40 protein-coding genes and 1 tRNA gene (2 of these 41 running past the window's edge) are annotated in these 57,671 nt (G+C 34.0%); 20 read left to right on the top strand and 21 right to left on the bottom strand.

Features of this window, described 5'->3' with window-relative positions; translation table 11 throughout:
• Together ACE94K_RS19720 and ACE94K_RS19715 are read right to left on the bottom strand one after the other, a co-directional pair.
• Positions 1-257, bottom strand: partial view of a PQQ-dependent sugar dehydrogenase gene (locus ACE94K_RS19720; RefSeq protein WP_378176536.1) — the beginning only. The gene continues 865 nt to the left of window position 1, outside the view; 257 of the gene's 1,122 nt are visible here — the first part of the coding sequence; its start codon is at positions 255-257; its stop codon lies off the left edge, out of view.
• 44 nt (positions 258-301) lie between these two features.
• Positions 302-2,584: a TonB-dependent receptor domain-containing protein gene (locus ACE94K_RS19715; RefSeq protein ID WP_378176533.1), complete on the bottom strand. Its 2,283-nt coding sequence runs from the start codon at positions 2,582-2,584 to the stop codon at positions 302-304.
• A gap of 105 nt (positions 2,585-2,689) precedes the next feature.
• On the opposite strand from ACE94K_RS19715, the gene ACE94K_RS19710 reads away from it, so the two are divergent.
• The 3 genes from ACE94K_RS19710 (at position 2,690) to ACE94K_RS19700 (ending at position 4,097) form a co-directional block, all read left to right on the top strand.
• Positions 2,690-3,304 carry a hypothetical protein gene (locus ACE94K_RS19710; RefSeq protein ID WP_378176530.1) on the top strand — a complete coding sequence of 205 codons (615 nt, stop codon included), beginning with the start codon at positions 2,690-2,692 and terminating at the stop codon, positions 3,302-3,304.
• Positions 3,305-3,311: 7 nt separating this feature from the next.
• Positions 3,312-3,944: a hypothetical protein gene (locus ACE94K_RS19705; protein ID WP_378176527.1), complete on the top strand. Its 633-nt coding sequence runs from the start codon at positions 3,312-3,314 to the stop codon at positions 3,942-3,944.
• Between the two features lie 75 nt (positions 3,945-4,019).
• A tRNA-Pro gene (locus ACE94K_RS19700) sits at positions 4,020-4,097 on the top strand.
• Positions 4,098-4,377: 280 nt separating this feature from the next.
• On the opposite strand, the gene ACE94K_RS19695 is transcribed toward ACE94K_RS19700, so the two are convergent.
• The 3 genes from ACE94K_RS19695 to ACE94K_RS19685 all read right to left on the bottom strand — a co-directional run bounded on the left by ACE94K_RS19695 (position 4,378) and on the right by ACE94K_RS19685 (position 9,398).
• Complete coding sequence (locus ACE94K_RS19695) at positions 4,378-5,622, bottom strand: T9SS type A sorting domain-containing protein (RefSeq protein WP_378176524.1); 1,245 nt, start codon at positions 5,620-5,622, stop codon at positions 4,378-4,380.
• 59 nt (positions 5,623-5,681) lie between these two features.
• Positions 5,682-7,355, bottom strand: a complete 1,674-nt coding sequence (locus tag ACE94K_RS19690; RefSeq protein WP_378176521.1) for a hypothetical protein — start codon at positions 7,353-7,355, stop codon at positions 5,682-5,684.
• 231 nt (positions 7,356-7,586) lie between these two features.
• Positions 7,587-9,398, bottom strand: coding sequence for a hypothetical protein (locus ACE94K_RS19685; protein WP_378176518.1), 1,812 nt, complete (start codon positions 9,396-9,398; stop codon positions 7,587-7,589).
• 466 nt (positions 9,399-9,864) lie between these two features.
• On the opposite strand from ACE94K_RS19685, the gene ACE94K_RS19680 reads away from it, so the two are divergent.
• Together ACE94K_RS19680 and pabB are read left to right on the top strand one after the other, a co-directional pair.
• Entirely contained in the window at positions 9,865-10,404 is a 540-nt protein-coding gene (locus ACE94K_RS19680) for an NADPH-dependent FMN reductase (RefSeq protein WP_378176515.1), read from the top strand.
• Positions 10,405-10,406: 2 nt separating this feature from the next.
• Entirely contained in the window at positions 10,407-11,714 is a 1,308-nt protein-coding gene (gene pabB / locus ACE94K_RS19675) for an aminodeoxychorismate synthase component I (protein WP_378176512.1), read from the top strand.
• Positions 11,715-11,731: 17 nt separating this feature from the next.
• Here pabB and ACE94K_RS19670 read toward each other — a convergent pair whose 3' ends face one another.
• The gene (locus tag ACE94K_RS19670; RefSeq protein ID WP_378176509.1) at positions 11,732-12,436 is read right to left on the bottom strand and encodes a hypothetical protein; all 705 of its coding nucleotides are present in this window, start codon (positions 12,434-12,436) and stop codon (positions 11,732-11,734) included.
• Between the two features lie 159 nt (positions 12,437-12,595).
• Here ACE94K_RS19670 and tilS point away from each other — a divergent pair, with 159 nt between their 5' ends.
• The 6 genes from tilS to ACE94K_RS19640 all read left to right on the top strand — a co-directional run bounded on the left by tilS (position 12,596) and on the right by ACE94K_RS19640 (position 24,152).
• Positions 12,596-13,909, top strand: a complete 1,314-nt coding sequence (gene tilS / locus ACE94K_RS19665; protein WP_378176506.1) for a tRNA lysidine(34) synthetase TilS — start codon at positions 12,596-12,598, stop codon at positions 13,907-13,909.
• Complete coding sequence (locus ACE94K_RS19660; protein WP_378176503.1) at positions 13,909-15,888, top strand: cytochrome c biogenesis protein CcdA; 1,980 nt, start codon at positions 13,909-13,911, stop codon at positions 15,886-15,888. Before tilS ends, ACE94K_RS19660 begins: the two co-directional genes overlap by 1 nt.
• A gap of 197 nt (positions 15,889-16,085) precedes the next feature.
• On the top strand, positions 16,086-17,987 hold the full coding sequence (locus tag ACE94K_RS19655) for a CocE/NonD family hydrolase (protein ID WP_378176500.1): 1,902 nt from the start codon (positions 16,086-16,088) through the stop codon (positions 17,985-17,987).
• Between the two features lie 27 nt (positions 17,988-18,014).
• Positions 18,015-19,883, top strand: a complete 1,869-nt coding sequence (locus tag ACE94K_RS19650; RefSeq protein ID WP_378176497.1) for a DUF885 family protein — start codon at positions 18,015-18,017, stop codon at positions 19,881-19,883.
• 200 nt (positions 19,884-20,083) lie between these two features.
• Positions 20,084-22,057, top strand: a complete 1,974-nt coding sequence (locus tag ACE94K_RS19645) for a tetratricopeptide repeat protein (RefSeq protein WP_378176494.1) — start codon at positions 20,084-20,086, stop codon at positions 22,055-22,057.
• A 118-nt stretch (positions 22,058-22,175) separates the two neighbouring features.
• On the top strand, positions 22,176-24,152 hold the full coding sequence (locus ACE94K_RS19640; protein ID WP_378176492.1) for an ATP-binding protein: 1,977 nt from the start codon (positions 22,176-22,178) through the stop codon (positions 24,150-24,152).
• 3 nt (positions 24,153-24,155) lie between these two features.
• Here ACE94K_RS19640 and ACE94K_RS19635 read toward each other — a convergent pair whose 3' ends face one another.
• The 10 genes from ACE94K_RS19635 to ACE94K_RS19590 all read right to left on the bottom strand — a co-directional run bounded on the left by ACE94K_RS19635 (position 24,156) and on the right by ACE94K_RS19590 (position 40,505).
• On the bottom strand, positions 24,156-25,454 hold the full coding sequence (locus ACE94K_RS19635) for an HlyD family secretion protein (protein ID WP_378176489.1): 1,299 nt from the start codon (positions 25,452-25,454) through the stop codon (positions 24,156-24,158).
• Between the two features lie 30 nt (positions 25,455-25,484).
• Positions 25,485-25,850: a four helix bundle protein gene (locus tag ACE94K_RS19630; RefSeq protein ID WP_378176486.1), complete on the bottom strand. Its 366-nt coding sequence runs from the start codon at positions 25,848-25,850 to the stop codon at positions 25,485-25,487.
• A gap of 39 nt (positions 25,851-25,889) precedes the next feature.
• Positions 25,890-28,094, bottom strand: a complete 2,205-nt coding sequence (locus ACE94K_RS19625) for a peptidase domain-containing ABC transporter (RefSeq protein ID WP_378176483.1) — start codon at positions 28,092-28,094, stop codon at positions 25,890-25,892.
• Between the two features lie 174 nt (positions 28,095-28,268).
• A complete protein-coding gene (locus tag ACE94K_RS19620; RefSeq protein WP_378176480.1) occupies positions 28,269-29,567 on the bottom strand; it encodes a DUF6734 family protein in 1,299 nt (432 codons plus the stop codon).
• 68 nt (positions 29,568-29,635) lie between these two features.
• Complete coding sequence (locus ACE94K_RS19615) at positions 29,636-29,839, bottom strand: hypothetical protein (protein ID WP_378176477.1); 204 nt, start codon at positions 29,837-29,839, stop codon at positions 29,636-29,638.
• Positions 29,840-30,324: 485 nt separating this feature from the next.
• Positions 30,325-31,584, bottom strand: a complete 1,260-nt coding sequence (locus ACE94K_RS19610) for a TlpA family protein disulfide reductase (RefSeq protein ID WP_378176474.1) — start codon at positions 31,582-31,584, stop codon at positions 30,325-30,327.
• A gap of 148 nt (positions 31,585-31,732) precedes the next feature.
• Entirely contained in the window at positions 31,733-34,516 is a 2,784-nt protein-coding gene (locus tag ACE94K_RS19605; protein ID WP_378176471.1) for an alpha-amylase family glycosyl hydrolase, read from the bottom strand.
• 68 nt (positions 34,517-34,584) lie between these two features.
• A complete protein-coding gene (locus tag ACE94K_RS19600; protein WP_378176468.1) occupies positions 34,585-35,676 on the bottom strand; it encodes a SusE domain-containing protein in 1,092 nt (363 codons plus the stop codon).
• 13 nt (positions 35,677-35,689) lie between these two features.
• Positions 35,690-37,537, bottom strand: coding sequence for a RagB/SusD family nutrient uptake outer membrane protein (locus tag ACE94K_RS19595; protein ID WP_378176465.1), 1,848 nt, complete (start codon positions 37,535-37,537; stop codon positions 35,690-35,692).
• A gap of 13 nt (positions 37,538-37,550) precedes the next feature.
• Complete coding sequence (locus ACE94K_RS19590) at positions 37,551-40,505, bottom strand: SusC/RagA family TonB-linked outer membrane protein (RefSeq protein WP_378176462.1); 2,955 nt, start codon at positions 40,503-40,505, stop codon at positions 37,551-37,553.
• Positions 40,506-40,730: 225 nt separating this feature from the next.
• Here ACE94K_RS19590 and ACE94K_RS19585 point away from each other — a divergent pair, with 225 nt between their 5' ends.
• The 9 genes from ACE94K_RS19585 to ACE94K_RS19545 all read left to right on the top strand — a co-directional run bounded on the left by ACE94K_RS19585 (position 40,731) and on the right by ACE94K_RS19545 (position 53,081).
• Positions 40,731-41,753: a LacI family DNA-binding transcriptional regulator gene (locus ACE94K_RS19585; RefSeq protein ID WP_378176459.1), complete on the top strand. Its 1,023-nt coding sequence runs from the start codon at positions 40,731-40,733 to the stop codon at positions 41,751-41,753.
• 132 nt (positions 41,754-41,885) lie between these two features.
• Positions 41,886-43,400: an MFS transporter gene (locus ACE94K_RS19580; RefSeq protein WP_378176456.1), complete on the top strand. Its 1,515-nt coding sequence runs from the start codon at positions 41,886-41,888 to the stop codon at positions 43,398-43,400.
• Complete coding sequence (gene pgmB / locus ACE94K_RS19575; protein WP_378176453.1) at positions 43,400-44,065, top strand: beta-phosphoglucomutase; 666 nt, start codon at positions 43,400-43,402, stop codon at positions 44,063-44,065. Before ACE94K_RS19580 ends, pgmB begins: the two co-directional genes overlap by 1 nt.
• A gap of 81 nt (positions 44,066-44,146) precedes the next feature.
• Complete coding sequence (locus ACE94K_RS19570) at positions 44,147-46,453, top strand: glycoside hydrolase family 65 protein (protein WP_378176450.1); 2,307 nt, start codon at positions 44,147-44,149, stop codon at positions 46,451-46,453.
• 113 nt (positions 46,454-46,566) lie between these two features.
• Complete coding sequence (locus ACE94K_RS19565; protein WP_378176447.1) at positions 46,567-48,429, top strand: glycoside hydrolase family 13 protein; 1,863 nt, start codon at positions 46,567-46,569, stop codon at positions 48,427-48,429.
• Between the two features lie 23 nt (positions 48,430-48,452).
• Positions 48,453-49,838: an alpha-amylase family glycosyl hydrolase gene (locus tag ACE94K_RS19560; protein WP_378176444.1), complete on the top strand. Its 1,386-nt coding sequence runs from the start codon at positions 48,453-48,455 to the stop codon at positions 49,836-49,838.
• Between the two features lie 251 nt (positions 49,839-50,089).
• A complete protein-coding gene (pfkA, locus tag ACE94K_RS19555; protein WP_378176441.1) occupies positions 50,090-51,076 on the top strand; it encodes a 6-phosphofructokinase in 987 nt (328 codons plus the stop codon).
• A gap of 44 nt (positions 51,077-51,120) precedes the next feature.
• A complete protein-coding gene (gene gap / locus ACE94K_RS19550; protein ID WP_378176438.1) occupies positions 51,121-52,122 on the top strand; it encodes a type I glyceraldehyde-3-phosphate dehydrogenase in 1,002 nt (333 codons plus the stop codon).
• Positions 52,123-52,205: 83 nt separating this feature from the next.
• Entirely contained in the window at positions 52,206-53,081 is an 876-nt protein-coding gene (locus tag ACE94K_RS19545) for a BadF/BadG/BcrA/BcrD ATPase family protein (RefSeq protein ID WP_378176435.1), read from the top strand.
• Positions 53,082-53,101: 20 nt separating this feature from the next.
• Here ACE94K_RS19545 and ACE94K_RS19540 read toward each other — a convergent pair whose 3' ends face one another.
• The 5 genes in view from ACE94K_RS19540 to nirB are tightly spaced (at most 54 nt apart) and all read right to left on the bottom strand, a layout consistent with a single transcriptional unit that may run on beyond the window.
• A complete protein-coding gene (locus ACE94K_RS19540) occupies positions 53,102-53,476 on the bottom strand; it encodes a hypothetical protein (RefSeq protein ID WP_378176432.1) in 375 nt (124 codons plus the stop codon).
• Between the two features lie 44 nt (positions 53,477-53,520).
• Positions 53,521-55,338, bottom strand: a complete 1,818-nt coding sequence (locus ACE94K_RS19535; RefSeq protein WP_378176429.1) for an ATP-binding protein — start codon at positions 55,336-55,338, stop codon at positions 53,521-53,523.
• A gap of 10 nt (positions 55,339-55,348) precedes the next feature.
• Positions 55,349-55,933 carry a DUF4202 domain-containing protein gene (locus tag ACE94K_RS19530; RefSeq protein WP_378176426.1) on the bottom strand — a complete coding sequence of 195 codons (585 nt, stop codon included), beginning with the start codon at positions 55,931-55,933 and terminating at the stop codon, positions 55,349-55,351.
• A 54-nt stretch (positions 55,934-55,987) separates the two neighbouring features.
• A complete protein-coding gene (gene nirD, locus ACE94K_RS19525; RefSeq protein ID WP_378176423.1) occupies positions 55,988-56,365 on the bottom strand; it encodes a nitrite reductase small subunit NirD in 378 nt (125 codons plus the stop codon).
• A gap of 37 nt (positions 56,366-56,402) precedes the next feature.
• Positions 56,403-57,671, bottom strand: the 3' portion of a protein-coding gene (nirB, locus tag ACE94K_RS19520) for a nitrite reductase large subunit NirB (protein WP_378176420.1). 1,248 nt of this gene lie beyond the right edge of the window; 1,269 of the gene's 2,517 nt are visible here — the last part of the coding sequence; its start codon lies off the right edge, out of view; it ends in the stop codon at positions 56,403-56,405.

Below are 57,671 nucleotides of genomic sequence, written 5' to 3'. Positions count from 1 at the left end.
TTGTATACTTCTGGTATATTGCTAACCTGGGTTTTAGTTCCGTCTTTAAAATGTATCAATTCGCCACTTTTTTCGGTAATCAACATACTACCATCAGGAAGCCACACCATACCCCAGGGAATTTGTAAATCGGGGACTACGATTTCTGTGGTATAATTTTTAGGAGTAGACTGAATAGGTACATCATTTTTCTTTTCTTGTGCGCAAGAAAAAAGTGTTGTTAAAAATATTACTTTAAGAAATAGAAAATTCTTCATGGCCTTAATTGAGTTTACATCTGAAAATTACAAATAAAAATCTTTTATAATCTATATTTTATGTTAATGCCTCCGTACAAGTTAAATGGTAAGCCAGGATAAAAATACCTTGGTGCGTTATCACCAAAACCCCTTGCGTTAATTTGTAGTTGAGAAGCGTATTTTGTATCTAAGATATTATTTGCACCAAGAAATACATCAAGAAAAATATGCTTAATAAGTTCATTTTTAAATCCTATCTTACCGTTTAAAAGCTCATATCGATCTCCGAACACTGTATTAAGATCATTTGCCGGAATTTTACTAACCGACTGAAAATTAAGATTGCCATATAATCCCTTGTCAGCAAACCAGTCAATGCCAATATTTATAACATAAGAAGGCACTCCGGTGAGATCATTACCCGTGTAATCTGTTTCCAAATCTACAAAATCATCAAATTTATAGTCATTAATCGTCGTATTGATAAATAAGTTGATCTGTCCTTGATTTATTTTAGCTATCCTGTAATTAAGCGATCCTTCTATCCCATTATGTGTTGTTTTGCCAGCATTAATGGCAAAAAAATTATCTTCTTCAGTTCTTCGTGTTACTAATAAATCTTTAATTCTTAAAGAATAAATAGAAATAGAACCATACAATCTATTATTAAAAAGATGGTATCGAGTACCTATTTCATAATTCCAACCAATTTCTGGTTGTAAATCTGGATTAAAATCTCCATCAGGCAGCAAGGTTTCTGAAGTAGTCGGTGTAGAAAAACCGTGTGAGATGTTTCCGAATATATTAAAATTGGAATTTAGCTTATAATTTACACCAATTTTTGGAGATAGAATCGGGTCGTAATTATACCTTCCTGAGCTATCATTATTGTCAGCTTGAAATCCATCTTCTATAGTAAAGAATGTTTGGTTAAGGTGTATTCCGAAATTAAATTGTAGTTTGTCGTTTACTTTTAAATTAGACTCAGCAAAAAGATTATAATAATTTCTTTTTTCATCAAGATCAGAAAGTTGATTGCCCAAAACACTACCGGTTCCGATCGGAAAATCTTGATAAAGATTTTCAAAAGTTCTACTATTGTAATCATCCAGAAAAAATTCACCACCCAAAGTCCAATTCCATTTTTTTTCAAAAAGAAAAGTGCTTCCTAGTATTCTACTTCGTATACCGGCTGTAGTAGATTTTTCTCTAAGGATATTAAAAGGCCTTGGTTCATAATTGTTTCTAAAAGAGGTAAATAAACTGGTGTAATGAGAAATGCGAGCGTTATAAGTGTGTTTCCAGGTAAATCCAAGAATTCCATAATTTACATCTTCAAAAGCCTGAGATCTTCCCCAGGTAAAAGCTGCTTGTCGGGGGGTGTTTTCAAAATCTTCGAAATCCAAAGAACTTGGGATTTCTGCTTTTAGATCAATATAGCTGGAGATGAAAGAAAACTCGTTTTTTTCTCCAAAATTTACAGTAGAAGTCGCAGTAATCGTATTTCGGTTGTAGGAGTTGTTATCACGATACCCATCAGAATGATTATGGCTGTAAATGATATTTAGATTTGTGTTTTTATTTCCTAAAAGAACTTTGCCTACATTTCTTTGTAAACCGTAACTCCCTAGAGAACTAGTTAAAGAGACTTCGGTAGTTTTTTGATTTACAAAATCAGGTTTTAGTAAGATGGTTCCTCCTAGTCCAACACCATAAGAGCTAGAGGAAGGTCCTTTATGGATTTCTATGCTCGAAATCGAAGCTATTTCAAGATCTTCAATAGAAGATTCTCCGTTTCCATCTGTTAGAGGAATATCACCAAAATAGGTTCTTATGTTAGCGGTGCCAAAAAGATTTCTGGCCCCGATGCCTCTGATTGTGATCCGGTTGGTGTTCAACGTACCGCTTTGCATAAAAACTCCTGGAACTTTATTTAAAATAGGATGTAATTCTAAGGTATTTCCTCTATTGATTTCCTGAGCATTCAGAATTGTTACAGCATCGGTCGCATTTTTTATGGTTATAGGAATAGATAGGCTATTAATAAAAACCTCCTGTAGTTTATTGATTTCAGGAATAAGTGCTATAGTTATTTCTTGACTTTTTGTAATCCTAATTTCTTTAGATATATAACCGGGAAAAGAAATTTGAAGCATACCATTACTCGTGATTTTAAAATTACCAATAGGATCGGATAATACTTTGCTTCCTGTTTCTAAATCCATTATCGTAACATTTTCCAGAGGTTGCGATGTGATGTTGTCTATGATATACCCCGAAACTCTAAACTGTGCGTTCACCAGATAATTGAGAAGGAAAAAAAGAAATAATAGTGTTTTGTTCAAAAGGGATTTTTATTCAAATATCGGAAACTAAATAAGGAACGATTCTTAAAAATAACTTATAATTGCATTTCGATCAAAAACAAAATCAAATAATAGTATCATAAGATGGTTAAAAGAATATTTTTCCTCTTTTTAGTGTTCATTAGCACTATTTCTTTTGCGCAAAGAATCAAATTAGATAAAAAAAAGTTATCCTTTTTAAAAAACGAAACAGTAATAGCAGTGCAACTTACTTTTCCAGAAGATCTTATCATTTACAGTCTTCATCCAGAGCACGAATTCATCGAAAATATGAAGAAGAAGTACAATGAAATTGAAAGTAATAAAGGTGAAAAATGGTTGGAGACCTATGAGCGTGCTAAAAAAGAGACCTGGAGAGACGCATTTATTCAAGGAGTAAGCAAAAGGCTAAAAAAATATAGTGACCTTAAGTTTGTTACTTCTAATGAAGATACGAACTATACGTTAATTGTTGAAGCAGATTGGATTTATACGGGTTACGGTGGTAGTGCAAGCGTAGGGCGAGAAGAAGGTAAACTGGAAACAACATTAAAATTCGTAAAAACTTCGCAGCCAGGCTCTGTAATATATAGTACTCAAGCACCAAAAGTAATCGGAAATTATGCCTATGGAGAGTTCGGAGATATTGAAAGGATTAGAGAATGCTACGATAAGTTAGGATATTTGTTAGAGCTTCAATTAAAGAGAATTTTAAAGTAAAGTGTAAATGATTAAAAAAGTATTTCTTTTCTTTTTTCTTTTTGGGTTTAGTCTACTTTCTGTAGCACAAAGGATAAAAATTGATAAAAAAGAATTGCAATTTTTAAGAGGTGAAACTAAAGTAGGACTACAGTTTACGTTTCCTGAAAGCTTTAGAATGGATGGAAGTAAAATTACGGAAACGGAATTTTTAAAAATAAAGAAAGGAGCTTGGGATAAAAGAATTTCTCCGGACGGAGGAGACCGTTGGTTAGAAGCTTATGAACTTTGTAAAAAGCAAGATTGGCCAATTACCTTTGTTAAAGCTTTTAATGAAACTGTATCCAACTATTCTGATTTAAAGCTAACTAGCGATTTAACTCAAACTAATTATACCATGATCGTAGAAACTAATTGGATGTATATGGGATATCACGGTGGAATAATATATCAAAGAGCCAAGCTTAAAACTACGATTAGATTTGTAAAAACAGATGATTTTTCGGAAGAATTATATAGTACCAAAACCCCAATAATTAGGGGATTTCTTGGAGAGGGAGAATTTAATGATTTGAGCAGGGTAAGTCAGGCGTATGACCAAACAAGCTATCTGCTGGCTTTAGGATTGAAAAAGGTTTTAAAAGGAAGTCGTAAAAAATAAAATAGTTTTTGAAATTCTTTGGGATTTAGTTAAAGAGTTTGTTTATATTTGCACCCGCAAAACAGATAACTATTTCGGGGTGTAGCGTAGCCCGGTTATCGCGCCGCGTTTGGGACGCGGAGGTCGCAGGTTCGAATCCTGCCACCCCGACCAAGAAAATCCAATCACATCTGTGGTTGGATTTTTTAGTTGGAGCAATTTCAAAACGAAGCTTTGTAAAATAAAGGATCAAGAGCTGATAGATCTTATCAAAAATTTTAAGATAAATTATTACCTAATCAATCTTAAGAAGAACGCCAACGATTATCTACAGTGCAGAGAAAAACACTTTGAAATCATAAAGGAATGTCTTATCCATTAAAATTATAATTTTAGTTTATTGACCATTAAAAAGATAGACCCGATTCTGTTTTTTTACTAATTTATTTAAAGATTAGTTTTTTATAAACTTAAACACGTTTTGGCTACTTTTAAGTTTCAGGAAGTATATCCCATTTTTTAAATGAGTTATAGAAATTTTTGAACCTCCAGATGTGTTTACTGTATCTACTTCTTTACCAAAAGCATCATAAATTATAAAGTTGTCTATAAAATTTAAGTTTGAAATATTAATGTAATCTGAAGATGGATTAGGAAACAAAACTATTTCTTCTGATAGATTATGATCTTGTATGCTAAGTGTGCTATCATCTATAGAGATGTCAAATTCAAAATCTCTATCATCTACAGGAGATCCATTTACAAATGCATTACCTTCTTTAAAAGGGTTATTTGAATTCAGTTGTCTAAAAACAGCTCCTATATTTACTGTAAATGTGTATTGTGATTCCGCTTTCAGAAACGGTCCATTATCAACTTGAAATTTCAATTTACTAGCCCTAAAAGGATGTGTTATTTCTGGAACAATTTGCGTAAATATAGGAGTTCCAGATACTGTATTGCCATCATAAATTGAAAGCACAAATTCTGGAGTGGTCTCATAAAAAGTACCAATAGCGCCTAACTGAATATAACTTAGATATCCATTACAAGAATTCATAAAACTTTGTCCAATCTCTACATCCCTGTTTGAGAAAAGGCCTCCGGTTGCTGCGTGACCTACTAAACAATTGGACTCAACATTTATGGATGTAAACATAAGATTATCTAAAGCTATATAATCTAAACCATTAACGATTTCTAGTTGTAAAGCTTTTAGCTCAATACCTCCCCAGATGTAGCGATTAAATTGAAAAGCCGTCATATCGGTTTCATTGGAGGATGTTATAGTTATATCTTCAGAAATAGTTGTGTTATAAATTGTTTCTCCAGTAAATCGGATAGTTCCAGTTGATGGAGTATTGCCATCATCTAACCCTGACCAGCTACACTGCTGTTCTTCTGTTGCTAGTTGAAAAGTAAATCCTGCAGGGGCTACAATGCTTCCAATAATACCACTGGATGGGCCATCTAAATAATTAGAATCTACAAATTTATTATTCTCCTGATTTCCATTACAAGAGAAATTCTGAAATTCACTAATTTGCAAATCGCCTGTAAGGGTAAACTCTAATCCTTCAACGGTAAACTTTGAACTACCTGGAGTCTCGTCTTCAAAACTTTCAGTGAAACTATCTGATTGTGCCTGTATTGAAGTTGTTATCAATAGGCAAAATATATATGTTGCAATTGTTTTCATTTTTTCATTTTAATAGAAAAGAGAGTACCGAATTAATCCACGTACTCCCTTTATACATTTTAATTGCAATTGGCAGCTACGTTTTGTACGTTACTTTCTGTTTCAATAATTTTGTCTAAAATAGTAGTGCCCCGTAAGGTAATTACAATTGAATTCTGGTCGACAGCAGTAATAACACCATTAAAACCGCTAAAATGGAATTGAGAACGTATTTCTTCTCCAGAAAGCGATTGCCCTGTTTGAGAGTCAACACCACGTATTCTTAATCGCTGTACAAAGTTGATCCTAGTACTATCATAGAACTGAAAAGCATCATAGACCAAAGATGCACTTCCTGAAGGTACTGTAACAGTACGTTCGGCAAAGGTAGTCTTAGAAATTTCTTTTGATTTTTCTTCAAATGTGCTATTTGTTTCAGTGACTGATCTACTATAGTTATAATTTAATGTTAAAGAAGCATTATATGTTGCGCCAGTTCCGAAAAATTTTGCGTCAAAACTAACACCCACTGTTGCAGAAACACCTACAGAATTGGTTGTATTAATTGACAAAGACTCTTCCCAACCAACGGTGCCATTTTCTTTTTCTTCATCTTTAACACCAACGGTTTGGCTTAGACTGCCTTGTCCGCAATTGATTAAGGTACTGTTAAACTTAAAATCTGTAATGGCTTGGCCCAGTATAGGGTCCAGAAATGTTGTACCTTCATTTTCAACCGTCCAATCAATTGTTGTGGATATAAGTCGCCAAGTTATTGGATCGGAATTTATAGGTGGAGAAAATGATGATGAAGTAACAACAGAATTTGTGGTCAATCCAATACCAGAAGCTAATCGTATAGGAATTCCGGTATAAGTTTGTAATTCATAAACACTATCTGAGAGCTTAACTATTTTAAATTTGGTATTGTTATTATTTTGAACTTGAGATAATTCTGTTGCAGCACTTATACTTGGTCCTAAATGTTGGTAAAAGACACCTCCTGCACTACTGTTTTGTGTCAATGAAGCCATACTTAAAAAACGCCCGCCATCCCTTAATTTTATAAAGAAAGTATTTGGCTCGCCAGAAACAGGTATGAAACTAAAATTTCGACTGATTTCATTTCCATTAAATGTTCCGTCTGAATTTGTCCACATTACATTGTCAAACCCACTATTACTGTTATGCATCATGGATGAATTTGTTGGATTACCATCTGCATCTAAAACCTGGAAATAATAAAAAGTATCTTCGCTTAAATTCAGTTTAGCATTTTCTGTAGTCTCTTGTAGGTTATTCGCGTTAACAGTTTTTGCAGTCGGATTTGGCTGAAAACTAATGGTCCCTTCATCTGTAAGTAGTATATTTCCATTTTCATCTTTAATAATAGAAGAGACATTAACACCCGAGGTAAGTTCTGCAATGACAGCTTCGCTCAAACCTTCTTTTGAGATTTTGATTTGTGCCATGAATGAGATCGGGTCAATAGTAATAGTTCGTGAAAAATCACCTTCACTCGCCGCTACAATAATTTCAGCTTTTGTAGGTTTATACCCTTTTTTTGCTATTTCTCTGGTATCTAGAACTAGCCCAAGATCTCCAGGGTAGGTTTCAAAAGCATCCGCAGATATCCCTGTACTTTGGACGATTTCACCTGGTTCTTCTATTTCAGTGACTTGATCGTCTTTAGAACAAGAAATGTTGATTGAAAATATAGTTGTGATTAAAAAAATGAATTTTAATGATTTCATAATAATTAGAATTTTGTGGTTTTGTGATGACTATTTCTGTGCGGCTTGTCCGAAAAAGCGAGTAGCTTTATCGAACAAGACACCACAAAAACTATTTGTCAAACTAATGACATAACAAACATAATGGCTAGTGTCTTTGTTCCAAAAAAAGCACTGGGTACAAAAGGGGGACATAAAAAAAACACCTGTATTTGCAGGTGTTTCGGGCGATTAATAAGTTTGTAACGAAGTCTAAATAGCGATGACTATAGCCTCTAAAGATACATTAGAATCGATTCCCATTTTTTTACGAAGGCGTTGTCTGGCTTTTTTAATACCATCGCTTGAGATATTCAATATATTGGCAATCTCTTTTGAAGATAAATTCATTTTTAAAAGTGCCATTAACCGAAGATCGTTAGCGGTAATATTCGGAAACAATTCTTGCGCCTTGTTATTAAAACCTTTATGCACTTGCTCAAAGTACTTACTAAAATTCTCCCAGTTATTATCGTCTTGCAAGTCGAAGTTAATAGTTTGTATTAGCATTTGGTAACCAGGGTCTGCATTAGCATCAGCTTTTAAAATCTTGGCCTTTTGTTTTAAGTCGTTAAGGACTTCATTCTTTTTAGCAAGATGTAAAGCGTGAGTAGTTAGTTCTTTGGTCTTAAATTCTAAATCGGCTTTTGCCTTTTCTTTTTCCAATCTATTTTTTCTATTGCGTTGAAAAAAGGCATATGTGCTTATCAATGCAATAAATAGACCTAAGGCTAGTAATAATTTTTGTAAATTATTGACTTCATCTTTAACTGTTAGAAGTTCAATTTCATTTTTTTGATTAATAATTTCCTGTTCTTTTTTTTCGGTATCGAATATGGCCCGCATTTCTTCAATTTGTTTTGATTTAGCCTCATTATAAACCGAATCTTTTAATGTTGCATACATTTTATAGTCTTCGTACGCCATTTTGTAATCATTTAATTTTAAAAAGGCTTCTGCGCGATTTTGGTAGGCTAGAATCATTCGTGACTTAACATTTTCGATCTTAGCCTTGATCACAGCTTTATCCAAATAAATTTTGGCTTCTTTGGCTTTGTCCAATTTTACCAATACCGATCCCATACCCAAAAAACCAAGCGATGACATTCTCTTTTCAGGAAGTTCTTTTTCAATATCGAGATAAGCTTTTACTTTGTCTAGCGCCGAATTGTAGTCTTCACGATCTTCAAAACTTCTACTATGGTTAATTAATGCCAGTTTTTGTAGATGTTTGTTATCGACTTCAATAGCTAGATCCAAGGCTTTGTCAAAAATACTATCGGCCTTTTTAAAATCTTTTTGGTTGGTGTAGATGATACCCATGGTATTGTACACGCCGCCGATGAAGTGCTTGGAGTTAGCTTTTTTGAAAAGAAGACATTTCTCTGCATATTCTAATGCTTTTTTATGATGCATTAGTTCACATTCGATGGCCGACATTAAACGATAGGATTGTGAGAGTTGTGTAGAATCCTTCAATTTTTCTAAATAGTCTATTGCTTTAATGTTTTGATCAAGTGCTAAATAATAATTACCTTTTACTAGGTGATTCCAAGCTATGCTACTATAAGATTTTGCCAAAAAATTAGTGTCCTGTATTTTTTTATAAAACTCAATGTTGGCTCTATGTATTTTATTACTTTCATCATAGCCTTGTTCATTGTTAAGTGCTACGCCGGCTAAAGTATACCTGATTTCTGATTGTTCTTTAGGTGCATTTAAAGTTTCAAATTTTCTTAATGCTTTTTCATAGTAAATCTTAGCAGAGTCCCAGGTCTTTTTAGAGTAGTAAAAATTGGCATAATTATTCCAACTTTTAGCGATCCCCTTTTGATATCCAATTTTTTTGGATAATGTCAATTGTTCTTGTACATAGCCCTTTAATTTTGAGGTGTCATTTTCTCTATAGTATTTGAATATATCATCAATTATATTGACTTTAGTGGTGTTGCTAGGGAGAAATTTATACACTTGTAACAAGCTGTCAATATTCGTAGATTCTTGGGCAGTAACAAATAATGACAAGATTAGTAGTGTAATGAATGAGAGACGTTTTAAAAGCATAAATCTTGAAGTGTTTAGTAACAAGATAAATATACTATTTAAAAAAAGAGTTGAAAATATACAGGTAAGACAAAAGGGGTACAATAGAAAAGAAAGGGTCAGGGCTTACTTTTTTTGTAATCTTTTAAAAGCATAATTGGGTTATAATTAGCAGTTTTTGCAGGAGCTAGATCAATAATTTCTTCACACTTTATATTGATATCAAGAACTCTACAGATATGATAGTCACAGAGATTTTTGAGTTTAAGGGATGTTAAATAAATATAGAATTCCATAATTTTAGTTAATCTTCTCGCCATGACCAAGAAAATCCATTCGCGTACTTATTTAGTTTTTTAGTTTCGATGTAAAATATTCAAATTTGATAATCCGTTGCTTTTGTCTTCGTATCGATTTTGCCTACTTTTGGAGATAAACCAGATCGATAATGAAAAACATTCTTGCCTTTGCAGGTTCTAATAGTAGCACCTCTATTAACCATAAACTTGTAGCATATGTATCTTCAGAAATCAAGAATCATCAAATCAAGATCTTGAAATTGGTAAATTACCGAATGCCGATGTATAGTGAGGACGAAGAAAGAGATAATGGCTTCCCCGGTATGATTTTGGGACTAAAACAAGAAATATCAGAAGCAGATGCTTTAATTATTTCAGTTAGCGAACATAATGGTGGTTGGAGTGCTTTTTTCAAAAATATAATTGATTGGTTGTCTCGATTAGATCGTAATTTTCTTGAAGGGAAAAAAATATTACTAATGAGTACTTCTCCAGGACAGAGAGGAGGTGTAAGTGCTTTAGATTTTGCAAAAAATGTACTACCACGATTTGGAGGAGAAATTATAGAAAGTTTTAGTTTTCCCTCATTTCACGCAAATTTTTCTGTAGAAAATAACGAGGTAACAGATGAAACCCTTTTGTTGGGATTGAAAGAAGTTCTGAGTACTTTTGCCCAACAAATCAAATAGCTTTGCGAAGTAAGAAAATATATACAATAGATAATTCTTCAGAATTCAAAACAAAAATATTGCAATGGGCACAGCAGTTTGAAGATGTAATGTGGCTGGATTCTAATGAGTACGCTCAGCAATATACAAGTTATGATGCTGTTTTGGCTGTTGATGCTTTTACTTCTATAAAAACAGATTTTTCTTCTTCTTTTGATAAACTGAAAGAATACCAAGAACAAACGGCAGACTGGATCTTTGGGTACATATCATATGATCTTAAAAACGATACAGAAAAATTGGTTTCTCAAAATCTCGATAATTTGGGTTTTTCGGATTTGTATTTTTTTCAGCCCAAGAAAATATTTCTTCTTAAAGATAATAGGGTAGAAGTTCAGTATCTAAGGATGATTGATGATGAGATGGAAGAGGATTTCCAGTCAATTCAAACATTTCCTTCCTCTATTAAAATTTTTGATGAAGATACTTCTTGTGGAAAGGTTAAAATAAGCTTAAGAATCACCAAAGATGTATATAAGCAGAAGATCGAACAAATGCTTGCCCACATTCATCGTGGTGATATTTATGAAGCAAATTTTTGTCAGGAGTTTTTTGCAGAGAATAGCTGTATTGCTCCTTTGAAAACCTATCATCATCTTAATCAAATTTCTAAACCACCGTTTGCAGCTTTTTTTAAGAATCATCAACAATATTTACTTTCTGCTTCTCCTGAGAGGTACTTGCGAAAAGAAGGCAATAAAATTATTTCGCAACCTATCAAAGGAACAGCAAAAAGGGCAGAGTATGTTGATGATGATAGAGAATTGATAATTGCCTTAGAACAAGACTCAAAAGAACGATCAGAAAATGTAATGATTGTAGATTTGGTTAGGAATGATCTTTCAAAAACGGCGATCATGGGTTCTGTAAAAGTTGAAGAATTGTGTAGGGTTTATACTTTTCAACAAGTTCACCAAATGATATCCACAGTTGTTTCTGAAATTGATCCAGAAACGTCTCCTGTTGATGTTATTAGAACAACATTTCCAATGGGTAGTATGACTGGTGCTCCTAAAATTTCTGCCATGCAAATTATCGAAGATTTAGAAGTATCTAAAAGAGGTTTGTACAGTGGAGCAGTGGGATATTTTTCACCAGAAGGAGATTTCGACTTCAATGTGGTGATTAGGAGTATTTTATATAATGAAACCAAACAGTATATATCGTATACCGTAGGTGGCGCTATTACAGCCAAATCCGATCCGGATAAGGAGTATGAAGAATGTTTGATCAAAGCAAAGGCAATGAGAGAAGTGCTAGAAGGACTGTAGCGTATTGTCTTTATTTACTAAATCAGATTTTTTCTAAAACTTTTTCTAACATCTATGATGGTTTCCTTCACTTCTTGTTCCGTGATATCCTTAATTCTGGCTATCTCCTCAAAATTAAGTTTTCCGAAGACGAATAGATCGATAATTTTAGAGGTTTCCAGTGGTAACCAGCTATAAAACTTACCTAATAATTTTTGTTTTCTGTTTTCTGAAGAGTCTTCTGATTCGATAATTTTAAAAATAGCCGAATCGGAATCATCATATATAAAAAGTTGTTTTTTTTCTGAATTTTGATGATACGAAATATCATTCAGTTCCTCATTCATGATCAATTCGTTATCAGCTTCAGAAGTATAGTTTTCTTCCAATTTATCAAGTTCTTCTCTTAAAAAGTGATTCGTACTAATACATTGTTGATGCCAACCTTCTCTTAGGTATAACTCATCAATAAGTTGATCTGCTATTCTAAAAAGTTTTAATTCTAGCGATAGCGTATCCATGGCGATATCTAATTGATCTTCATTATATAATTTTACAATGGCATCATCGATAATACCATTAGAGCAGTACATGTTTCTAGGTAAAATACCGGTGCTTTCTGCAATATAGATTCTATGCTTTACATAAGGGTGAAGATGTGGCACCACAGAGAGTAGTTTCTTACCGAACTCTTTTTTATGATTATCTTCATAATATTTTGGCATTTCATCTATCCTATTCATAGTATCAAAATTTTAAGAGTTGTTTAAAAATAACAAAAAGGATCGAGTTTTTGTGTTAAAAACTTGAAAATCAGAATATAAAGACAGGTTGAGTAAAAATTGATCAACCTTCACAAAATTGTATCTTTGAACTCTGTTTGTATAATAACATATATAGTATTGATAGCTCAATTTAAAGATCATATAGAAACGCATTTGTCATTTCTTAAAGAAAAGAGAGTGCTAATTGCGTGTAGCGGAGGATTGGATAGTACTGTGCTTACGTACTTATGTCATTCCTTAAATTTAGAAATTGGGATGGCTCATTGTAATTTCAAATTAAGAGATAAAGAAAGCGAAGAAGACAAAAAGTTCGTTTCTGAAATGGCTGACACATTTGAAGTTCCGTTTTTAGTTACAAATTTCGAAACTGAACAATATGCCAAAGAACAAAAACTTTCTATCCAAATGGCTGCAAGAGAGCTTAGGTATCATTGGTTTCGAGAGATCGTTGTTGAGTATCAATATGATTATGTATTGACAGCACATCATAAGGATGATAATTTGGAGACTTTTTTGATAAATCTTTCTAGAGGAACCGGAATAGAAGGCCTCACCGGAATCCCCGAAATTAATGATATCTATGTGCGTCCGCTATTACCGTTTTCAAGAAATCAAATCCTAGAATTCGCCAAAAAAAATGATATTCTCTGGCGAGAAGATAGCAGTAATCAGAGTACAAAATATCTTAGAAATAGAATAAGGCATAAGGTGATTCCGGAGCTTTTGGCGATAAATCCAAATTTTCTACAGAATTTCGACACGACTGTGGGGCATTTAAAACAAACCAACGTTTTTGTTAAGAATCAGGTGGGAAGTATAAGAAAAAATATATTTGAATATGCTGATCCAGATATCATAAAAATTCCAATTCACAAACTTCAGCAGTATGATGATCCTAAAACGTACTTATACTTTTTGCTAAAGGATTTTGGTTTTACCGCTTGGGATGATATTCTTGAAATTTTATCTGCCCAATCTGGTAAGCAAATTTTCTCTCCTTCGCATAGGTTGGTAAAGAATAGGGAGTATTTATTATTGTGTCCAATAAAGGAAGATGTTTCAGATCGTATATACAAAATCCCGGAAGAAGAGCATATGATAATTATTCCTTCTGGAATGATCAAACTGAAAGAGGTTACTCAATTATCAGAAACGGATCTAAAAACGATATACCTAGATAAAGAAAAGTTAAAGTATCCGTTAGTTGTAAGAAAATGGAAAGAAGGCGACTATTTTTACCCTTTAGGCATGAAAGGCAAAAAGAAGTTGAGTAAGTATTTTAAAGATGAAAAACTATCTTTGCTGGCCAAAGAAAGAGTCTGGCTGTTATGCTCCGATCATGAAATTGTTTGGATTATTAATTATAGAGCAGATAATAGGTTTAAAATAAGTCCCGAAACAAAAAAAATATTAAAAGTAACGATTACCTAATGAGGAATATTCTAGTACTAGTAACAACGTTATTGTTCTCCACAACATTATTTTCGCAAATATTTGAACCCATAAAATGGAAAAGCAGTGTTAAGGAAGAGTCAGAAAATACATATACATTATATTTTGAAGCTATCTTAGAGAAAGGTTGGCACATATATTCTCAGCAAGAGGTGGAAACGGATGATATAGCACCTACGGCAACAGAATTCACCTTCTATAATGACGATAAAACTTACGAACTGATCGGTCAAACCACAGAACCTGAGGGAATACAGAAGTATGACAAAGTATTTGAGATGGATATCAAATATTTTGAAGATGAGGTGATATTTACTCAAAAAATAAAGCGATTAGATCCAAACCTGAAATCGATCAAGGCAGAAGTTTTTTTTGGTGTTTGCGATGATGAAAAATGTTTAGCACCGGACATTGTTGAGTTTAACTTAAATCTAACCGGAGAAAATGAAAGTCAAAAGAATACTTCAGGTCTTACACCCCAAGATGTTAATAAGTCTAAAGCTTTAGATATTAAAATAAAAGGATGGGAAGAGTTTCCGAAAGAGGATGTAAAAGATCAAAGTTATTTAAGAATATTTGTTTTAGGGTTCTTAGGCGGACTTATTGCTCTACTCACGCCTTGTGTTTTTCCTATGATTCCTCTTACAGTGTCTTTTTTTACTAAAGGAGCCAAGGATCGTAAAAAAGGAATGATGAATGCTATACTTTATGGATTTTTCATCTTTGTGATTTATTTGTTGTTAAGTCTTCCTTTTCACCTATTAGATTCTCTAGATCCCGAAATTCTTAATAATATATCCACAAATGTCACGCTAAATATCATCTTTTTTGTGGTATTTATAGTATTTGCAATATCTTTTTTCGGTTATTTTGAGATCACTCTGCCCAGTTCCTGGAGCAATAAAATGGATAGTAAAGCGACAAGTGTGGGAGGAATTTTGGGCGTCTTTTTTATGGCATTGACTTTGGCGTTGGTTTCATTCTCCTGTACAGGTCCTATTTTGGGTTCTTTACTTGGTGGTTCGCTTAGTAGTGATGGAGGTGCAATGCAATTAAGTTTCGGTATGGGAGGATTTGGTTTAGCCTTGGCTTTACCTTTTGGGCTTTTTGCATTATTTCCTAATTGGTTGAATAATCTACCTAAAAGTGGAGGATGGCTCAATTCGGTAAAAGTTGTTTTAGGGTTTATAGAATTAGCATTGGCTTTTAAATTTTTATCTAATGCAGATTTGGTCGAGCATTGGGGAATTCTAAAACGTGAAATATTTATTGGAATTTGGATTCTAATTGGAATAGGATTAACGCTATATCTCTTTGGAAAAATTCGTTTCCCACACGATAGCCCGATTAAAAAATTAGGTAAAGTAAGAATCACGACTGGAGTTCTGACACTTGCTTTTGTGATCTACTTAATTCCGGGTCTTACCAATACAGCATATGCAAATCTAAAGTTATTGAGTGGTTTTCCTCCTCCATTATTCTATAGTATTTACGAAAAAGAAACACACGGACCATTAGGACTAAATGCGTACACAGATTTTGAGAAAGGTGTAGAAGCGGCAAAGAGGGAAAATAAACCAATAATGATTGATTTTACAGGTTGGGCTTGTGTTAATTGTAGAAAGATGGAAGAACAGGTCTGGAGTAATCCAGAGATCACAAGAATTCTTAAAAACGACTACATTTTAATCTCACTTTATGTAGATGACCGAAAAATGCTTAATGAAGAAGAGCAATTTAAGTTCTTAAAGTCTTCTGGTGCAGTAAAATCGATTAAAACGGTTGGTGACAAATGGGCTACTTTTCAAACATTAAATTTTGAAAATAATTCTCAACCATATTATGTTCTTATAGATTCTGAAATGAATCTTTTAAATACAACCACCGTTTATACACCAAATGAGAATGAATATCTAAATTGGTTAAAAAATGGTCTAAAAAATTTCAATAAAAAATAATTATTTACAATTGGATAAAGAGAAGATGTATTGATCAACAAAATATCATCTTATCCTATTAAAATCATCAACCCTCAGTGTATATTGAGGGTTGTTTTTTGTCTGTAATGCGTATTATTGGATTGTTAAAATCTCCTTAAAAGTGAGCTTGTCAGCATTCCATTTTTTATCTTCCACATTCAACTAAACTCACACAAATGCGATTCAATAAAATATTACTTTTATCATTATTAGGCTTATTACTTTTTGTTTCATCTTGCAAGAAAGAGGTTCCCACCGAAACCGGTAAAACTGTTCAGAACAATACAACTACTACTGTAGAAACCGACGCTTACGATGTAAAAGATTATTATTCTAAGCAAGAAGTGGATATTGTAATGAGAGATGGAATTAAATTGCATACTACCATATATACTCCTAAAGACTCTAGTAAAAAGTATCCCATCTTAATGCAAAGAACTCCATACAGTTCTAGGCCATATGGAGAGGATCAGTTTAGGTCTAAAATTGGGCCCAATGAATTTCTTATGAAAGAAGGGAATATTATTGTATATCAGGATGTACGTGGACGATGGATGAGCGAAGGAGTATATGATAATATGCGAGCGTATATTCCTAATAAAAAGGATGAGCAGTTTGATGAGGCAAGTGATACTTATGACACTATTGAATGGCTGGTGAATAATGTAGAAAATAATAATGGCAAAGTTGGAGTTTGGGGTATTTCATATCCTGGTTTTTATGCAACCTACTCCTTATTAGATTCACATCCTGCGCTAAAAGCTGTTTCCCCACAAGCGTGTATCGGTGATTTCTTTTTTGATGATTTTCATCACAATGGAGCATATTTATTAAGCTATTGGAGAGCTACCGCAGTATTTGGCTATGAAAAGACGGAACCGGTAAAAGAAAGTTGGTATACATTTCCAGAATTGGGAACTAAAGATCAATATCAGTTTTTTTTAGATGCAGGCCCGCTTACCACATTGGATCAATATTATAAAGAAGATAATGTTTTTTGGACTCAGCTAAAAGAACATCCTAATTATGATGATTTCTGGCAGAAAAGAGGAATAATCCAACATCTTAAAGATATTAAACCTGCGGTAATGGTTGTTGGAGGATTGTTTGATGCAGAAGATCTATATGGTCCTTTTGAGACGTACGAGAAAATAGAAAATAATAGTAAAAATTATAATATCATGGTCTTTGGGCCTTGGAGTCACGGGGATTGGGCGAGAAATAAAAAGCGTCAGGCTATTGGTAACGTTTATTTTGGAGATGATATTTCACTCAATTTTCAAAAAAACGTAGAAACGAGATTCTTCAATCATTTTTTGAAAGGAGAAGGGGACCAGGCGACAGGTTTATCCGAAATTCAGATTTTTGATACCGGAAAAAAAGAATGGAATACTTTTGACAGTTGGCCACCAAAAAATGCGGAGAAAAAAACAATGTATTTGTCAGATGGTGCCTTAGCTGAAATTGCAGGCAAAGAATTTTCAGAGTTCATTAGTGATCCTAAAAAGCCGGTTCCGTATTCAGAGGATATTAAAATGGTGTTTACTCCCAGAAAATATATGACCGATGATCAACGTTTTGCTGCAAGACGTCCGGATGTGTTAGTTTATGAAACTCCTGTTCTACAGGAAGATATAACGGTTTCTGGTGAAGTTTTGGCAAAATTAAAAGTTGCCACCACCGGAACTGCTGCAGATTGGGTGGTAAAATTAATAGATGTCTATCCTCCTGATGCAGAAGATACAGAAGAAACTCAAGAGTATCTGAAGATGTCTAATTATCATATGATGGTTAGAAGTGAGGTATTACGTGGAAGATTTAGAAATAGCTTTAGTAAACCAGAACCTTTTGTGCCAAATCAAAAAACTGCTGTTGATATCAAATTACAGGATATACATCATACATTTTTAAAAGGACATAAAATTCAGATTCAGGTGCAAAGTACCTGGTTTCCTTTGATAGACTTAAATCCGCAAACATTTGTTCCAAATATATTTAAGGCAAATATGTCTGATTTTAAAAAACAAACTCATAAAGTGTTCGGGGATTCATCCATAGAATTCTTTGTTTTAAAATAAACTTACCAACCCTAATATCTTAAAAAGATGAATAAAGTACAATGCTATCTCATCGCTACTTCTTTTTTGTTTGTAGTTCTTGGCTGTAAAAAGGAATATAAAGAAACAGAAGTTACAGTCAATACCAAAGCGCAAATAAAAGAACATTCAAAGAAACTTAACGATTGGTTCGAAACTAAGTTTCAAGAAGATGTTGCAGATTCACCAATGACGCAAACGTATTTAGGAATAAAGACAGAAGATTATGGGAAATGGGATAATATCTCTTCCAAAAAAGAAGTACAAGACTTAGAGAAGGCTAAAAATAGACTGAATTACTTAAAGGATTCTGTAGATATTTCTATGCTAAATAAAGAAACATTGTTAAGTTACAAATTGATGAAAATCGATCTGGAAAACAAGATAGAAGATTTTAAGTATCGATTTTATAATTATCCGGTAAATCAATTGCAAGGGATGCAGGCAGAGATTCCTGCATTTTTGATCAATATGCATCATATTGAGGATAAAAGTGACGCAGAAGCATACATCTCAAGGCTTTCTAAAATGGATGAGCTGTTTGCTCAATTGATTGACAATATAAAAATCCGAGAGAAAAATGGTATTGTGCCACCAAAGTTTGTATTTGCTAAAGTATTGAATGATAGTAGAAATTTGATAACAGGAAAACCATTTGATGAATCTAATAAAGAAAGTACACTACTGTCAGATTTTATAAGAAAAATAGAGAAGCTTGAACTTTCTGATAAAGAAAAAAAGCAGTTGATATCTAAAGCAGAAAAAGCGCTTTTGGAAGATGTCAAACCTGCCTATACTCAGCTCATCACAATGCTGGAAGATCAGCAACAGAGAGCAACTGTAGATGACGGTGCCTGGAAATTTCCTAAAGGGGACGCATTTTATAGTAATGCTTTAAAACGTACCACTACAACAAATATGACCGCTGAAGAGATTCATCAAATGGGATTGAAGGAGGTTGCAAGAATTCATAAGGAAATGCAGGATATCATGACCGAACTTAAATATGAAGGCACACTGCAAGATTTCTTTAAATTTATGAAAGAGGATCCAAGATTTTATTATCCAAATGATGATGAAGGAAGAGCAGCTTATTTAGAAAGAGCAGTAGGTTTAATCGATAATATGAAATCAAGACTGGATGAGCTATTTATTACAAAACCTAAAGCAGATATTGTAGTCAAAGCTGTGGAGCCATTCAGAGAAAAGAGTGCAGGAAAAGCATTTTATCAACAAGGAACTCCTGACGGTTCAAGACCGGGAACATATTATGCTAATTTGTATGATATGGAAGCAATGCCCAAATATCAGATGGAAGCTTTAGCCTATCACGAAGGTATTCCAGGGCATCATATGCAGATTTCTATTTCACAAGAGTTAGAGAATATTCCTAAATTCAGAAAATTTGGAGGATATCAGGCGTACGTTGAAGGATGGGGGCTTTACAACGAGTTTCTACCAAAAGAAATAGGTTTGTATAATAATCCATATTCAGATTTCGGTAGATTGGCCATGGAATTATGGAGGGCTTGCAGATTGGTTGTGGATACTGGAATCCACGCTAAAAAATGGACTAGAGAAGAAGGCATAAAATACTATACAGATAATACCCCAAATGCAGAAAGTGATGCCGTAAAAATGGTAGAGCGACATATTGTAATACCGGGTCAGGCTACCGCCTATAAAGTAGGAATGAATAAGATTCTGGAATTGAGAGAAAAGGCAAGATTGAAACTTGGCAATGATCTATTTGATATCAGAGAGTTTCATGATGTTATTTTAACGAATGGAGCTGTACCACTTACAATTTTAGATAATCTTGTTAACGAATGGATAGTAATAAAAAGTAATTCTGCCAGGCCAGAAGAGAATTCTTGATAATAGAGCTTTCATAAGATAAAATAGCATAGAGGCCTTTCTTGAACAGAAAGGCTTTTTTTATTTATGAATATATATTTATGGTAAATCCATAAAATACTGTAAGAATATTACTACTTTTTATAATTTGTTTAACTATAATTATGTATTTTGTGGATTAAATCAGATTTTTTATCTGAATATCCCCAAAATTCATGAGTATGAGAAGAGTGTTTTTATTTATTTTCACAATGCTTTTATCCGGGCAAACTTTTGCTCAAGATAGAGTTACTGAAACCTCTCAAGGTTTTGAGCACATTACAGATACGCTACAATTTAAACAGCAATTACTTTCTCTTAATGAACTGATAAAAGACAATCAAATAGAAAAAGCTGAAAATATTTCAAAGATCTTAATTAAAAAAGGTGGAGAATTAAACTATCATAATGGTCTTGGAGAATTATATTTAATTCAGGGAATGCTTTTTAAGAGGAATAAAAAATATCTGGAGGCAATTAGAAGTTATGAAAATTCAGAGAAAAATTTTAGAAAAGCAAATAATTTAAAAGGAATAGCTCGTGTATTTAATACCAGATCTATTTTAGAAAGTCATCGTGGAAATGTCGAAAAAAGTATAGACTATTTGTTAGAAGCAAAAATGTATCACGAAAAATTAAGAGATAGCGCAGGTCTGGTAATCATATATAATAATCTTGCGAGTCATTATGCAGGTTTGGATAATCTAAATGAGTCAGAAAGATATTTTAATGAAGCGATTATGATTCGAAAGAAAATCGGAATGCTTCATAATATAGGAATGGTGATGAATAATTTGGCATTTATTTATTTGCAAAATGGTAAACCAGATAAGGCCAGAGCAATGTTACCCGAGGCATTGTCAATTAATAAAAAGAACGGCATCAATGCTTCTATTGCCCATTCTTATAGCATTATGGCAGAAGTGGAATTATATGAAAAGAACTATGAGAAGGCGAAAAAATACTACGAAAAATCTTTGTCTATATCGGTTAATACGGATTATGAGCTTCTTACCGTGGATAATAAACAACAATTAGGCTATTTGGCAATTATGCAAAAAAATTATAAAGAAGCAGAAAAATTGCTGGAAACCGCCAGAAAGGAATCAATAGATTTGGGTGCAACACAATTGTTGATGAAGAACTATCAATTTTCTTCAAAATTAGATTCTGCTCGCGGTAATCTATCCGGAGCTTTAACCTGGCAAAAAGAGCATCAGAAACTTTCTGATAAACGAATGACTGAATTGTCTACACAAAAGATGGAAAGAGCAGAGGCAAGGTATAAAGCAGAACTTGAAAACTTAAGAATGATCGATGCTCAAGAAAAAAGAGAACAAAAAACCAAAGAAGAATTGTTTAGATATCGTGCCCTAACTTTTATTGCACTAGTATTATTAGTCATATTTCTGGTCTTCATAATTATGGTGATAAGAACAAGAAAAGAACGAAAAAGATTGATCACTAAGCTAAACGAATCTAATCAGATAAAAAATAAACTATTCTCTATCATATCACATGATCTTAAAAATGAAATTCACGGTTTAGAAGGAAGCCTGAATTTGATGAAGGAAAATGAAATTTCTACAGAAGAGTTTCAGGAAATTGTTCCGCTTTTGGCAAACAGAACACATCAAACGTCTATTTTATTGAACAATTTATTGAACTGGTCAAAATCACAAATGAAAGAACTTAATGCTAGGCCTATAACTTTTGATATTACCGAAGTGATCTCTACCAAATTTGCTTTTTTTATGCCCAAGGCGATGCAAAAAAATATCAAACTGATCAATAAACTAGATGCAACAAGAATATTTGCAGATAAAGATATGGTAAGTATTGTTGCCCAAAATTTGATTGCAAATGCTATTAAATTTTGTAATCCAGGAGATTCTATAGCATTAGTTTCAAGAGAAAAAGATGATCATTATGAGATTTGTTTTGAAGATACAGGTATCGGTATAGAGCCTTCTAATCTTGCTAAACTATTTGCAGAGGATACCTTCACTACCAATGGTACTCAAAATGAAACAGGAACAGGTCTAGGGCTTAGAATCTGTAAGGAATTAATAGAACTTAATAAAGGTAATATAAAGGTAGAAAGTATACCTGGAAAGGGAAGTACTTTTTATGTGACGTTGCCCAAAGCAGCATAACCTAATTTTCGGTCAAAGCGAGGTTTAAAAACAATATGATTAATATTTTGAAAATCAAATACTAGATAAGGCAAGTGCAATTGCCTCATGATCAGATTTTAGCCCCAAAATAAATAGTATGAAAAAAGCAACCATTCTTCTTATAGTTGTCTTTGTGTTTAACTTTTATGGTTTTTCTCAAAGTCATTTTACGGGAGTTGATATTTCCGGCATAAGAACATTAAAAGACTCTATACTTTTTAATAAATCCGTTCGAGATATACAACAGTTTGTAAACGAAGATCAATTTGAAAAAGCAGAGCCTTTGGCAGATGAACTTATTGTTATAGCCAAAAATCTGCAATACAAAAAAGGAGCAGGACTTGCTTACAGGTTGAAAGCGCTTATTTGTGATAAAGCCAATAGAAATATTGAGTCTGACCAAAACTTTGAAAAGGCTATTCAATATTTAAAACAGGTTAAAGATAAAGACGGACTTGCAACCCTAAGTAATGATAGATTTATTATCGAACAAAATAAAGGAAACCTGGAGAAGGCAGCTGATTATTTGATGGAGGCCAAGTTATATAGAGAACAACTTAATGATAGTATTGGATTATCGGGTATTTACAACAATTTGGCCATCATTTATAAAGAACTTAAAGATATTCCTAATGCAGAAAAATTCTATTTAAAATCTATCAATACGCTAAAGAATCTAAAATTAGAAGGATTAGGAATGGTAATGAATAACCTGGCTCTTTTATATACAGAAGGAGGTAAGCTTTCTGAAGCGAAGGAAATTTTACCGAAAGCTCTAAAAATTAATAAAGAGCAAAATGATGTAAGACATACTGCCCAATCATATAGTATTATGGCAAAAGCGGCAATGTATGGTAAAGAATACGAATTAGCGAAAAAGTATTATGATACGACCATGTGCGTAGGTACACAAGCTAATTATAAACTGATTGTAGTAAATGCAAAGCAACAATTAGGAATCATTGCCTTAGAAGAGGGTGAGTATAAAAAAGCAGATGTATTATTAAAAGAAGCAAGAGAAGGTCTGATAAAATCCAATGTCATATCATTGATATTGAAAAACTACAAATACTCTTTTAAATTGGATTCGACTAGAGGAAATCTACTGGAAGCAATAAAATGGCAGAAGGAGTATCAACAACTTTCTGATAAACGAATGTACGAGAGCACAGCTCAGAAAGTTGAAAATGCGAAGTCCAGATACGAAGCAGAATTGAATCAACTCAAGCTTATTGATGAACAAGAAAAAAGAGAGTTAAAAACCAAAGAAGAGCTGTTTAGGTATCGCGTATATACCTTTATAAGTTTGGCGGTGATCGCCATTATTCTTGTTTTTTTAGTTCTTTTTATAAAAACGAGAAAAGAAAGAAAAAGGTATATAAGAGAGCTTAATGAGTCGAATGAAGTGAAGAATAAATTGTTTTCTATTATTTCTCATGATTTAAAAAATGAAATACACGGATTGGAGGGCAGTCTCAATTTAATGAAAGAAGAAGTCATCTCTACAGAAGAGTTTAAAGAAATAGTACCATTATTGGCAAATAGGACACATCAAACTTCAATTCTGTTAAATAATTTATTGAATTGGTCAAAGTCACAAATGAAAGAATTGAATGCTAATCCGACTACTTTTGATATTGCAGAAGTGATCAATAGCAAATTTACTTTCTTTAAACCCAAAGCAGAAAAAAAAGATATCAGACTTATCAATAAGTTAGAATCCACCTTGATTTTTGCAGACAAGGATATGTTCGGTATTGTTGCACAAAATTTAATTGCTAATGCGATCAAGTTTTGTAATCCCGGAGATTCTATCGCCTTAGTATCTAAAGAAAAAGGTGATCATTACGAGATTTGTTTTGAAGATACAGGTATCGGTATCGATCCGGCTAATATTCAAAAACTGTTTGCAGAAGACACCTTTACGACAAAAGGTACGGAAAATGAAACGGGAACTGGTCTTGGGCTAAAAATTTGTAAAGAGCTCATAGAACTTAATCAGGGTAAAATTAAAGTAGAAAGCAAACCGGGTAAAGGAAGTGTTTTTTCAGTATCCTTACCAAAGGCGGCTTAATAGTTACTTATCCATCAAACTTCTAAACTGATAGAAGAATCTTTCTATAAGCCTCAGGTCTTCAGTAATGATTTCTACAGAGCCTCTCATTTCTTGTTTAAATGGTATTTCTTTATTGTAGGTGGTGATTAACTTTTTAGGTAATTTTACGTGCATCAGATATAATCCATCCTCATCTGGTAACGGAGAAATATAATCTACAGTACCCTGTAACATTCCAAATTCATCATCAGGAAAGTTCTCTAATTTGATATTGGCTTTTTGTCCTAATTTTATTTTTCCGGAGTTCTGGGATGGAGCTTTTATTCTTGCTACATACGAAGAGGATTCCTGTATCGGAATTACAATAAATACGATATCTCCGGCAGTTACATTTTCATTTTCATAACGATAATTAGAAAATGACACTCGTCCTTCTATATCGGATTGGAGTAGATATCTTAGTTCCCAGTCTTTGATACTTTTCTTTAATTGATCAAAAGATTGAATCACTTTATTGCGTAAACTGATTTCTTCTCTTCGTTGATTGAACTCTGTTCCTTTAGATGTCTTCTGAGCGTTACTTATTTGTTCTTTAATTTGAGAAAGCTGAGCATCGTAGTTTTTATAATTGTTTTTAAATTGTAAATACTCAACTTCAGCCTGTTCATATTCCTGTTGAGAAATACTCCCTTTACTATAGAGCTCTTCCTGTCTCTCAAAATCTTTCTTTCTAAAGCTAAGTGCACTTTTTTCAATTTTTTTCTGACTTAAAATAGCTTCTTGCCTTCTATATAATTCTGATAAGGATATTTGATTAGCTAAGTTTTCATCAGAAAAGGGTTGTAATTTCTTGTTTAGGCTATATTCAATATAATTGTTTTCAAAAGTAGCGTAACTGGTTTGTATATCTCCAAGTTCTAAAATGGGCGGAAGCTCATTAAAAGGAAAATCGATTTGTCTATTGTTTATGGTGATGGTATCGATAACTCTTTTAAGCGTAAATACATCCAGGTAATTTGCCGTATTGCGCAAGATAGCCAGAGGTGTTCCTTCTGGAACGGTATCTCCTTCTTTTACCAAAATAGCTTCAATTTTTTCACTTGCATTGGCTTGTTCTTTTTGCAAAGGTAGTTCTGTGGTTATGATCGCCTGAGCCGGAATGGTGTCAGGATATTTTAGCATCCAGGAAAGAAATAACAAAAGAAATATTAAAGCTAATATTAATAAGTTTCCCCACCGGATCATCCAATGCGGTACTCGCGTCAGGATTTCCTGTACCTCTTCACTTCTTAGTTGTATGTCGTCTAAATTATCAGGCATCTATTTTAATTACGAATTATGAATTATGAATTATGAATTATGAGTTTTAAATTTTGTTGTCCTTTGAATTGAACCGATAATTTTAAGTAACTCTTCACAGTTTTCAATAAGACTTTTGCTTTCTTCTTGACTAAGATAATTGCTATCTCTTAATAACCTTAACCAATAATGTGTTTCTCTGGCTTCTTTGTACGAAATAGCCATTTTTGACAGAAAGTCCTTAGTGCTCTGCCCTCCAATGGCTTCTTCAATATTTGCACCTATAGAAGTACTACTTCTTAAAACTTGTTTAGATAAAATGTATTCATGTCGTTCACTAGTTAATTTTTTAAATAATTTGACACAAAGCAATGCAAAATCATAGCTTTTTATTTGAATAATATTATCTTTTTTCATTCAATTGATAATTCGTAATTATTAATTTTTAATTGATCATTATTTTCCAAGTTCTAATTGATTTTTTACCAAGTTGTAATAGCTTCCTTTTTCTTTAATCAAAGAATCGTGATTTCCAACTTCGATAATTTCTCCTTTATCTAATACTACGATCTGATCTGCATTTTTTACAGTACTTAATCTATGGGCAATTACCATAACTGTTTTGTCTTTAAAGAAGGTATCCAGTTTTTCCATAATCACTTTTTCATTATTGGCATCCAGAGCAGAAGTAGCTTCATCAAAAAATAAAAACTTAGGGTTTTTGTATACTGCTCTGGCAATGAAAAGACGTTGTTTTTGTCCAGTACTAAGTCCAACACCTTCCATACCGATTTTAGTATTGTAGGACAAGGGTAAGGACTCTACAAACTCTTTTATATTGGCCACATCGACAGCGTGTGCTAATTTTTTCTTATCTACATAGTCTTCGCCAACAGCAATATTATTAGCGATTGTATCATTAAAGATGTATCCTTCTTGCATTACCACACCAAACTGGTCTCTCCAAGCTTTTTGCGACACATGATGTAGATCGTGAGTGCCAATAAATATCTGACCCTCATCGGGTTCGTAAAATTTCAACAGTAATTTCATAAGGGTAGTTTTTCCACTTCCGCTTACACCAACTACCGCAGTAATTTTATTTGCCGGAATAGAAAGGTTTAGATTTTGCAATACAGGTTTATCGGATCCCACATATCTAAAACTAAGGTTTTTAATTTCAAATCCTGAATTTTCAGGGATTTCCCGTATTTTTTCATCTCCTGATTTTTCTTCATCTTCTTTATTATGAATTTCGCCCAAACGTTCTAATGAAATCTGTGCATCTTGCAATTCTCTTAAGAAATTGATCAATTGTGTTATCGGTGCATTTAATTGTCCTACAATAGATGTAATGGCCAGCATCATACCTAAAGTAATGTCTCCATCAATTACTAGAACGGCAGAAAGCACCGTGATCAATATGTTTTTAAGCTCATTAATAAAAGCAGAACCTACACTTTGATATTGTTCTAATGCTAGATTCTCTATGGATATTTTAAAAAGCTTAGCCTGTACAAATTCCCAGTTCCATCTTTTTCTTTTTTCGGCATTATGGAGTTTAATTTCCTGCATCCCATTTACCAGTTCGATAACTTTACTCTGTTCCTCGCTGATTTGTGAAAATCTCTTATAATCTAATTTTTTACGTTTTTTAAAGAATATCAGAATCCAAGCAAAGTAAAAGGCACTACCAATAGCAAAAACGCTAAAAATGGAGAAGCTATAATAGATAAGTACGATACTAAAAACAATCAAGTTAACCATCGAAAACAACACATTGAGTGATGACATCGTTAGTATTTGCTCGATTCTTTTGTGATCGTTGATTCTTTGTAACAAATCACCAGTCATTTTTACATCAAAATAGGAAATAGGCAAATTCATTAGTTTGATGAAAAAATCTGATATCAAAGAGATATTTATTCTGGTACTCAAATGCAATAAGATCCAGCTTCTTAGAACGTCAATTAATGTTCGACCAATAAACAAGGATAGTTGTGCTATCAGCACCAGATATACAAAGTTAATATCTTCATTCTTTATACCAACATCAACAATGCTTTGGGTAAGGAAAGGAGTAATAAGTTGTAATAAACTACCTGCGGTAAGACCCAATATCAGTTGAAAAATAAACTTCTTGTACTTAAATACATATTTGGAAATAAACTTAAATCCAAATTCTTCATCTTTTTCATCAAAATTGTCACTATAGAACTTGGGTGTAGGTTCTACCAATAAAGCAACCCCTTCTTCTGTTGTTTGATCTGCATTATTACCAATCCAGGCTTTGATAAACTCTTCTTTGGTATAGGTAATCAAACCGTGTGCAGGATCGGATACAAAAATCGTCATGCCTCCTTTTCTGTTGGTTTTGATTTTGTAAACCACCACATAATGCACTTTATTCCAGTGTACAATACAAGGTAACGGAACTTCTAATAGTTGATTCAAAGAAAGTTTTACACCAAGTGATCTAAAACCAATACTTTCTACCGCTTCACTTAAGCCAAGCAAAGAACTTCCTTCTCTGGTGGTTTCACTTAAAGATCTAAGCTTTTGGGTATTCAGAACTTTTCCGTAGTGTTTGGCAATGATTTTAATACAAGTAGGTCCGCAATCTTTAGATTCAGCTTGTTTGTAAAAAGGAAATTTTGGCATTAAAAGTTTTAATTTTTGTGTCGTGTGATCAGTTACAAAGAAAAGTAATTCTTTTCGATTTTACTATCCTATTGATTAGATCCTATATGATTCGTATTTATTAGTTCATATTTGGATGGATTTGTTACCCAAAAAAGGATGGTTTTTTAAGAATTATTAATTATGATGACAATTTTAAACCGAATGAGACACACCAGTTGGTTCCGGTTTAAGTATTTCTAATAACAATGTTTTCTCTAGTATAAAAGATAACATTTTTGTTTTAAAGTCTGTAATTCCGTCTCCAAACTGCTTTATAAAGTCTTTGTCTTGGTGTAAATCATCATAAAGCTCTTGGATCGAAACAGGTTCTAAAAAGTACAGTAAAATACTATGCCAACCAACGAGATCTTTTTTATCTTTTTTTCCATTGTAAGGGATCGTAAATTCTATAGTAATGGGATCGGCGTTAAAATCTATAATACAGTTATTGTTTATAGAAAACTTTGTATTAAACAATTCATCTTTAGTTATATTTTCTACAAAATCATAAAAATCAAATATGTTTTGTAATCTGGATGTTTCAATTTCTTGGTCAAAACCTAGTTTTGGAAAAAGTCGATGAAGCTTACTTTTGAAATGTTTGTGATATTCTGGAAAATGATATTGAAGTCTGGCTTCTATCTGCTCACAAGCAAAAATTGATTTTTTGGCAAAACCTATGCAATGAATAAATTTAGAAATTAAAGGTACGGTACTAAAATCGATAACTTCTACAAAATTTGGTTGTACGTTATTAAATAAATATTGAACCTGTAAGTTATTCTTTTCTGCTATTGCATAACCTAATTGTTGCTCAAAAATAGTATTAAAAATACCAACATCGATATGAGGAAAATGATGTTCGTTTTTTTCTATTAATTCTTTAGCACTTCGGTAAAGCTCTTGAAAAAAATCAAGATTTCTACCTCCGATAAAACCAGCGTTATGAGCTAAGATTTTGCCATTGCTATAATAACTTTTAATTAATTCGCTGGGAATCGTTTCAAAATTAGCAAGCATATATTTGAATGTTTTTCCATAACCAGGAAAATTTGCTTCTACGTTTTGAGCGATGATATCATATTGTTTATGATCATAAGGGATTTTATCCCAAATAAAGATATCATTATCTAAATGTATAAAAGGTTCGTTTTGATCCGCACAGGTAACAAGTTTACCAAAAGCCCATAATTTGGGATGATGATGATTGATTCTTTCAAGATTGGTGTATATATTAGAATAAGGCAGTTCTAAAAGATTATGAAACAATTCTTTTCCTCTATTATCCGTAAATAGCTCATTTTGCTTATAATATTTATGAATCGTTAGTGCGCTTAGCGCAAAACTATAAAAAGCCTGTTTTTGATTTACCCAACCGCCGTTATATCTGGCATTTGAATCCTCTGAGCTATGATACGTAGGTTTTGTCCAGAAACTTTGAATTATTTTCATGATATATGTTTGCTTAGAATAGAGGATGTTTAAAACACCCTCTATAATTAATGTAAGATGGATAATCTCTAGTAGTTAGGATTACACCAGCTATTTAGATCGGTATCATAGTATAGATACTGTCCGTTAATCCACGATCCGTGAGGTGGATACAACTTACCAGCAGGACAACTAGGAACAGATCCATATTCATAACCACCGGTAATCTGCTTGGCCTCTTTTCTGTCCAAGATTTCACCTTTAATCTTCTTTAAAATTTCTGATTTTTTCATTTTTTAATGAATTAAAATTAATAATGATTTGATAGTATACTATTACTATATAATACGCTGAAAAGAGAAAATGTTACTAGTAAAAAATCTACGTTAACGTTATAGTGTTAATAAGTTGATTGAATTATCAATTTTTTAACATCTTTTTTGCGTGAATCATTACAATTTTCTTGTTCTTGAGTATTGTGTTAAGGCGAGTACCAGTGAAGATTTAATCATATTGTTGGATAAATTACTTTAAAAACTTTACAACCTGAATTAGAATAATAACTTAAGAGTTTTAATTTTTGTCTTATATTCAGTTACAATACAAAGAAAAGTACTTCTTTTTGGTTTTACTGTCCTCTTGATTATATCCTCTGTGATTCGTATGAATTAGTTCATATTTGGATGGATTTGTTACCCTGAAAAAAAGAGTTTTTTTAAAACCAGAATATTGAATTATAGCGAATAACAAAACAATATACTTATGTAGTATTACTATTCTACTGTGAAGATAATATTTGTCCTATCTCAGTTAATTTTTGCGGACTGCTTCCACGGGCAATAATGTTTAAGTCTTTATCAATTAAAACAAAGGTTGGAAAGGCCACTATTCTAAGGTCATCGAGAATTTGAGGAGTAGTGGTATATTGTTTTTCTTTTTGGATGAATGCGTGATTCCAATCCATTTTATACTTTTTTATGTGTTCAAATACTTTTTTAATATCCACGTCATAAGCGAAACTTAAAATAGTTAACCTATCTGCATACTTTTCTTTAAGCTGGATAACATCAGGAGTAATTTTAATGCACGGAGCGCACCAGGTACCCCAAAAATCTATTAAAAGGTAGTCTTTTTTTGCCAGAAGTTTTGAGAATCTTGTTTTAGAAAAAGATAAGTCTTTAAATTCTAGATCTTTAATTTTTTCTCCTTCTCTATAACCAGTTAGTCTTTTCGGTAGTTTTAAATCTTTTAGAAAGAGTTTAGAGAAATCCGTAGTGAAGCTGTCTATCCTGAAGTATTTTTGACTTAGGTTGATAGTATCTTTTAGTCTATAACTGATATTCTCGTAACCAAGTTGCGTAGGAAATTGGTTATTTATTTCAGCAAAGCTAAAGTCCTTTATATACTTATTACGTTCAATATAAGCTACTTTATAAGGGAGGTCTTCGACGCGAAATTCTCCATATAACCAGTGATCGTGAAATTTTAATAACAGGGTTAGATCGGTACGTATTGGGTCATCATATTGATAACCTCCATCATTAAGTAATACTTTGTAGATAAGACTGTCTTTTATGGCTGTGTTACCAACAAACTTTTGATAAACAAGGGTATCAAGTTTAGTGTTTTTATCGGTCGTTTCAAATCTTTCCAGACTATCTTGGTTTCTATCGAAATAGATAGTTGGATCATCACCAAAATCATAGTTAAAATTGTGATCCACACCTACCACTATTTTATCCTGTTTATAGCCGGAGTAGGCATAGATTGTATTCGGATAAATAGAATCGGGTTGTAAATTATCTCTCAACACAAAGGATTGAATTATAATAGTGTCTAGCTTCGGCATACCTTTTAACCCAGTGGGAATAGAATCTAACATTCTAAAGGTTAATAAGCTACTGGAGAAAGGACCTGCTTCAACTTGTTTTTTTAAATCTATCTCTATATCCTCATCAATTGATGTATTTGGGTTATTAGTTCTCTTACAGGAGATTGCTAAAAATATAATTAAGAGAAGTACAATAGTAGATTTCATTTGTTTTTTATTAGTTGGTAAACCTAGTTTAATATAAAATGAAAAGTAAATATTTCAAATACAAATTTTAAAGTACATATGAATTAAAAAAAGCTGTCCAAACTTATACAGACAGCTTTTTTGCAAGAATAGGTATGACTTAATTCTTCTAATTCAAACTCAACTTTGTCGTAGCTATTCCTTTTTCGTTTTCGATTTGTACCAAATACAATCCTCTAGATAATTCTCCAATTTCAAAATTGGTTCCTGGTGCAAAGTTACCTTCGAATTTTTTCGCTAGAGATCCGGTGATCGTATATACAGATACTTTTTGTACCGATTCATTAATACTAAACACGGTTCTTGCCGGATTAGGATATGCATTAAAACTAGCTCCATTAACAAACTCCTGCGTACTTAAATTAGGTTGTTGATTTCCATACACCTTGAATTCACCAGGTTGTAAGCTAATTACCGCGTTTACGTTAGTTACATTTATACTTTCTCCTGTATCGCTCAATAAATCATACCAAGTACCTGTTTCTTGAAAATCAGGATCAATAGAAATGGTATTGACTCCAAAATTCCCAATAATGGTTACATACTTTATTTCATCTCCGGTAGCAGCATTATCAGTAAGTTGAATTTTTTTAGAAGTCGCTGACGATACGGATAAGGTAAAATCGTTTGTCCTAAATATTCTTTCATTTAATTTTAAACGAATCAACTTGGCATACGTGTCATAAATATCAGTTCTATCGGTAACATTCAAATAATCCCATCGAATTGGCTTGGGACTGGTTCTGCAAGATTCTTCAACAGTTCCGTTTTCGCATCGATTGATACTAAATCCATATCCTAATTCACCGAATTGCCAAATCATTTTTGGTCCTGGAACGGTAAAGTAAAATGCTCCAGCCAATTCTTGTCTATCCAATGCAGTGGATAAATCGGTTACATCATAAACTGGCGAGTTTGTATCATTACCAAATTGAACATTTTTGTACATTAATCGCTCTTCATCGTGGCTTTCCATATAACTAATGTTAGAAGGAGTAGTCCAACCACGTGTTAAGTAAGATACAGATTGGAAATTAGAATCTCCATACCCCATAGTAGCCTGATTATAATGGTAGTTGCTATTTCCCCAAACAAGCATTCCTTCATTGATTAATAAAGTTTCTTCAGAATTCGGAGCGAAATGTTCTAAGATTACATAGGCATTAGGGTCAACGGCTTTGATAGCTGTATTCATTCGAGTAAGAATATCGATACGACTTTGGTCAAAAGCACCTCCATCTCCTGGAGTATTTGTAAATCCTTTGGTAAAATCAAATCTAAACCCATCTATATTATACTCAGTTAGCCAGTATTCATTTAATCGGTCTATATAATCTTCTGTAGCTGGAGATTCGTGATCGATATCGTTAAAGAATGAAAAAGTAGGATTAGAATCAGTTTCTCTGAATATTGGATTCTCTGCGGTTGCTTGTCCGTTATAACAACCATTACAATCGTTCCACATTCTATAATATGGATTTTGACCTGTAGCGTGGTTATACACTACATCTAGTATTACCGCAATTCCCCTGGCATGACATTCGTCCACAAATTCTTTAAATGCAGTGGGAGTTCCGTAATATTTGTCCAACGCCATATGGAAAGAAGGGTTGTATCCCCAACTAATGTTTCCGTCAAACTCAGAAACCGGCATCAGTTCTATGGCATTGATTCCAAGATCTTGTAAATAATCAAGTCTTGCCTTTACTGCATCAAAAGAATGTAGGTTATCAAAATCACGAATTAATAATTCATAAATAACTAAATCAGTAACTTCGGGTCTTTGAAAATCGGTGGTTTGCCAAACATATTCGGCTTCACCGGTTTTAAACCACGTTACGGCATCATTCGTTTTTCCTGTTGGATAACTAGGAAGGTTTGGAAAAGTCGTATTATCAATAAATCCATCATTAAATTCTGATAATATTAAAGTAGAGTAGGGGTCTGCTACAGAGATAGACGCATCAATAACATATTGATACAAGATATCGGCATTATTTGGCAGGTTGTTTAAGGTAATCCAAAAACGATCTTGAGCACTGTCCTTATTCAATAAGTAGGTGTTGTCAAGAGTCCAGTCGTTGTTGTTAAAATTCCCTTTTAAATGCACGTAGTCTTTCTCTGGAGCATATAGTACAAAAGTAGCAGATGTTCCATTTAGATTTAATCCGTCTTTCATTCCTGCTGGTACCGGAGCTTCTGTATTAACAGGAGTAGTGATGGCAGAAAAAGTTTCTGATAAGGTGTTGGTTGTTCCTGATTCTGTCGCTACCAGTTCAAAACTTACTCCTTCAGTAATGGTGTAATCAAAGGTATAGCTAGTGATATTGGTCTGCGTGTTTACAGAGACACCATTAGCAAAAAGTTCGAAATCCGCGGTTACTGTTGAGGTGGCAGTAATGGTTAAGTCATTTCCGCTATCTATGATACTTACTGCATCTGTAGGCGCATCTAGCGAAAGCTGAAAGATTCCTACATTTACCACATTGTCCTGTGTCTTCTTATCTCCAGTTCCGTCTACAGCTTTTACCAACATTCCTATGCGATCTATTCCGGTAGCTCCGTAAAAAGTAGTTGGAGTTAATGTTATAGAGTAGGTTCCATTACCATTATTAGTCAAAATTTGTGGATTCGTAGCATCAGATGAATCGGTCCATTGACCGTTATTAGGGGAGTTTATAGATGCAGTAGCCGTTGGACTATTAAAATACCACGCCCAAAGGTATAAATCGGTTACTCCCCAAATACTAGGATCTACTCCAGAGACGGTGATCGTAATTTCATCATCCTCATTAAATGCGGGAGGATCTATAGTAAAAGTTGCATTCTGTACTTGTGCTTGGGACCAAATAAAACTAAGAAAGCAAATTAAGGTTAAAGTAAATTTTTTCATGACGCTTTTGTTTTTAAAGTAAAAAGGCTGTTATCAGAAATAACAGCCTTTTCTATGTATATTTTTGACTATTGTGGAGTCAAAGTATATGTATAATTGTTAGGATTGCTTAGATCTAAAGTCACTAAGTAAGTTCCTGCAGTATCAACACTAAGATCACCAGCACCAAAAGCTAATTGCCCATCTTCTGCTCCGGTACCAAAGTTATCCTGTGGATCATCCCAACTATCGTTAGCTCTAAACTTAAAACTTCCTGGAGTTAATGCGATGGTAATCATCCATGTTTTAGAAGCCGGATCGTATGTTAAATCAGTGTCACTATCCCAACCAGTTGGTGTAGCAGCTCCAATAATTCCCCAGACTTGTTTTCTTGCTGTCCAAGTAATATTTTCAGGATCTGAAAAATCGGCATCAATCTTATAATATCCAGCTTCAGCAACTCTCATATTTGATTCTCCGTCTTGTACCAAAATTCCAGAAGAACCGCTTCCGTCTGCATCTCCGTAATCTCCATCAAAACTAGTATTTGTGGGTAAAACTTTGAATTCAGGACTTGGATCGTTTAAGAAAACATATCCTTGAAAAGCCGTAGCACCAAACTCAGCAGCCTCAATGGTCGGTAAGGTACCGGCAGGAGTCCAGTTATCGCCATATCCACTTGCATTCAGGAAATTACCTATAATAAAAAACTTAGGAGCTTCTGTTGTAAACGGAGTTACTGCAACAACTCTAGACTCAGAAAACTGAGGTTCTCCAGCGCCTACGTTTGCAACTATTCTAATTTCAACATTTGCAGGCTCACCAGGAGTCAATCCTAATGCTAGAGCTGCATTGTTGAAAGAATCTACAGATACAGGAATTTGTAAAGAGTTACTGCTTCCAAGTTCTTGTGGAGCAGCAAAGTTATTTCCTTCCACATCTACCTCTACCGAATAATTGGTAGCTGAATCAAAATTAAAATCTGCATCGGTAAACGTGAATCTTTCTGCAAGAAGATCTTTGGTTTCAAAAGTAAATACATAGGAAGTACCTGCCTCTGGTGCAGTGATTACAGGAGCCTCTGCTAATTCAAAAACTGGTCTATCTTCTATGTTGTCGTCTGCTGTACATCCAATAAATAGGGTACTAAGTATAGCTAATGTTAAAAATATTTTTTTCATTTTATATAATTTTTTAATAACCTGAGTTTTGATTAATGTTAGGGTTTGCTACTAATTCAGTAGAAGGAATTGGGAAAAGACTTACGTGAGGTGGCAATGGAGAACCATTTTTTGCTCCATTTTTGAATGCCCATAAAAGACTCCCTCCGGTAAATTTTCCAAATCTTATAAGGTCTGTTCTTCTATGTCCTTCCCAATAAAGCTCCCTTGCTCTTTCATCTAGTAAGAAATCTAGAGTTAAGTTTCCTGCATTAATATTGGCGTTAGGATTTCCGTAAGCACGCTCTCTAAGTTGATTGATGTATCCTACTGCTTCTGTAGGAGTACCTCCAGAACCACCTCTTACAACAGCTTCTGCGTAGTTCAAGTAAGCTTCAGCAAGCCTGAACATATGGAAATCAGCATCTACATGAGTACCAGTTCCATCAGATCCTGGTTCTAAATCAACACCAACATTTCTCCACTTTTGTATCGCATACCCATCTTGATAGTTTGAAAGTGTTTCTATTTTTAATGTTTGCTGATTTGTATAAAATTTTCCTCTCGAGTCATTCCAAATTGGTTGTGAAGCTATTGATACAGCTTGTACAGGAGCAGCAACTTCGGTCCCATTATTTGTAATAACACCTGTTAAAAAGTTATATCTAAAAACCTCATTGGCATCAAAAGCTGGATTAGTATTGTTTTGATCAGAACCTAAATATTCAAAATCTCCATCTGCATCAAATGCTTTTAATGTACCAGCATCATCACCTAATAATCTTAGGTCATTATCATACTCGTAAATCTGAAAAGATCCATTACTACCTCCGAATAAATTAACAAAAGTTTCTGTAGTTCTAATACCGAACCATCCACCATCAATTCCAAAAGCTCTTGGTCTTATATTACCGCCTATAGGAGCATGTGTTAAAAATGTAGTTCCACCGAAAGATTGAGTGTTGATTCCATCAAAAGCAATACTAAAAATGCTTTCGTTCTGAGCCCCATTAAAATTATTATCGGCTAAGAATAGTTTCTGATAATCATCTACCAAGCTAAAACCTGCACCTAGTATTTTATTAGTGTATTCTAAACTTTCTGTATACATAGCCGTTCCTGTATATACTTCTGCATTTAGATATAGTTTTGATAATAGCATCCATACAGCCGCTCTATCCGCTCTTGGGTATGAGTTTGATCCTGGTGCAGGCATTGTATCTTCGATGGCTAATAATTCTGATACTACAAAATCAAAAGCTTCTTTTCTTGAAACCTGCGGAGGAATAAATCCAACTACCGGATCATCTTCTGTAAAGAAAGGAATATTACCAAACATATCTACGAGATGATAGTGGCTTAATGCTCTTAAGAATCTTGCCTCTGCTCTGAATCCCTGAATCTCTGCCTTTAAAGCAGCAGAAACTCCTCTGGAATCTAGTTTTGCATCAGAAGTTTGTCTTAAATATTCATTAACAGAAGAAACCTGAAAGTTTGCTCTGTCATAAAATGCTCTCACGAAAGCGTTACTTGAGGTCCATTGACCAAAGTTTAATACTGGTAAATCCGGATCTCCCCAAGCAATTACAGCTTCGTCTGTTGGTAATTCCTGTAATTGCCAGAAACCTCTTAGGTACTGACCAAAACCAGCATCAATACCTGAGATGTCACTGCTTCCAGGTCCATCTTGTCCACTTACGGCTAATCCAGAGTATAGTTTACCAAGTGCTTGTAAATATGCCTGATCAGAACTATAAAATTCATCTGTAGTTTGATTCTGATCATCATTAACCTCCACGTCTAAATCATCGGTACAAGATCCTATGGATAATAGGAGCGCACATACGCCGATGTTTGCTAAGTTTTTAAAATTTATCTTCATTGCATTCATTTTTTTAAAAGTCTAAATTAACTCCAAACTGGTACGTTCTCGGTCTAGGGTATATGGTTTGATCAAAACCATTACTAATTTCAGGGTCAATCCCGGTATAGTCAGTTATGATCAGAACATTATTTACTGTACCATACAATTTCATATCAATTCCTTTATAATTTAAGAAATTTTTGAATGTGTATCCCAAAGAAATATTATCCAATTTTAAGAATGAAGCGTCCTGAATATAATAGTCAGAAGAAAATCTATCTACACCTCCATCAAAAAAGCCTGTATCTAATAAATCGGTGGTCGTATTAGATAAGGTGTTTTGGAAGTTTAAAATTCTTCTTCCGTTACTTCCGGCATCTACAAAGTTGTAGTTATAGTTGCCGACACTACCTCTCCAGAACATACTAAAGTTCCAATTCTTATAATCTAAAATTGTATTAAAACCGTAGAAAAAGTCTGCTGCCGGTTTTCTGTAGATATACTTATCTTTTTCGTTGATTACATTATCATTATTTCTATCAACATAGGCGCCTTCTACCGGTCTTCCATTGGCATCATAAATTTGCTCAAATACCCAATATGAACTAGGAGCAAAGCCAACCGTTTGTATATTGATATTACTACCTACAAATCCTGAACCGAAGAAACCTTCGAAATTAGGGTTGTCTACAGCAAATAATTCTGTAACTTCTCCTCTTTGGAAAGTGATATTACCTCCAACAGACCATTTCAAATTATCTGTCTGAACAGGCACTACGTTTAATGAAAGTTCTAATCCTTCATTGGTCAAGTTTCCTAGATTCACGTCATCCGCATTTGCCAAACTTCCACTAGGAAGTGATGCAATGAATAATAGGTCGTCTGTTTCTTTTCTATATACATCTACCGTACCGGATACTCTACCATTATACAAACCAAAATCTAAACCGACATTATATTGTGTCGTTGTCTCCCACGTTAAGTCAGGGTTGTAAGGAAGTGCTAAACCTGTAGAAATAAAAATTGGGGTACCATCAGCCTCTTGTCCAATTTGATATTGAGAACCTGGTCCACTAGTTAATATTCTAGGTAAAGAGGGTGTAGCGTCTCCAATACTTTGTTGTGGAGTTACCCCATAACTTGCTCTAAATTTAAGTTGAGAAATGAGATTTGAATCTTTTAGGAAATTTTCGTTGTGTGCGTTCCAGGAAAATGCACCCGATGGACTGTTTGTCCACTGATTTGCAAGACCAGAAAATCTTGAAGTGGCATCGCGTCTAAAACTTCCGGTAAAAATATACTTGTCGGCAATAGAAATAGTAGCTCTACCAAAAAATCCTAATAGAACTTCTCTCGGATTATTAAAAGGGTTATTAATTTCTATTAAATCAAATCCTCTACTAAAATTACTACCACTATCTAAAAATTTTTGATAAGAATAACCGGCAGTAACATCAAATATCGTATTCAATGCTTCAGAATCTTTTCTATAGTTTAAATAGAAATCAAATAATAAGTTTTCTCTTTTTTGTAAGGATCTACTAAAACTGTCATTACCTGTTCTGGCTGCATTAGCAACAGATTCTGCAGATGTTGTATTTTCAGTTTTTGCACTAGCAATTTCATATCCCACGTTTACATTAGCTCTTAACTCCGGTAAAAAGTGAAATTTATAATCAATCTCTAAATTACCTAGACTTCTAAATATTAACCCACTACTATCATTTTGATCTAAGGCTGCTACTGGATTTTGTCCAGCTAAAGCGATTGGGTTTCCACTACCATCTAACCATTGAAAATAATTTCCAAAATCATTATCCTGAAAAACTGGTTGTGTAGGATCAAATCCTAAAGCCGATCCAATATTAGTAGTGGCATACGTATAGTCTTCAACTGCTGTCTTTAAATTGGTATTAATTCTTAGATGATTATCAAAAAATTTGGTTCTAATATTCGCTGCTAAAGACGTTCTGTCAAGTTGATCAGTTTTAATCAATCCTTCTTCACTCAACAACCCAAGAGATACTCTATAGTTGATCCAATCCCATCCACTAGAAAGGCTAATGTTATGATTTGTAGAAACCGCATTTTGTAGGATTTCATCTTGCCAATCAGTATTTTGAGTTCCTAACAAATCAATCTGAGCCTGAGATCCGTTAGCAGTTACATATTCTCTAAATTGATCACCATTTAACGCTTCAATCTTATCTACAATTTCTGAAAACGTAACATTTCCGTTATAGTTAAATTTTAGTTTTCCATCTGTATTTGAACCTTTTTTGGTAGTAATGATGATCACACCATTAGATGCTCTAAACCCATAAATAGCTGTTGCAGAAGCATCTTTCAAAACGGTAAAAGATTCTATGTCATTCGGATTTATAGAGTTAAGGTTGTTTCTGGTTCCACCCGGTCCAGGGTCTAATGGAACACCATCTACTATAATTAATGGATTATTAGAAGCATTAAGAGAAGAACCTCCTCTAATTCTAATTGTAGACCCTTCTCCGGGTGCACCTCCATTATCGATTACGGTAACACCGGCAGTTCTACCTTTGATTAATTGATCAGGAGAGGTGTTCACACCCTGATTAAAGTCATCTGCTGTAACTGTACTTACAGAACCTGTTAAATCTTTCTTTCTAACAGATCCATATCCAATAACCACCACTTGTTCTAGTTCTGCGGCATCTTCTTGTAATGCTACATCGATTCGGGTAGTACCGGAAAATGTAAATTCCTGAGGAATAAACCCTACATAGGAAAACTGGATAACATCCCCGTTGTTTACCCCGCTCAACGTATAATTTCCATCAAAGTCTGATGAAGTTCCGTTTGTTGTTCCTTTTACAATGATATTGACACCGGGAATCGGTTGACCATTTGCTGCATCAGTTACAGTACCGCTGACGGCAGTAGACTGTGCAAAAAAGCTCATTGGTATCAACCACAATAAAAACAATGCGCTTTTAGTAAATGTTTTCATACAAATTTAAATTAGTTTTTAATTGTTTTTAGCCTTATATTCTCACTTTCTGAAAGCCAATGTATGTAAAATCTGTGTTAAATTTTGGTTACGGTGTAGCCGTAACCTTACGAAAACGTTTGCGTGTGGATAACTTTTAAAATTCTGTTAAAATTTTAAGGGGATTTGTGATCATATAGCATATTTTCGCACAAAAATTTAACTTTTAATAAAAATTCAAGGGAAATGAAGCAAAAAGTTACGTTAAAACAAATAGCAAAAGAACTAGATGTATCGATCTCAACAGTTTCTAAAGCGTTGAAAGATAGCGTGGAGATCAGTTTGGATACTCGACAAAAGGTAAAAGCTTTCGCTAAATTGTATAATTATAAGCCTAACAACATTGCCTTAAGCCTTAAGAACAGAAAAACAAAAACCATTGGGGTCATTATTCCTGAGATTGTTCATCACTTTTTTACCACTGTTATAGGTGGGGTAGAAAAGGTGGCAAATGAAAAAGGATATAACGTTATTATTTGTTCTTCTAATAATTCGTTTGATAAAGAAGTGATCAACTTAGAGATGTTGGCAAGCGGAAGTGCAGATGGTTTTATTTTGTCTGTTGCAAAAGAAACACAGCTAAAAAAAGATTATCATCATATTGAAGAAACGATGAGCCAGGGTATGCCGGTGGTACTTTTTGATAGGATTATAGATGAACTTGTATGTGACAAAGTTATCATTGATGACGGAAAAGGGGCTCAGACTGCAACCAATCACTTATTGTCTATGGGCTGCAGAAAGATTGCAATTCTAACCACTGTAGATTATATAAGCGTAGGTAAACTTAGAACCAATGGGTATTTAAGAGCATTGAGAGCTTATGACATTACAGCAAGAGAAGATTATATCTTAAAAATAGAAGATATTGATAATTGCGAGTCTGAAATTGCAGATTTCTTAAAAAACAAAGATGTAGATGCAATATTTGCGGTAAATGAATTATTTGCAGTAACGGCAGCCAGAGTGTTGAGGGAGCAAGGCAAAAAAGTACCTGATGATGTCTCTATTGTTGGTTTTACTGATGGTATTTTATCCAAACATTTTATTCCTAGTTTGACCACCATTAGTCAGCACGGAGAAGAAATGGGGATCCGTGCAGCAAAGCTTCTTATAGACAAGTTAGAAGGTGATGAAGATGTGCCTGAAGAATATAAAACCGTCATAATCGACACGAGTCTCGTACAAAGAGAATCCACAAAAAAATAATCAACTTAAACTTTATTATTTAAAATAATATAATATATTTGATCCCTATCAGAACTTATATTTTCACTTTCTACTAACATAAGTTTTGATAAGTGTACGCGCTTATCATAGTAATTATTAAAGATTTACTTAATGAACAAGCGTAAGCTAAGTTTCTGGGAGATTTGGAACATGAGTTTTGGTTTCCTGGGAATTCAATTTGGTTTTGCATTGCAAAATGCGAACACATCCAGAATTTTTGAAACACTAGGTGCTAAAGTTGACGATTTAGCTGTTTTTTGGTTAGCTGCTCCTATTACCGGATTATTGGTACAGCCAATTATAGGTTATTTTAGTGACAGAACGTGGCATTCTAAATTAGGACGACGAAGGCCCTATTTTTTAGTTGGCGCTATACTATCTTCAATTGCATTATGTGTGATGCCAAATTCATCAACCTTATGGGTGGCGATTGGTACTTTATGGATAATGGATTCTTCAATTAACATTTCTATGGAGCCTTTTAGGGCTTTTGTTGGAGATAACCTCCCTGAGTCACAAAGAACAAAGGGATTTGCGATGCAAAGCTTCTTTATAGGTCTTGGTGCTGTCGTAGGATCAGCACTACCGTATATTTTTTCAAATTGGTTGGGTATAAGTAATGTAGCAGAAGAAGGAGTTATTCCAGATTCGGTTAAATGGTCTTTTTATATCGGGGCCGTTGTCTTTCTGGCAGCAGTACTGTGGACGGTTTTTTCTTCAAAGGAGTACTCTCCAGAAGAACTTGAAAGTTTTGAAGATCATAAGACTGAATTTACCGTAGAAATTACTGCAGATGAAAACACAAACAGAATAGCTAAACTTAAAAAGGCAGGAACTATTATGACTGTCTTTGGAATCATTATCAATGCTGGGCTTATTTATTTAAAATTAGATAAAGAATTATATATCCTTTCCGGAGGTATATTATTTGTTGGTATTTTATTTCTGTTGGCAGCATTTATTAGAAAAGCTACTGGTACCAATGGATTTGTGACCATTATGACAGATCTTTTGTATATGCCAAAAACGATGAAACAATTGGCGATTGTACAGTTTTTCTCTTGGTTTGCTTTGTTTTCTATGTGGATTTACACTACTCAGGCCGTTACGAGCTATGTTTATGGATCAACAGATCCAACGTCACAGCTATACAATGACGGTGCGGATTGGGTAACTGTACTTTTTGCAGCGTATAATGGAGTGGCAGCATTGGTTGCTTTTTTACTGCCTGTAATCGCAAAAGTAACAAGCAGAAAAGTTACGCATTTGATTAGTTTGATTTTAGGAGGATTAGGATTACTATCCATTACAGTTTTCAAAACGCCAGAACTTTTAATTATTTCAATGATTGGTGTAGGTGTAGCTTGGGCTAGTATTTTATCCATGCCTTATGCAATGCTTGCTGGAGCGTTACCACCGAAAAAAATGGGATATTACATGGGAGTGTTTAACTTTTTTATCGTAATTCCTCAAATAGTGGCAGCCTCTATTTTAGGGTTTTTGTTGAGCACATTTTTTAATAATGAAACCATTTATGCCTTAATTATAGGGGGTGTAAGTATGATAGTTTCTGGAGTTTTAACCTTGATAGTCAGTGATGAGGCAACTATCGAAATAAATGATTGATGACAAAAAAAGCATTCATATTTGATTTAGACGGTGTTATTGTAGACACCGCAAAGTACCATTTTCTAGCGTGGCAAAATTTAGCCAATAGTCTTGGCATTTCTTTTTCTTCAGCACAAAATGAACAACTAAAAGGAGTTAGCCGAGTACGGTCTTTAGAGAAAATTTTGGAATGGGGAAACAAAACCATATCAGAAGAAGAATTTACTACTTTGATGGCTAAAAAGAACGAAGAATATCTCAATTATATTGAGACTATGGATACTTCAGAAATTCTTCCGGATGTCCCCAGGGTGCTAGAGTATCTTCTAGACAAGGATCAGGCTGTTGCACTAGGTTCTGCAAGTAAAAATGCCAGGGTGATTTTAGAGAAGGTATTACTAAAAGAGAAATTTCACGCTATCGTAGACGGTACTGATGTATCAAAAGCAAAACCAGATCCCGAAGTTTTTTTGATCGGAGCTAAAAAATTAGGAGTAGATCCCGTTGATTGCGTGGTGTTTGAAGATTCTGTTGCAGGTGTTCAGGCTGCTAATATCGCCCATATGATTAGCATAGGAATCGGTGATCCTAATGTTTTGCACGAAGCAGATTATGTCTTTAAAGATTTTACAGAAATCAGCGAAGACTTTATTAACCAGTTAGTTACAGCCAAAAAAAAATGAGAATAATAATGGGATAATCTAAGTATGCATTATATTTATACTTAGGTAATTTCCCAACAATTAAAAATAAAAAAGAGAACGATGAATCAGGATTATATTAAACCAGATAACTGGTCTATAATTGAAGAAGGGTTTGATGTTGAACGAGTTAAGTCCTCAGAAAGTCTTTTTAGTATTGGTAACGGTGCTATGGGGCAGCGTGCAAATTTTGAAGAGACTTATACAGGCCCTACTTTTCAGGGAAGTTATATAGCAGGAGTATATTATCCTGATAAAACCAAAGTAGGTTGGTGGAAAAATGGATATCCTGAATATTTTGCAAAAGTTTTGAACGCCCCTAACTGGATCGGAATTAATGTAGAGATCAATGGTGAAAAATTGAATCTATTTAAGTGTAAAACTGTCTCAAATTTTCGACGAGAATTGAATATGAAAGAAGGTTGGTACCAAAGATCTTTTGACGCTGTTTTACAAAATAATACGGAAGTCACGGTGAAGTCTACAAGGTTTTTAAGCCTAGACTTGGATGAAGTAGGAGCTATAAAGTATGAGGTGACACCTACAAATAAAGATGCGTCTATTCGTTTTACTCCATATTTGGATTCTGGAATTACCAACGAAGATACCAACTGGGATGATAAATTCTGGGATACGTATGAAGTGTCTCATAAAGGAAATTCGGCATATATTTCTTCTAAAACCATGAAAACAGAATTTCATGTGTGTACCGGAATGCTCAATCAGTTGTTCTTAGATAATACATTACAAGATGTTTACCCTACGGTAGAAACTAATAAAACATATGCAGGTCTTAGTTATATTATGGAGGTTGCAAAAGGTAAAACGGCAGCACTACATAAATTTGGAGGCTACACTGTTTCTCTAAACCATAAACAAGAGGATATTGCATCAGCAAGCGCAGCGGTTCTCAAACAAGCATCTGATTCTGGTTTTGACGCACTATTGGATCTTCAGAAAAAAGCTTGGTCTAAAATATGGGAAATGGCAGATATCGTTATTGATGGCGATGTAAAAGCACAACAAGGTATTCGTTTTAATATTTTCCAATTGAATCAAACCTATCTAGGTAAAGATGCAAGATTAAATATAGGACCAAAAGGATTTACAGGAGAAAAGTATGGTGGTAGTACCTACTGGGATACAGAAGCTTATTGTATACCTTTTTATATGGCTACCAAAGATCAAAATGTCGCCAGAAATCTGCTTCAGTATCGTTATAATCATCTGGATAAAGCAATAGAGAATGCAGAAAAGCTTGGATTTACTAATGGAGCTGCGTTATATCCGATGGTAACGATGAATGGAGAAGAGTGTCATAATGAGTGGGAAATTACTTTTGAAGAAATCCATCGAAATGGAGCTATGACATTTGCGATTTATAATTATCTGCGATACACTGGAGATTATAGCTATATTCCTGAAATGGGATTAGAAGTAATGATTGCGGTAGCACGTTTTTGGCATCAAAGAGCAACATTTTCAACAGACAAAGATAAATATGTGATTTTGGGTGTTACAGGGCCTAATGAGTACGAGAATAATATCAACAATAACTGGTACACAAATTACTTAGCGAAATGGTGTATTGAGTATTGTGTTGAAAATATTGATAAAGTTAAGTCAGAATATAAAGCAGATTATGATAGAATTATAGAGAAGACAAAATTAGATCAGAAAGAAATTAAAGCCATGCTGGAGGTAGCAGAAAAGATGTATTTCCCATATTCAGAAAAACATCAAGTATATCTGCAGCAAGACGGTTTCTTGGACAAAGAATTAATTACGGTAGAAAATCTAGATAAATCTCAACGCCCGATTAATCAAAAATGGAGCTGGGATAGAATACTAAGATCTCCTTATATTAAACAGGCAGATACGCTTCAGGGATTTTATATGTTTGAAGATCACTTCTCGAAAGAAGAACTAGAACGTCATTTTGATTTTTATGAACCGTTTACCGTTCACGAATCTTCACTTTCACCTTGTGTACATAGTATTCAGGCTGCTACTTTAGATAGAATGGATCAAGCATATACGTTTTATTTAAGAACATCTAGATTGGATCTTGATGATTATAATAAGGAGGTAGAAGAAGGACTTCACATTACGAGCATGGCCGGAACCTGGATGAGTATTGTAGAAGGATTTGGCGGACTACGCGTTAAAAATGATACATTATCATTTACTCCAAAAATTCCTAAAGAATGGAAGGGATATACATTTAACGTAAACTTTAGAGATAGTATTTTAAAAGTAAAAGTTTCTCAAGAGGGGACTACGTTTAACTTAGAAGGAGAAAGTGACATGTTAATTTATGTAGATGGTAAAGAATTTACCATTTCTCCCAACAGTTTAATGACCGTTTAATTCATTATTTAAATGAAAATGCAAATACCCCAAAAGCTTTTGTTTTTGGGGTATTTAATTCCGTTCTGAATGATATATTCAGTATATAAATTATAAAATTCAAAATTAAATCAATGAAGAATATAGTAGTTGTTCTTTTTGGGTTCATTGTTTCGTTAACTTTTGGACAAATAGAAAAAATAGAACCTCCATTTTGGTGGAGTGGCATGCAAAATAGTCAATTACAATTGATGTGTTATGGAAAAGAAATAGCCAAGTATGACATAGAAATCGATAGTATACCAATAATCGATGTCACCAAAACTGAAAACCCTAATTATGTTTTTGTGACTATTGACACCAAGGCTGTGCAACCCGGAAAAGTAGTAATTAATTTCAAAGAAAATGATAAAGTAGCCTTTTCACAACCGTATGAATTTAAAGCAAGAAGAGAAGGTTCTGCACAACGAAAGGGTTTTGATAGCAGTGATGTTATGTATTTAATTATGCCGGATCGTTTTGCTAATGGCGATACAACTAATGATTCTCATAAGGATACAGCAGAAAAAGCCGATCGATCCAATCCCGGAGGGCGTCATGGGGGAGATATTCAAGGTGTCATTGATCATCTTGACTACCTTCACGATTTGGGAGCAACTGCACTTTGGAGTACTCCTTTATTAGAAGATAATGAACCGGTATACTCATATCACACCTATGCACAAAGTGATCTTTATAAAATTGATCCTAGATTTGGTACTAATGAAGATTACAAACGATTAGCTTCTGAAATGCATAAATTGGATATGAAGTTGATTATGGATTACGTAACCAATCACTGGGGTTCTAAACATTGGATGATTAAGGATTTACCAACCAAAGACTGGATTCATCAGTGGCCAGAAGGATTTAGAAGAAGTAACTACCGTATGACAACTCAGTTTGATACCAATGCCTCGGCAGTAGATGCAAAAGGATGTATGGATGGATGGTTTGATACAACCATGCCAGATATGAATCAAAGCAATCCTTTGTTGCTGAATTACATTACCCAAAATGCAATTTGGTGGATAGAATATGCAGATCTGGATGGTTTTCGAGTGGATACGTATTCATACAATGACAAAGAAGGAATTGCGAAATGGACAAAAGCGATTATGGATGAATATCCAAATTTTAATATAGTCGGTGAAGTATGGATGCACGATCAGGCTCAAATGGCCTATTGGCAAAAGGATAGTAAGATTGGTGCGATTGATAATTATAATTCATACCTACCCTCTGTAATGGATTTTACGCTGCACGACGCTGTGATGGTGATGTTTCACGAAGAAGGAAATTCTTGGGATAAGGGAATGATACGAGCTTATGAAAACTTTACGAATGACTTCTTATATCCGGATATCAATAATATTTTGTTGTTCGCCGGTAATCACGATACGAATAGGATCAATGAGATTTATCAAAGTGACATCAATAAATATAAACTGGCAATGACTTTGATATTCACCACCAGAGGAATCCCACAGATCTATTATGGAGATGAAATTGGTATGTTAGGAAATCGCGATAAAAAAGGCGATGGGGATATTCGTAGAGATTTTCCCGGGGGTTGGCCGGATGATAAACAAAGTGCTTTTACTGCAGAAGGAACTTCAGGTGAAGTAGCTGGAAGAACACAGGATCAGGAAGCTTTTCACGCTTTTACTAAAAAGGTGTTGAATTGGAGGAAGAACAGCGATGCCATTCATAACGGAAAACTATTACAGTACATTCCCTTCAATAACGTTTATGTGTATTTTAGATATACAGAAAAAGAACGTGTGATGGTTGTGATTAATAATACTTCTGAGAGTCAGGAGCTTGATGTTACTCGTTTTAAGGAAGGGTTAAAAAATGCTACAACCGGTAAAGATATTATTACAGATAATAATATAGATATGACTGAAACGCTGTCGATTCCAGCAAGGACTTCAATGATTATCGAATTACAATAAATCGAACACTAAACTTACTATACATGAAAAACATAATTTTATTTCTTGGAACGGCAGCGATTCTATTATCCTGCGGAAAGACGAAGAAAGAGGAAACAGTAGCAAAGGTAGAAGCCGTTACTGAAGAAGTAAATAAAGAATTAACTCCTGTTAGTGATGCTATGATGGAGAATGCGGTCATTTATGAAGCAAACATCCGTCAGTATTCTGAAGAAGGTTCGTTTAAAGCATTTACCAAAGATATTCCTACATTGAAAAATCTGGGAGTAAAAATACTTTGGGTGATGCCAATTTATCCTATTTCTACGACCAAAAGTAAAGGATCCTTAGGTAGTTATTATGCGATATCAGATTATACAAAAGTCAACCCCGAATTCGGAACTATAGAAGATTTTAGAGAGTTAGTGAAAACAGCTCACGAAAATGGAATATATGTTGTGCTGGATTGGGTAGCAAATCATACGGGATGGGATCACGTATGGCTAAAAGAACATCCCGAATTCTATACTAAGAATGACAAAGGAGAGATTACACACACTGTAGGAACCGATTGGACAGATGTGGCAGATCTTAATTATGATAACGAACAAATGAGAGCAGAAATGCTTAAAGCAATGAAATACTGGGTACAAGAAGAAGGAGTAGATGGATTTCGTTGTGACGTAGCAGGAATGGTGCCTGTCGATTTTTGGGATCATGCAGTTTCTGAGTTAAAAAAGATTAAGCCTGTTTTTATGCTAGCTGAAGGTTGGGAACCAGAACTTATGGAAAATGCTTTTGATATGGGATATGGATGGGATACACATCACGTGATGAACCATATCGCAAAGGGAGAGAATACCGTAGCTGACTGGGATAAAAGGATGGTAAAGGTAGATTCTATGTATGCTGATGATGACATTTTAATGAACTTTACTTCAAACCACGATGAAAACTCTTGGAATGGAACAGTTCAAGAAAGAATGGGTGATGCTAAAGAAATGTTTGCGGCATTATCTTATGTAGCACCGGGAATGCCATTAATCTATTCTGGACAAGAATATGATATGGATAAGCGATTACTTTTCTTTGAAAAAGATACAATCATCAAAAAGAAAGGAGTTTTCTATCCCTTATACGAGAAATTAGGAAAGCTTAAAAATGAAAATCCAGCATTACACGGAGGGAAAAATGCAGCTTCTTATACAAGAATTGAAACATCAGAAGATGATAAAGTTTTGGTATTTAAAAGAGAAAAAGAAGGAAATAAAGTAATTTTTGTTGCCAATATGACTAAGGAACCTGTAAAATTCACAGCAAAATACGAAGGAAAGTTTAAGGATTATCTTTCAGGTGAATATGTGGAAGGAACAAAAGACCAGGAATATGGACTGGATCCTTGGCAGTATTTGATATTGATTCAAGAATAGCTAATATTTCACGCTAGAATTTACAAAACGACCTATGTTTATAGGTCGTTTTTGCATTTTGTACAAAATATAGAGGATACAAAAGAATCCATATCAGAGTTTTGAAATTTTACTCATTCCTTAACACAATCTATGAAAATGTGTTAAAACCATACGTTTTTTGTCAGTAATTACTGAATTTATTAACCGAAAACGTTTTAGATTTTAAGCAAATTAGGTTATTGCAGTCAATAACGATAGATTTGACTTCAATGACAAAAAAAGTTAAAAATATCGCTGTGCTTACCTCCGGAGGAGATGCTCCTGGAATGAATGCTGCAATTAGAGCAGTTGTTCGTGCGTGTAGTTATTATCAAATACATTGCTTTGGCGTTTATAAAGGCTATGAAGGTCTTATACACAATGAAATGGAAGAACTAAATGCGCGATCGGTAAGAAATATCATAAATAAAGGAGGTACTTTTCTTAAATCGGCTCGTTCTAAAGAATTTCGTACTGAAGAAGGAAGAAAAAAAGCTTACGATAATTTAGTGAAGAATCATATTGATGCGCTCATTGTGATTGGAGGAGATGGTAGTTTTACCGGAGCTTTAAAGCTTTCTGAAGAATTTGATTTTCCTGTTGTTGGAATTCCAGGAACCATAGATAACGATATAAATGGTACCGATTATACGATTGGTTACGATACTGCATTAAATACCGTAGTTGAAGCTATCGATAAAATAAGGGATACTGCAAGTTCTCATAACCGTCTATTTCTAATAGAAGTAATGGGAAGAGATGCGGGAGATATTGCACTAAATGCGGGAATTGGAGCAGGAGCAGAAGAAATTTTGATACCCGAAGAAGATATGGGAGTGGATCGACTGATAGAGTCTCTTAAGAAAAGTAAAAAAACGGGAAAAACCTCTAGTATTATTGTGGTTGCTGAAGGGGATAAATCCGGTAAGAATATTTTCGAATTAGGTGAGTATGTAGAAGAGCATTTGGAGGATTATGAAGTGAGAGTATCTGTTTTAGGTCACATACAAAGAGGAGGAGCGCCAAGCTGTTATGATCGGGTATTAGCCAGTAAACTAGGCGTAGGAGCTGTTGAAACCTTATTAGAAGGTAAACGAGAAGTTATGATAGGTATTGTTCATAAAGAAGTAACTATAGTACCGCTCACCACCGCCTTGGGTAAAAGAACCCACAAACACGATCGATTAATTAAAGTAGCTGATATAACTTCAGTATAAATATAACCACGTTTTTAAATCAAAAAACAACTAAATTAGAACATATGAGTACGTTAAAAATTGGAATTAACGGTTTCGGTAGAATTGGACGAATCGCTTTTAGAATTGCTTCTAAGCGCGATAACGTAGAAATAGTAGCAATCAATGATTTACTAGATGTAGAGCATTTAGCTTATCTGTTAGAGTACGATTCTGTGCACGGAAGATTTGATGGTACCATAGCAGTAAATAATGGAAATCTTGTAGTAAACGGAAAAGAAATCCGTGTAACTGCAGAACGTAACCCTGAAGAATTAAAATGGGATGCTGTTGGAGTAGAAGTAGTAATGGATTGTACAGGAATCTTTACAACATTAGGAACCGCAGATGCACATTTAAAGGCAGGTGCCAAGAAAGTAGTTATTTCAGCACCTTCTGCAGATGCTCCTATGTTCGTTATGGGTGTAAATCATACTGAGGCTAAGGCTACAGATACTATTGTTTCTAATGCATCTTGTACAACAAATTGTTTAGCTCCATTAGCTAAAGTAATAGACGATAACTTCGGAATAGAAGAAGGATTGATGACCACCGTGCACGCGGGCACTGCAACTCAAGCAGTGGTAGATTCACCTTCTAGAAAAAATTATAGATTAGGACGATCTGCTTTAAATAATATCATACCATCATCCACCGGAGCAGCAAAAGCTGTTGGTAAAGTAATTCCTAAACTAAATGGTAAACTTACCGGTATGGCATTTAGAGTGCCAACTGCTGATGTTTCTGTAGTGGACTTAACAGTGAAAACTAAAAAATCTGTGTCCTATGACGAGGTTAAAGCCGCGATCAAAAAAGCTTCAGAGAATGAACTAAAAGGAGTACTTGCTTATACTGAAGAAGACGTTGTATCACAGGATTTTGTTGGTGAATCCCATACTTCTACTTTTGACGCTAATGCCGGTATTGCTTTGAATGATAATTTCTTTAAACTTATAGCTTGGTACGATAATGAATTTGGATATTCTTCTAAATTAGTAGACTTGTCTTCTTATGTAGGTAATCTATAAGGAGTAATAAATAATATTGCCCTGATTTTAAGTATAGTCGGGGCTTTTTTCTTAGCTAACACACACAACAAATAAAATTTCAAATGATTTTAATAGCTGACGGTGGTTCTACTAAATGCGATTGGATTCTCTTAGATGAATCTGGAGAAATCGTGTTTAAAACCCGAACAGAGGGATTAAATCCAGCTGTATTTGAAAAGTCCTTACTGGAAAAAAGAGTTCGAGCAAATGCAGAGTTAACTGCACATAGTGCAACCATCGGAGCCGTTCATTTTTATGGAGCAGGGTGCGGAACACCAACACCTGCCGCTATGCTTAAGAAAGTATTTGAAGACTTTTTTATTAATGCTGATGTAGTAGTTAGAGAAGATATGGTAGCGGCAGTATATGCAGCAACCACAGAACCCGGAATCGTTTGTATTTTAGGTACCGGGTCCAATAGCTGTTATTTTGATGGGGATGATATTCATATGGCAGTGGATTCATTGGGCTACATTCTCATGGATGAAGCTAGTGGTAATTATTTTGGAAAAAGATTAATCAGAGATTACTACTATAAAAGAATGCCTCCTGAGGTAGCGGAAGAATTTGAGAAACGATTTGATCTTAGTTCTGATGTAATAAAAGAAAACTTGTATAAGAAAGAAAACCCAAATACATACTTAGCTTCTTTTGCCGAATTTATATTTACAAGTGAGCGTAACGGGTATTTTTATAAGATTATCACAGAAGGTATTCAGGAGTTTGTCGAAACGAGAGTATTATGCTTCCCCGAAGCTCAGAATGTTCCTGTTCATTTTATTGGATCTATAGCGCATTTTAGTGAAGACATTATCAGAGCAGCCGTTTGGCCCTATCATTTAACAGTTGGAAATATAGTAAGGAGGCCTATCGATGGTATTATCGATTACTATCGAAATGATGTAATAAATAAGAAACAGGATACTAATAGCGTTTGAACATATTAATGGAGGAGGAGTTAATGATAATATTCTAAAATTATCAAATCTTCTCCTTTTTTCATTTTCCATAAACTGGCCACAAAAAAATAGCCGTTTTTGAAATCTTCATAATCACAGCCTACAAAGTAATCATCATCATCCTTGATGATTTTTTCGCAAATATGCCCTTTCATTTTTTGATTCCAAAAGCTTTTATTTTCTTTTTTATCAAGCCAATCGATTATATCTCTTTCTGAAATTACACCTAATTGAGTATCCTTCTTTTCTATAAGTTTGTCAACTTCAATTTCTGTAAGGTATTTGATAAACTTCTTACTAATGACCTCTTCTTTCCATATTTTTTTGGAATCCCAGTTCATTAGATATTTAGCGTTTTCCTCTTGTCTCTTCACTTTTTTTGTTTGGGGAATATATACTCGGGTAAAAGTAGAAAATTTTATTTATTAAAATTATAATTTAAGGTTATTCTTGTGCCTTGACCAGGAGTAGAGCTTATAAAAATTCTCCCGTTAATATAATTCATTCGCTCTTTCATGAAAAATAACCCCATTCCGCCTTCTGCATTATTTTTAGGTTTGCCTGGAATCTTAGAAAGGTCAAATCCTTTACCATTATCATCTATAGTAATGCTAAGCATAGATTCAGAACTATTTATAGAAATGAGTATGTAGTCTGATTTAGCATATTTGATAGCATTATTTACGGCTTCTTGTGTTACGCGATAAAGATTGGTTTCTACCAAAGAATCAAAACGCAATTCTAGATTAGATTTGTTTTCGAAAATAATATTCTTTGCTGTTAATTTTGATAGTTCTGTTGCCATTTTCTGAAGCGCAATACTTATTCCATAGTCCTTTAGTTCTGGGGGAGTAAGATTAAATGTTGCCGTTCTAATCCCAAGTATCAGATCTTTGGATAGCTGTTTAAGGTCTTCAATTTTTTGGTTAGTTTTTTCAATATTATCTGTATTTATGGACTCGATATTAAACTTTAAAGCCGTAAGCATTTGTCCTATGCTATCATGTATTTCTTTTGCAATTCTTTTTCTTTCTTCTTCTTGTGCTTCTACGATCTGACTCGCATTAGATTTTTGTAATTCTTCTTTTTGTTGATATTCTATATCGTTTAATCTTTTGATTTCATGTTGTGCCTCTTTTCTTTTAGAGATGTCAGAACATAAAACCAATCTTTCCGTATTTCCAGATTCTTTAAAAACATTGAGTATAGAAACATCTAGCCAAATTTTTTGACCGGTAGCAGTAATAAACTCAAATTCTTCATTAAACACGCCACCTTTATTCTGTGCGATGAGCTGTAGCAATCTATTTGTTTGTAGTTCGTTTAAATTCATCAGTTCTGCAAGGCTTTTTTGCTCGTAACCCTCATCTGTATTAAGAACTTTTCTAAATCTTTCTCCTAGACTTTTTACAAAACCAAGTTCGTTAACCCTTGCATATAATAAGGTCTGATCTAATGCTTTGGTAAGTGATACCAATTCTTGTATGTTTTCGTTTTGAATCCTCCTTAGCTTTTCTGCATTTTCAGCCATATTTGTGGCATCTTTTTGAGACCTTAGAAGTTCTGATATAGTATTTTTAATACTTAAGGCCACTGGTCTAAACAAAAGAAAGAATTCAAAAATCAGGATTAAAATAATGAGACCAAATAATGTGTATTCGATTTTTTTAAGACTCGCTATTTTAGCTTTTGCCTCTTTTTCATATCTAAATACGATTGCATCCATCTGTCTCAGAAAAAAAGGTTCGTTAAAGATTACACTGTCGAGATGAGGTTTTAGTGCGTCAGAGTGGATAGTATCTTTTTTTACTATTTCTAATGCCTGAAGACTATTTTCATAGATGGTTTCAAAATAAGGTTGCAATACCAAAAACATTCGTTTGATTTCGGTACTGTCGCTCTTTCCTTTAGGAATAGAATCATTGTACCTTTTCAATTTTTCGTGGGATACCTTCCAAAGATTAATAGTTCCTTCTAATTCTTCAATATATTCTTTCTTAGAACGATTATTTTGAATATAAGAGAGTAATAAAATCTCTTTAGTCAATTTTTGACTCAACATTCGTTGTCTACCCGATATATTGATAATTTTAGAGTCATCAATTTGCGAGTTAAGATACCTTTGAATAAAAAATTGCCCACCAATAGTAAATAAAGCTATAGCACCTAAGGCAATGATATAAATTTTACTTAGGCGATTAAATGTTTGATGGTCTAGTGATTCTAATTTGTTCAATACAAGTAAATTATGCGATAGCTTTCTGGATCAAATCTAATCCTTTTTCAGGATATGATAAAGTTAAAGCTGCCTTACGCCCTTCATCAGACATTTTTTTCCAGGTTTTTTGTAAAATATCTATCACCTTTTCTGAAGTATGTTTTTCGTAGAATTCCGGATAATAGAATTCGAGAAATACCAGACAAATAACGTCTTCCAAAGTCTGAGTATCTTCATCTTTTTTTAGTTTTTTCTTTTGTATTAAGAATGATACCCTGTCAATTGTTTCCCGATCATATCCCACTTCATTCAGGATTTCTGCAGTCTTATCGGCATGAAATTTTTTCAGCTCTGCTCTCCATTTCAAATATCCCACACGATCCATTGGATAGTCTTCCCTAGGAATTTCCCAACGACAAATGTGTTGTGCTCTGGCAGCAAGTTGTAAAGCTTCAGAAGCATTTGAAGTGAAATTAGAGAGCGTTTGGCTCATTCGTTGGCCATAAATTAACTCTTTTGCAATCGGTTGTCCGTTCACAATCTCTATATTAGGATCTTTGGCATTTGCGGCATCAAAAAGTGCAAATGCTGTGGTTAGTTTAGTAGTTGGCATAAAAGTAATGATGTTTACTGCCTGCTAAGTTAAGATTTTTAGGCAACAAAGTAATCATTCTTCGAAACCGACAAATACGATCCCATTTTCTATTTTCACAGGATATGTAGCAATCGGTGCCAGCTCTCCATTTAAGTTTTTTCCGCTTTCTAATGAAAATGTTTTTTTGTGCATCGGACAAGCTACTTTTGGAATTCCTCCTTGATCACCAATCATACCTCTGCTTAATACCATTTCCATTTTATGAGGACATACATTTTGACAGGCATACCAGGTATTCTTTCGTTCAAAATTGAAAACAGCTATCTGCTTTTCTTTATATTTTATGCACGCACCTCCGTTTTTTGGAAAATCATTCACTGTTGCTGCTTCAAACCACACTTTTACATTTTCGTAGGTAGTGGTTTTATATATTTCTAAAATTTCTTCCATATTTTTTTCTGATTACGGTCTTTTTATATTTCGAAATTTATTTCCAATGTTGAGGCATTTTTTGATCCCGTAACGGAACAAAAACTAAATTATCGTCTGTCGCATCGCTATTTACAAAATGATTAAAACGTTTCATCATTTCTTCATCTTGTATTGCTTGTGTCCATTCGCATTGAAAAGAATCCACCAACTTTGCCATTTGTAATTCCAATTCTTCTGCCAAATTCAATGTGTCATTGATAACAACTTCTTTTAGATATTTGATACCTCCTTCCAGTTTATCCAACCATTTTGCCGTCCTTTCTAATGGTGCCGCAGTTCTGATGTAGAACATCAGGAATCTATCGATATATTTAATCACGGTCTCATTATCTATTTGTTCTGCTAATAACTCTGCATGCTTAGGATTGGCTCCTCCATTACCACATACATATAAGTTCCATCCACCTTCTACGGCAATAACTCCGAAATCTTTGCATCTTGCTTCTGCACATTCGCGGATACAACCAGATACACCTCCTTTTATTTTATGAGGAGAACGCAGCCCCTTATATCTTTCTTCTAATTGAATAGCAAAACTGACACTTTCATCCATTCCATATCTGCACCAAGTCGATCCTACACAACTTTTTACGGTACGTAGTGATTTGCCATAGGCATGACCACTCTCAAAACCGTGATCAATTAAGTCTTTCCATATTAGTGGTAATTGATCCAATCTGGCACCAAAAAAATCTACCCGTTGTCCACCTGTTATTTTGGTATATAAGTCATATTTTTTACCAACTTCTCCTAAAACAATCAATTTTTCTGGTGTAATTTCTCCACCAGGAATTCGAGGAACTACAGAATAGGTTCCGTTTCGTTGGATATTGGCTAAGAAACGGTCATTAGAATCTTGTATAGTTATTTCTTTATTAGCAGTGTCAGCGTACAAACTAGCTAAGATAGAGGCGATAACCGGCTTACAAGTCTCGCAGCCATCACCTTTACCATAGGCATCCAGAACTTCATCATAATTTCTATATTCTTTTAACCTTATGATATCAAAAAGCTCCTGCCTATTATAGTCAAAGTGTTCACAAATAGTATCTTTTACTTCTTTTCCTAAGGATTTTAGAGTTGCATCTACCAAGTCTTTTACCATTGGTTTACAACCACCGCATCCGGTACCTGCTTTTGTATAAGAAATAACATCACCTACATCATTGGCTTTTCCATCTTCTACAACCCCGCATATTTGACCTTTGGTCACATTTTCGCAAGAACATATTTGAGCATCTTCAGGAAGATCCATCACATCACC

This window comes from Aquimarina besae (assembly GCF_042434905.1).
Classification (GTDB): Bacteria; Bacteroidota; Bacteroidia; order Flavobacteriales; family Flavobacteriaceae; genus Aquimarina.
This window is presented reverse-complemented; position numbering and strand designations above follow the sequence as displayed.

Excerpts from the sequence above, each read along its gene's own strand:
- ACE94K_RS19650 (WP_378176497.1), top strand. The coding sequence starts at position 18,015 with ATGAATAAAGTACAATGCTATCTCATCGCTACTTCTTTTTTGTTTGTA.
- pfkA (WP_378176441.1), top strand. The coding sequence starts at position 50,090 with ATGACAAAAAAAGTTAAAAATATCGCTGTGCTTACCTCCGGAGGAGAT.
- ACE94K_RS19640 (WP_378176492.1), top strand. The coding sequence starts at position 22,176 with ATGAAAAAAGCAACCATTCTTCTTATAGTTGTCTTTGTGTTTAACTTT.
- ACE94K_RS19615 (WP_378176477.1), bottom strand. The coding sequence starts at position 29,839 with ATGAAAAAATCAGAAATTTTAAAGAAGATTAAAGGTGAAATCTTGGAC.
- ACE94K_RS19655 (WP_378176500.1), top strand. The coding sequence starts at position 16,086 with ATGCGATTCAATAAAATATTACTTTTATCATTATTAGGCTTATTACTT.
- ACE94K_RS19605 (WP_378176471.1), bottom strand. The coding sequence starts at position 34,516 with ATGAAAAAATTTACTTTAACCTTAATTTGCTTTCTTAGTTTTATTTGG.
- ACE94K_RS19645 (WP_378176494.1), top strand. The coding sequence starts at position 20,084 with ATGAGAAGAGTGTTTTTATTTATTTTCACAATGCTTTTATCCGGGCAA.
- ACE94K_RS19585 (WP_378176459.1), top strand. The coding sequence starts at position 40,731 with ATGAAGCAAAAAGTTACGTTAAAACAAATAGCAAAAGAACTAGATGTA.
- ACE94K_RS19590 (WP_378176462.1), bottom strand. The coding sequence starts at position 40,505 with ATGAAAACATTTACTAAAAGCGCATTGTTTTTATTGTGGTTGATACCA.
- ACE94K_RS19635 (WP_378176489.1), bottom strand. The coding sequence starts at position 25,454 with ATGCCTGATAATTTAGACGACATACAACTAAGAAGTGAAGAGGTACAG.
- ACE94K_RS19600 (WP_378176468.1), bottom strand. The coding sequence starts at position 35,676 with ATGAAAAAAATATTTTTAACATTAGCTATACTTAGTACCCTATTTATT.
- ACE94K_RS19565 (WP_378176447.1), top strand. The coding sequence starts at position 46,567 with ATGAAGAATATAGTAGTTGTTCTTTTTGGGTTCATTGTTTCGTTAACT.
- ACE94K_RS19580 (WP_378176456.1), top strand. The coding sequence starts at position 41,886 with ATGAACAAGCGTAAGCTAAGTTTCTGGGAGATTTGGAACATGAGTTTT.
- ACE94K_RS19570 (WP_378176450.1), top strand. The coding sequence starts at position 44,147 with ATGAATCAGGATTATATTAAACCAGATAACTGGTCTATAATTGAAGAA.
- gap (WP_378176438.1), top strand. The coding sequence starts at position 51,121 with ATGAGTACGTTAAAAATTGGAATTAACGGTTTCGGTAGAATTGGACGA.
- ACE94K_RS19670 (WP_378176509.1), bottom strand. The coding sequence starts at position 12,436 with ATGAATAGGATAGATGAAATGCCAAAATATTATGAAGATAATCATAAA.
- ACE94K_RS19595 (WP_378176465.1), bottom strand. The coding sequence starts at position 37,537 with ATGAAGATAAATTTTAAAAACTTAGCAAACATCGGCGTATGTGCGCTC.
- pgmB (WP_378176453.1), top strand. The coding sequence starts at position 43,400 with ATGACAAAAAAAGCATTCATATTTGATTTAGACGGTGTTATTGTAGAC.
- nirD (WP_378176423.1), bottom strand. The coding sequence starts at position 56,365 with ATGGAAGAAATTTTAGAAATATATAAAACCACTACCTACGAAAATGTA.
- ACE94K_RS19620 (WP_378176480.1), bottom strand. The coding sequence starts at position 29,567 with ATGAAAATAATTCAAAGTTTCTGGACAAAACCTACGTATCATAGCTCA.
- ACE94K_RS19630 (WP_378176486.1), bottom strand. The coding sequence starts at position 25,850 with ATGAAAAAAGATAATATTATTCAAATAAAAAGCTATGATTTTGCATTG.
- ACE94K_RS19610 (WP_378176474.1), bottom strand. The coding sequence starts at position 31,584 with ATGAAATCTACTATTGTACTTCTCTTAATTATATTTTTAGCAATCTCC.
- ACE94K_RS19710 (WP_378176530.1), top strand. The coding sequence starts at position 2,690 with ATGGTTAAAAGAATATTTTTCCTCTTTTTAGTGTTCATTAGCACTATT.
- ACE94K_RS19680 (WP_378176515.1), top strand. The coding sequence starts at position 9,865 with ATGAAAAACATTCTTGCCTTTGCAGGTTCTAATAGTAGCACCTCTATT.
- ACE94K_RS19625 (WP_378176483.1), bottom strand. The coding sequence starts at position 28,094 with ATGCCAAAATTTCCTTTTTACAAACAAGCTGAATCTAAAGATTGCGGA.
- ACE94K_RS19560 (WP_378176444.1), top strand. The coding sequence starts at position 48,453 with ATGAAAAACATAATTTTATTTCTTGGAACGGCAGCGATTCTATTATCC.
- ACE94K_RS19660 (WP_378176503.1), top strand. The coding sequence starts at position 13,909 with ATGAGGAATATTCTAGTACTAGTAACAACGTTATTGTTCTCCACAACA.
- ACE94K_RS19545 (WP_378176435.1), top strand. The coding sequence starts at position 52,206 with ATGATTTTAATAGCTGACGGTGGTTCTACTAAATGCGATTGGATTCTC.
- ACE94K_RS19695 (WP_378176524.1), bottom strand. The coding sequence starts at position 5,622 with ATGAAAACAATTGCAACATATATATTTTGCCTATTGATAACAACTTCA.
- ACE94K_RS19690 (WP_378176521.1), bottom strand. The coding sequence starts at position 7,355 with ATGAAATCATTAAAATTCATTTTTTTAATCACAACTATATTTTCAATC.
- ACE94K_RS19705 (WP_378176527.1), top strand. The coding sequence starts at position 3,312 with ATGATTAAAAAAGTATTTCTTTTCTTTTTTCTTTTTGGGTTTAGTCTA.
- ACE94K_RS19530 (WP_378176426.1), bottom strand. The coding sequence starts at position 55,933 with ATGCCAACTACTAAACTAACCACAGCATTTGCACTTTTTGATGCCGCA.